The sequence below is a fragment of the Micromonospora sp. NPDC006431 genome (assembly GCF_042870725.1).
Taxonomy (GTDB): domain Bacteria; phylum Actinomycetota; class Actinomycetes; order Mycobacteriales; family Micromonosporaceae; genus Micromonospora.
Genome location: NZ_JBIAHQ010000001.1, coordinates 213067 through 267655, shown reverse-complemented (window position 1 = coordinate 267655; position 54589 = coordinate 213067). Strand labels below are relative to the sequence as shown.

56 protein-coding genes, 1 tRNA gene and 1 pseudogene (2 of these 58 running past the window's edge) are annotated in these 54589 nt (G+C 72.6%); 28 read left to right on the top strand and 30 right to left on the bottom strand.

What is annotated here, in order from left to right; translation table 11 throughout:
- The 4 genes in view from ACFYM6_RS01315 to ACFYM6_RS01300 are tightly spaced (at most 5 nt apart) and all read left to right on the top strand, a layout consistent with a single transcriptional unit that may run on beyond the window.
- On the top strand, positions 1–751 hold the 3' portion of the coding sequence (locus tag ACFYM6_RS01315; protein WP_387271129.1) for a DUF881 domain-containing protein. The gene continues 56 nt to the left of window position 1, outside the view; 751 of the gene's 807 nt are visible here — the last part of the coding sequence; its start codon lies beyond the left edge, outside the window; its stop codon occupies positions 749–751.
- Positions 748–2667, top strand: coding sequence for a class E sortase (locus ACFYM6_RS01310; protein WP_387271127.1), 1920 nt, complete (start codon positions 748–750; stop codon positions 2665–2667). Before ACFYM6_RS01315 ends, ACFYM6_RS01310 begins: the two co-directional genes overlap by 4 nt.
- A 2-nt stretch (positions 2668–2669) precedes the next feature.
- Positions 2670–2951, top strand: coding sequence for a hypothetical protein (locus tag ACFYM6_RS01305; protein ID WP_387271125.1), 282 nt, complete (start codon positions 2670–2672; stop codon positions 2949–2951).
- A 5-nt stretch (positions 2952–2956) separates the two neighbouring features.
- The gene (locus ACFYM6_RS01300) at positions 2957–3607 is read left to right on the top strand and encodes an aminodeoxychorismate/anthranilate synthase component II (protein ID WP_387271124.1); all 651 of its coding nucleotides are present in this window, start codon (positions 2957–2959) and stop codon (positions 3605–3607) included.
- Positions 3608–3786: 179 nt separating this feature from the next.
- Here ACFYM6_RS01300 and pknB read toward each other — a convergent pair whose 3' ends face one another.
- The 7 genes from pknB to ACFYM6_RS01265 all read right to left on the bottom strand — a co-directional run bounded on the left by pknB (position 3787) and on the right by ACFYM6_RS01265 (position 12686).
- A complete protein-coding gene (pknB, locus tag ACFYM6_RS01295) occupies positions 3787–5589 on the bottom strand; it encodes a Stk1 family PASTA domain-containing Ser/Thr kinase (protein ID WP_387271122.1) in 1803 nt (600 codons plus the stop codon).
- A complete protein-coding gene (locus tag ACFYM6_RS01290; protein ID WP_387271120.1) occupies positions 5586–6944 on the bottom strand; it encodes a serine/threonine-protein kinase in 1359 nt (452 codons plus the stop codon). The genes pknB and ACFYM6_RS01290 overlap by 4 nt, the downstream gene beginning before the upstream one ends.
- A 1-nt stretch (position 6945) precedes the next feature.
- A complete protein-coding gene (locus ACFYM6_RS01285) occupies positions 6946–8460 on the bottom strand; it encodes a peptidoglycan D,D-transpeptidase FtsI family protein (RefSeq protein WP_387271118.1) in 1515 nt (504 codons plus the stop codon).
- Entirely contained in the window at positions 8457–9887 is a 1431-nt protein-coding gene (locus tag ACFYM6_RS01280) for an FtsW/RodA/SpoVE family cell cycle protein (protein ID WP_387271829.1), read from the bottom strand. Before ACFYM6_RS01280 ends, ACFYM6_RS01285 begins: the two co-directional genes overlap by 4 nt.
- Before the next feature lie 85 nt (positions 9888–9972).
- The gene (locus ACFYM6_RS01275) at positions 9973–11409 is read right to left on the bottom strand and encodes a protein phosphatase 2C domain-containing protein (RefSeq protein WP_387271116.1); all 1437 of its coding nucleotides are present in this window, start codon (positions 11407–11409) and stop codon (positions 9973–9975) included.
- Positions 11406–11891, bottom strand: coding sequence for an FHA domain-containing protein (locus ACFYM6_RS01270; protein WP_357434490.1), 486 nt, complete (start codon positions 11889–11891; stop codon positions 11406–11408). The genes ACFYM6_RS01275 and ACFYM6_RS01270 overlap by 4 nt, the downstream gene beginning before the upstream one ends.
- Positions 11892–11897: 6 nt before the next feature.
- Positions 11898–12686 (bottom strand): DUF3662 and FHA domain-containing protein, encoded by a 789-nt coding sequence (locus ACFYM6_RS01265; protein ID WP_091126795.1) that lies wholly within the window; start codon positions 12684–12686, stop codon positions 11898–11900.
- Between the two features lie 209 nt (positions 12687–12895).
- Between ACFYM6_RS01265 and ACFYM6_RS01260 the strand changes: the two genes are divergently transcribed.
- The 3 genes from ACFYM6_RS01260 to ACFYM6_RS01250 all read left to right on the top strand — a co-directional run bounded on the left by ACFYM6_RS01260 (position 12896) and on the right by ACFYM6_RS01250 (position 14968).
- Positions 12896–12981 (top strand) — tRNA-Leu (locus ACFYM6_RS01260).
- Positions 12982–13088: 107 nt separating this feature from the next.
- On the top strand, positions 13089–14162 hold the full coding sequence (locus ACFYM6_RS01255; RefSeq protein WP_387271114.1) for an NAD-dependent epimerase/dehydratase family protein: 1074 nt from the start codon (positions 13089–13091) through the stop codon (positions 14160–14162).
- Positions 14159–14968, top strand: a complete 810-nt coding sequence (locus ACFYM6_RS01250; RefSeq protein ID WP_357434489.1) for a WecB/TagA/CpsF family glycosyltransferase — start codon at positions 14159–14161, stop codon at positions 14966–14968. The genes ACFYM6_RS01255 and ACFYM6_RS01250 overlap by 4 nt, the downstream gene beginning before the upstream one ends.
- Before the next feature lie 97 nt (positions 14969–15065).
- On the opposite strand, the gene ACFYM6_RS01245 is transcribed toward ACFYM6_RS01250, so the two are convergent.
- On the bottom strand, positions 15066–17051 hold the full coding sequence (locus tag ACFYM6_RS01245; RefSeq protein WP_387271112.1) for a S8 family serine peptidase: 1986 nt from the start codon (positions 17049–17051) through the stop codon (positions 15066–15068).
- A 214-nt stretch (positions 17052–17265) separates the two neighbouring features.
- On the opposite strand from ACFYM6_RS01245, the gene ACFYM6_RS01240 reads away from it, so the two are divergent.
- On the top strand, positions 17266–17907 hold the full coding sequence (locus tag ACFYM6_RS01240; RefSeq protein ID WP_387271110.1) for a hypothetical protein: 642 nt from the start codon (positions 17266–17268) through the stop codon (positions 17905–17907).
- On the opposite strand, the gene ACFYM6_RS01235 is transcribed toward ACFYM6_RS01240, so the two are convergent.
- The 3 genes from ACFYM6_RS01235 to ACFYM6_RS01225 form a co-directional block, all read right to left on the bottom strand.
- A complete protein-coding gene (locus tag ACFYM6_RS01235; RefSeq protein ID WP_387271108.1) occupies positions 17875–18276 on the bottom strand; it encodes a hypothetical protein in 402 nt (133 codons plus the stop codon). The two genes, ACFYM6_RS01240 and ACFYM6_RS01235, sit on opposite strands and share 33 nt — an antisense overlap.
- Before the next feature lie 157 nt (positions 18277–18433).
- On the bottom strand, positions 18434–18655 hold the full coding sequence (locus tag ACFYM6_RS01230) for a DUF397 domain-containing protein (RefSeq protein WP_357434485.1): 222 nt from the start codon (positions 18653–18655) through the stop codon (positions 18434–18436).
- Entirely contained in the window at positions 18625–19506 is an 882-nt protein-coding gene (locus ACFYM6_RS01225) for a helix-turn-helix domain-containing protein (RefSeq protein ID WP_387271106.1), read from the bottom strand. The genes ACFYM6_RS01230 and ACFYM6_RS01225 overlap by 31 nt, the downstream gene beginning before the upstream one ends.
- A gap of 711 nt (positions 19507–20217) precedes the next feature.
- Between ACFYM6_RS01225 and ACFYM6_RS01220 the strand changes: the two genes are divergently transcribed.
- Positions 20218–20502: a hypothetical protein gene (locus ACFYM6_RS01220; RefSeq protein ID WP_387271104.1), complete on the top strand. Its 285-nt coding sequence runs from the start codon at positions 20218–20220 to the stop codon at positions 20500–20502.
- Positions 20503–20602: 100 nt separating this feature from the next.
- Positions 20603–21049: a hypothetical protein gene (locus ACFYM6_RS01215; protein WP_387271102.1), complete on the top strand. Its 447-nt coding sequence runs from the start codon at positions 20603–20605 to the stop codon at positions 21047–21049.
- Positions 21050–21052: 3 nt separating this feature from the next.
- Here the strand turns inward: ACFYM6_RS01215 and ACFYM6_RS01210 are convergent, their stop codons facing one another.
- Together ACFYM6_RS01210 and ACFYM6_RS01205 are read right to left on the bottom strand one after the other, a co-directional pair.
- The gene (locus ACFYM6_RS01210; protein ID WP_387271100.1) at positions 21053–21739 is read right to left on the bottom strand and encodes a PASTA domain-containing protein; all 687 of its coding nucleotides are present in this window, start codon (positions 21737–21739) and stop codon (positions 21053–21055) included.
- A 101-nt stretch (positions 21740–21840) separates the two neighbouring features.
- Positions 21841–22530, bottom strand: coding sequence for a PASTA domain-containing protein (locus ACFYM6_RS01205; RefSeq protein WP_387271098.1), 690 nt, complete (start codon positions 22528–22530; stop codon positions 21841–21843).
- A gap of 115 nt (positions 22531–22645) precedes the next feature.
- Between ACFYM6_RS01205 and ACFYM6_RS01200 the strand changes: the two genes are divergently transcribed.
- The gene (locus ACFYM6_RS01200) at positions 22646–23917 is read left to right on the top strand and encodes a hypothetical protein (RefSeq protein WP_387271096.1); all 1272 of its coding nucleotides are present in this window, start codon (positions 22646–22648) and stop codon (positions 23915–23917) included.
- A 116-nt stretch (positions 23918–24033) separates the two neighbouring features.
- On the opposite strand, the gene ACFYM6_RS01195 is transcribed toward ACFYM6_RS01200, so the two are convergent.
- Positions 24034–25512, bottom strand: coding sequence for a glutamate--cysteine ligase (locus tag ACFYM6_RS01195; protein ID WP_387271094.1), 1479 nt, complete (start codon positions 25510–25512; stop codon positions 24034–24036).
- A 250-nt stretch (positions 25513–25762) separates the two neighbouring features.
- Positions 25763–26344: a YceI family protein gene (locus ACFYM6_RS01190; RefSeq protein WP_387271092.1), complete on the bottom strand. Its 582-nt coding sequence runs from the start codon at positions 26342–26344 to the stop codon at positions 25763–25765.
- Between the two features lie 100 nt (positions 26345–26444).
- Between ACFYM6_RS01190 and ACFYM6_RS01185 the strand changes: the two genes are divergently transcribed.
- Entirely contained in the window at positions 26445–26942 is a 498-nt protein-coding gene (locus tag ACFYM6_RS01185) for a MarR family winged helix-turn-helix transcriptional regulator (RefSeq protein WP_073836921.1), read from the top strand.
- 247 nt (positions 26943–27189) lie between these two features.
- Here ACFYM6_RS01185 and ACFYM6_RS01180 read toward each other — a convergent pair whose 3' ends face one another.
- From ACFYM6_RS01180 to ACFYM6_RS01155, 6 genes are all read right to left on the bottom strand, one after another.
- A complete protein-coding gene (locus ACFYM6_RS01180) occupies positions 27190–29781 on the bottom strand; it encodes an ATP-binding protein (RefSeq protein WP_387271090.1) in 2592 nt (863 codons plus the stop codon).
- A gap of 184 nt (positions 29782–29965) precedes the next feature.
- Complete coding sequence (locus tag ACFYM6_RS01175; protein ID WP_387271088.1) at positions 29966–31114, bottom strand: acyl-CoA dehydrogenase family protein; 1149 nt, start codon at positions 31112–31114, stop codon at positions 29966–29968.
- A 94-nt stretch (positions 31115–31208) separates the two neighbouring features.
- On the bottom strand, positions 31209–32741 hold the full coding sequence (locus ACFYM6_RS01170; RefSeq protein ID WP_387271087.1) for an acyl-CoA carboxylase subunit beta: 1533 nt from the start codon (positions 32739–32741) through the stop codon (positions 31209–31211).
- 216 nt (positions 32742–32957) lie between these two features.
- Complete coding sequence (locus ACFYM6_RS01165) at positions 32958–33878, bottom strand: hydroxymethylglutaryl-CoA lyase (RefSeq protein WP_387271085.1); 921 nt, start codon at positions 33876–33878, stop codon at positions 32958–32960.
- Between the two features lie 145 nt (positions 33879–34023).
- On the bottom strand, positions 34024–35385 hold the full coding sequence (locus tag ACFYM6_RS01160) for an acetyl/propionyl/methylcrotonyl-CoA carboxylase subunit alpha (RefSeq protein ID WP_387271083.1): 1362 nt from the start codon (positions 35383–35385) through the stop codon (positions 34024–34026).
- Between the two features lie 171 nt (positions 35386–35556).
- The gene (locus tag ACFYM6_RS01155; RefSeq protein WP_387271082.1) at positions 35557–36180 is read right to left on the bottom strand and encodes a TetR/AcrR family transcriptional regulator; all 624 of its coding nucleotides are present in this window, start codon (positions 36178–36180) and stop codon (positions 35557–35559) included.
- A gap of 108 nt (positions 36181–36288) precedes the next feature.
- Between ACFYM6_RS01155 and ACFYM6_RS01150 the strand changes: the two genes are divergently transcribed.
- A complete protein-coding gene (locus ACFYM6_RS01150; RefSeq protein WP_387271080.1) occupies positions 36289–37536 on the top strand; it encodes an MFS transporter in 1248 nt (415 codons plus the stop codon).
- A gap of 28 nt (positions 37537–37564) precedes the next feature.
- A complete protein-coding gene (locus tag ACFYM6_RS01145; RefSeq protein ID WP_387271078.1) occupies positions 37565–37993 on the top strand; it encodes a hypothetical protein in 429 nt (142 codons plus the stop codon).
- Here the strand turns inward: ACFYM6_RS01145 and ACFYM6_RS01140 are convergent.
- The 4 genes from ACFYM6_RS01140 to ACFYM6_RS01125 all read right to left on the bottom strand — a co-directional run bounded on the left by ACFYM6_RS01140 (position 37965) and on the right by ACFYM6_RS01125 (position 41933).
- Complete coding sequence (locus ACFYM6_RS01140; RefSeq protein ID WP_387271076.1) at positions 37965–39602, bottom strand: hypothetical protein; 1638 nt, start codon at positions 39600–39602, stop codon at positions 37965–37967. The two genes, ACFYM6_RS01145 and ACFYM6_RS01140, sit on opposite strands and share 29 nt — an antisense overlap.
- A 115-nt stretch (positions 39603–39717) precedes the next feature.
- Complete coding sequence (locus ACFYM6_RS01135) at positions 39718–40620, bottom strand: sulfurtransferase (protein WP_357434467.1); 903 nt, start codon at positions 40618–40620, stop codon at positions 39718–39720.
- 95 nt (positions 40621–40715) lie between these two features.
- Entirely contained in the window at positions 40716–41162 is a 447-nt protein-coding gene (locus ACFYM6_RS01130) for a hypothetical protein (protein ID WP_387271074.1), read from the bottom strand.
- Between the two features lie 3 nt (positions 41163–41165).
- Positions 41166–41933 carry an SGNH/GDSL hydrolase family protein gene (locus ACFYM6_RS01125; RefSeq protein ID WP_387271072.1) on the bottom strand — a complete coding sequence of 256 codons (768 nt, stop codon included), beginning with the start codon at positions 41931–41933 and terminating at the stop codon, positions 41166–41168.
- A gap of 230 nt (positions 41934–42163) precedes the next feature.
- Here ACFYM6_RS01125 and ACFYM6_RS01120 point away from each other — a divergent pair, with 230 nt between their 5' ends.
- Positions 42164–43693, top strand: coding sequence for a hypothetical protein (locus ACFYM6_RS01120; RefSeq protein ID WP_387271070.1), 1530 nt, complete (start codon positions 42164–42166; stop codon positions 43691–43693).
- Between the two features lie 91 nt (positions 43694–43784).
- On the opposite strand, the gene ACFYM6_RS01115 is transcribed toward ACFYM6_RS01120, so the two are convergent.
- Positions 43785–44543 carry a hypothetical protein gene (locus tag ACFYM6_RS01115; RefSeq protein WP_387271068.1) on the bottom strand — a complete coding sequence of 253 codons (759 nt, stop codon included), beginning with the start codon at positions 44541–44543 and terminating at the stop codon, positions 43785–43787.
- Positions 44540–45069 (bottom strand): annotated as a pseudogene (locus ACFYM6_RS01110) (SigE family RNA polymerase sigma factor). The gene ACFYM6_RS01115 and the pseudogene ACFYM6_RS01110 overlap by 4 nt, the downstream one beginning before the upstream one ends.
- A 256-nt stretch (positions 45070–45325) precedes the next feature.
- Here ACFYM6_RS01110 and ACFYM6_RS01105 point away from each other — a divergent pair.
- The 6 genes from ACFYM6_RS01105 (at position 45326) to amaP (ending at position 48006) form a co-directional block, all read left to right on the top strand.
- A complete protein-coding gene (locus ACFYM6_RS01105; protein WP_387271067.1) occupies positions 45326–45799 on the top strand; it encodes an Asp23/Gls24 family envelope stress response protein in 474 nt (157 codons plus the stop codon).
- Positions 45796–46158 (top strand): hypothetical protein, encoded by a 363-nt coding sequence (locus ACFYM6_RS01100; RefSeq protein ID WP_387271065.1) that lies wholly within the window; start codon positions 45796–45798, stop codon positions 46156–46158. Before ACFYM6_RS01105 ends, ACFYM6_RS01100 begins: the two co-directional genes overlap by 4 nt.
- Before the next feature lie 113 nt (positions 46159–46271).
- Positions 46272–46451 carry a hypothetical protein gene (locus tag ACFYM6_RS01095; RefSeq protein ID WP_357434458.1) on the top strand — a complete coding sequence of 60 codons (180 nt, stop codon included), beginning with the start codon at positions 46272–46274 and terminating at the stop codon, positions 46449–46451.
- On the top strand, positions 46448–46873 hold the full coding sequence (locus tag ACFYM6_RS01090) for an Asp23/Gls24 family envelope stress response protein (protein WP_387271063.1): 426 nt from the start codon (positions 46448–46450) through the stop codon (positions 46871–46873). The genes ACFYM6_RS01095 and ACFYM6_RS01090 overlap by 4 nt, the downstream gene beginning before the upstream one ends.
- A 12-nt stretch (positions 46874–46885) precedes the next feature.
- The gene (locus tag ACFYM6_RS01085; RefSeq protein WP_387271061.1) at positions 46886–47425 is read left to right on the top strand and encodes a DUF6286 domain-containing protein; all 540 of its coding nucleotides are present in this window, start codon (positions 46886–46888) and stop codon (positions 47423–47425) included.
- Positions 47422–48006 (top strand): alkaline shock response membrane anchor protein AmaP, encoded by a 585-nt coding sequence (gene amaP / locus ACFYM6_RS01080; RefSeq protein WP_387271059.1) that lies wholly within the window; start codon positions 47422–47424, stop codon positions 48004–48006. Before ACFYM6_RS01085 ends, amaP begins: the two co-directional genes overlap by 4 nt.
- Positions 48007–48041: 35 nt before the next feature.
- Here amaP and ACFYM6_RS01075 read toward each other — a convergent pair whose 3' ends face one another.
- Both ACFYM6_RS01075 and ACFYM6_RS01070 read right to left on the bottom strand, forming a co-directional pair.
- Positions 48042–48380, bottom strand: coding sequence for a hypothetical protein (locus tag ACFYM6_RS01075; RefSeq protein ID WP_387271057.1), 339 nt, complete (start codon positions 48378–48380; stop codon positions 48042–48044).
- 20 nt (positions 48381–48400) lie between these two features.
- A complete protein-coding gene (locus ACFYM6_RS01070; protein ID WP_387271055.1) occupies positions 48401–48592 on the bottom strand; it encodes a hypothetical protein in 192 nt (63 codons plus the stop codon).
- Between the two features lie 218 nt (positions 48593–48810).
- Between ACFYM6_RS01070 and ACFYM6_RS01065 the strand changes: the two genes are divergently transcribed.
- The 7 genes from ACFYM6_RS01065 to ACFYM6_RS01035 all read left to right on the top strand — a co-directional run bounded on the left by ACFYM6_RS01065 (position 48811) and on the right by ACFYM6_RS01035 (position 54398).
- The gene (locus ACFYM6_RS01065) at positions 48811–49614 is read left to right on the top strand and encodes a helix-turn-helix domain-containing protein (RefSeq protein ID WP_387271053.1); all 804 of its coding nucleotides are present in this window, start codon (positions 48811–48813) and stop codon (positions 49612–49614) included.
- On the top strand, positions 49605–49787 hold the full coding sequence (locus ACFYM6_RS01060) for a DUF397 domain-containing protein (RefSeq protein WP_387271051.1): 183 nt from the start codon (positions 49605–49607) through the stop codon (positions 49785–49787). Before ACFYM6_RS01065 ends, ACFYM6_RS01060 begins: the two co-directional genes overlap by 10 nt.
- Positions 49788–49915: 128 nt before the next feature.
- Positions 49916–50659 carry an MBL fold metallo-hydrolase gene (locus ACFYM6_RS01055; protein ID WP_387271050.1) on the top strand — a complete coding sequence of 248 codons (744 nt, stop codon included), beginning with the start codon at positions 49916–49918 and terminating at the stop codon, positions 50657–50659.
- 316 nt (positions 50660–50975) lie between these two features.
- Positions 50976–52745, top strand: coding sequence for a proline--tRNA ligase (locus ACFYM6_RS01050; protein WP_387271048.1), 1770 nt, complete (start codon positions 50976–50978; stop codon positions 52743–52745).
- 50 nt (positions 52746–52795) lie between these two features.
- On the top strand, positions 52796–53215 hold the full coding sequence (locus ACFYM6_RS01045) for a CBS domain-containing protein (RefSeq protein ID WP_387271046.1): 420 nt from the start codon (positions 52796–52798) through the stop codon (positions 53213–53215).
- Between the two features lie 104 nt (positions 53216–53319).
- On the top strand, positions 53320–53745 hold the full coding sequence (locus ACFYM6_RS01040) for a SufE family protein (protein WP_073836942.1): 426 nt from the start codon (positions 53320–53322) through the stop codon (positions 53743–53745).
- Positions 53746–53765: 20 nt separating this feature from the next.
- Complete coding sequence (locus ACFYM6_RS01035; RefSeq protein ID WP_387271044.1) at positions 53766–54398, top strand: DsbA family protein; 633 nt, start codon at positions 53766–53768, stop codon at positions 54396–54398.
- 50 nt (positions 54399–54448) lie between these two features.
- On the opposite strand, the gene ACFYM6_RS01030 is transcribed toward ACFYM6_RS01035, so the two are convergent.
- Positions 54449–54589: the 3' portion of a YbaK/EbsC family protein gene (locus ACFYM6_RS01030; protein ID WP_357434767.1), read on the bottom strand. Its footprint extends 408 nt past the window's final position; 141 of the gene's 549 nt are visible here — the last part of the coding sequence; the start codon falls outside the window, past its right edge; it ends in the stop codon at positions 54449–54451.

Below are 54589 nucleotides of genomic sequence, written 5' to 3'. Positions count from 1 at the left end.
CGGCCTGCTGCCCCGACGGCCGCGGCAGCGCCGCCCGGGCTGGTCGATCGGCGTACCCCTGATCGCCGCCGCGGCGGGGCTGCTGTTCACCACGACCGCTACCACCGCCGGCGGCACGCCGCTGCGGGAAGACCGCCGGCCCCAGCTCACCCAGTTGATCGAGGACCGGCGGGAAGAGGTTGCGGCGAGCGAGAAGCAGGCCGCCGAGCTGCGCGCCGAGGTCGAGGAGCAGACCGCCGCGCTCGCCGACACCGACGGCCCGATCAAGGCCCAGCGCGACCGGGCCGCCGCCAGCCGGCAGGCCGCCGGGTTCACCGCGCTCACCGGCACCGGGGTCACCATCGAGCTGGACGACGCGCCCCGGCGGGCCGACCAGGCCCTGCCCAAAGGTGCCAGCAATGACGACCTGGTCGTCCACCAGGGCGATGTCCAGGCGGTCGTGAACGCGCTCTGGGCGGGTGGAGCCGAGGCGATGTCAATCATGGACGTCCGCGTCCTCAGCACCAGCGCGGTACGCTGCGTCGGTAACACCCTGCTGCTGCACGGCCGGGTGTACTCCCCTCCGTTCAAGATCGTGGCAATCGGCGACCCCGCCGCTCTCCAGCGCGCGCTCGCCGCCTCCGAGGGAGTCCGGTTGTTCAGGGAAGCGGTCGACCACTACCAGCTCGGGTACAAGGAGACCACCTCCACGGTCACCGTGCCGGCGTTCGAGGACTCGACCGCGCTCCAGTCCGCGAAGGTGCTGCAGTGAGGCCGGAGGACGCGCGGGAGCGCCACGACGGCCGCGAGGGGCCGACCGCGTTCATCCCGAAGGTCGACCGGCCCGCACCGCCCCCGGCCCGGCCCGCGCTCGACCTGCCCTGGCCGGAGGCGGAGGCGCCCGATGCGCCGGGCGCCCGGCCGGCCGCCCGGTTCCCGTCCCCGCCCCCGCCCTGGACCGGTGACCCACAGGCCCGCCCGCCGGCGCCCGCCGCCGGCCCGGAGCGCCGCCACCACGACCCCCGCCAGCCGGCCGGCGGCCCCGCCGAGCAGGCCAGCCGCTGGCCGGCGGACCCGGCCACCGCGGGCCCACGCACCAACACAGCCGACGACCGGTTCGACCGCCGGCCGGGGCCGCCGGGCCCGGGGGGCATCGCGCCGGGCCGCTGGAGTGGCGACGACCCCACCGCCCGGCCAGGGCTCAGCACCCACACGCCGGGCCGCCGGGCCGCCGACGAGCCGCGCGCACGCCGGCCGGAGGGCCACACCGCCGCGCCCGGAGCCCCCGGGCCCGGCCGCCGCGCACCCGACGACCCCGGCGCCCGCCGGGCGGAGGGCCCCACCGGCGCGCCAGGCCACCGCTCCTTCGACGGCCCCGGCGCCCGCCGGGCAGAGGGCCCCACCGCTGGGCCCGGCCACCACCCCCCCGACGGCCCCGGCGCCCGCCGGGCAGAGGGCCCCACCGGCGCGTCCGGGCTCCCTACGCACGTACCGGGCCACCGCGCCCCCGACGAGCCAGTCGCCCGCGGGTTCGACACCTCAGCGGTACGACCAGCCGCGCCGGGCGACGGGCCGACCACGTTCATCCCCCCGGTCGGCGACCGACCCGCGCGCCGCTCCGCCGGGCACCCGTACGAGGGCCATGGTGTTCCGCCGGCCGGACGGCCCGGCCGAGACCCGGCCGGCGCCGCCCCTCGGGGCGGGTCACCGGCCGCCGGCGTACCCCGGGCGGCGGGTCCGACCGGGAGCGGCCCGGGTGGACCGGCCGGCGACCCGGCGGACCCGGCCGCGACCGCCCTGATCCCCACTGTCCCGAACCGGCCGGCCCGGAACCAGGCCCTGGACTCGACCGCGCTGATGGGTGCGGTGCCCCCCGTCCAGGACTCCGGCGACGAGCCCGACACCCCCGCCGCGCCGCCCACGCCCCGTCGGGGCGAGCGGGTGGTGCAGCTACGCCCCGAGCAGACCGGCGAGGGCTACAAGAGCGTCTACTCGGAGCTGACCCGGCCCACCGTCGGTTCCCGCCTGCGTACCGCCGTGCGCGGCACCGGCGAACTGCTGATCACCTTCGGCCTGGTGGTGCTGCTCTTCGCCGGGTACGAGATCTGGGGCAAGACGGTGATCGTCGACGCCCACCAGAACGACCTGAACAGCCAGCTCGCCCAGGAGTGGGGGCCGACCGGGGACCCGACGGTCAGCCCGAGCGCGCCCGCCGCGAAGCCCACGCCACCGGCGGAGGGCAAGCCGGTCGCCGGGCTCTACATCCCGAAGTTCGACAAGCACTGGGTGGTGGTCGAGGGGGTCAGCCCGGCCGACATCCGGTACGCCCCCGGCCACTATCCGAAGAGCGCCCTGCCGGGCCAGGTGGGCAACTTCTCCGTAGCCGGGCACCGCATCCGGGCCACCTTCTGGCGGCTGGACGAGCTCCGCACCGGTGACAACATCGTGGTGGAGTCCAAGACCGACTGGTTCGTCTACAAGGTCTACGAGCAGCGCATCGTCCGACCGAACCAGGTCGAGGTGGTGGCCCCGGTGCCCGGCAAACCGGGCGCGAAGCCGACCGAGAAGCTGCTCACCCTGACCACCTGCAACCCCAAGTTCGACAACTACCAGCGGCTGATCATCCACGCCCGGCTGGACCACGTGCAGGCGAAGTCGGCGGGCCGCCCGGCCGAGCTGGAAGGTTGACGATGTACGGGTGGATCTGGCGCAAACTCCCCTTCGGGCTGGCGGGCAAGCTGGCCGGCTCGGTGCTGCTCACCGCGGCGGCGGTCGCCCTGCTCTGGTTCGTGGTCTTCCCGTGGGCGGAGCCCCTGCTCCCCTTCGACGACGTGCAGGTCACCCAGGAGACCGGCGTACCGGGTGAGGATTCGGGCGGCGGCCTCAACGACCCGGAGGTGACCCCGAGCCACGAGGAGATCCCGTACAGCACGGAGACGAACAACGCCCCGCCCACCACCCCGAACAGGTGACCCCGATGCGCGTCCTGGTGATCGACAACTACGACTCGTTCGTCTTCAATCTGGTGCAGTACCTCGGCCAGCTCGGCGTGGACTGCGAGGTCCGGCGCAACGACGAGATCGACGTCGCCGAGGTGGGCCAGGTGGGCGCGGCCGGCGTACTGCTGTCGCCCGGCCCGGGGAGCCCGGACCGCGCCGGCATCTGCCTCGACGTCATCAAGGAGTACGCCGGCAAGTTGCCCCTCTTCGGGGTCTGCCTCGGCTACCAGGCCATCGGTGAGGCGTTCGGCGCGACCGTGACCCGGGCGCCGGAACTGCTGCACGGCAAGACCTCCGAGGTGAGCCACCTCGGGGTCGGGGTGCTCGCCGGCCTGCCCGACCCGTTCACCGCCACCCGGTACCACTCACTCGCCGTGCTGCCCGAGACCCTGCCGGAGGAGCTGGAGGTCACCGGCTGGACCGGCTCCGGCGTGGTCATGGCGATGCGGCACCGGACCCTGCCGATCGAGGGGGTCCAGTTCCACCCCGAGTCGGTGCTGACCGAGGGCGGGCACCTCATGCTGGCGAACTGGCTGGCCGCGTGCGGCTTCCCGGAGGCGCTGGAGCGGGCTCCGGAACTCGCCGCCGAGGTGGACGCCCGCCGCCGGGCCGCCTTCGCCGCCGCCTGACCGTCAGCTCCCCGACCCGGGCGCCGCCGCCCGGCTTGATCCACTCCGCTTACGCGACATCGCGGTGTCGCATGCACTCGGATGCCGCCATGTCGGCGACATTGAGTCGATCATGATGGGCCAGGACGGGCAAGGCCCGACCGAATCGAGGCTCCGACGCACGTCGGGGCCTCGATTCGTCACTGCCTGGTGTCGTGCGCCGTCGGCGGGGTCGGGAAGGGGAACCCACCGCCGCCCCCGGTCGGCGAACCGGTGGGTGTCGGCGTCGCGGTCGCGCTGTCGGACGGCTCGGGCGCCGCGAAGTCGACGTAGATGGTGACCCTCGTGTTCTTCTCAGCGGTGGCGTTGCCACCCGGTTTTTGGCTGCTGACCAGGCCAGCCTTGTCCGGGGACACCTCGTTGCCATCGAGCTTCCGCACCTTGTAGCCGGCGTCCTCCAGCATCTTGGTCGCCCGGTCCTCTGGCAGGCCGACCACGTCCGGCACCTTGGTGATGTTGCCCTTGGAGACCTCAACCACGACCTTCGAGCCCTCGTCGACCGTGGTGCCCTCACCCGGCGTCACCCTGGTGACCTGCCCCTCGGGCTGCCCGCTGTCGACATCCTTCCGGGTGACCTGCAGCTTCAGCTCGTCCAGGCGATTCTTGGCGCTCTCATAGGTGCTGCCCACCAGGCCGCGGGGGACCGTCGCCTGGGGCTTGCCGCCGCAGATCTGGAGCGTCACCACCGAGTTCTTGGCCGCCTCGGTGTTCGGATCTGGGCTCTGGCCGACGACGGTGTCCTTCTCACAGGTGGCGTTCTGCACCGGGTCGCCGAGCTCCGAGCGGAGCCCGGCCTGCTGGATCACCGCCTGCGCCTCCACCTGGCTCTTGCCCTGCACCCCCGGGACCTGGACCTTGTCGGCGCCGGCCTGGTTGAGCCAGAGGGCGGCGGCCAGGGCGATCACCGCGAGTACGCCGAGCGCGGCGAAGGTGGCGATCACCCAGGCGGAGCTCTTGCGCTTGCGCGGGTCGCCGACCCGGGCCGGAATCTGCTGCCGGGTCTGCGGCCCCATCACCTGCGTCTGGTAGCCCCCCGCCCCGGCCGGGCCCATCGGGGCGGTCTCGTCGGCGGGCATGACCGGGGTGGCCAGCACCGGCCGGCCGGCGGCGGCGCGGAGCAGGTCCGCCCGCATCTCGCCGGCGCTCTGGTAGCGGTTCAGCGGGTTCTTGGACAGCGCCTTGAGCACGATGGCGTCGACCGCGGGGTTGACGTCCGGGTTGATGCTGCTCGGCGTCGGCGGGGCCTCCCGCACGTGCTGGTACGCGACGCTGACCGGGCTGTCCCCGACGAACGGCGGGTGCCCGCAGAGCAGCTCGAACAGCACGCAGCCGGCCGCATAGACGTCGGAGCGCGCGTCGACCGCCTCACCGCGGGCCTGCTCGGGGGAGAGGTACTGCGCGGTGCCGATGACGGCGCTGGTCTGCGTCATCGTGGTGGCCCCGCTGGCCAGCGCCCGGGCGATGCCGAAGTCCATCACCTTGACCTGGCCGGTCTGGGTGAGCATGACGTTGCCGGGCTTGATGTCCCGGTGGATGATCCCGTGGCGGTGGCTGAACTCCAGCGCCGCGCACATGTCGGCGCAGATCTCCAGCGCCCGCCGCGGCTGCAGCCGACCCTCGGCGCCCAGCACCTCCTTGAGGGTCCGCCCGTTGACGAACTCCATCACGATGAAGGGCAGCGTCTCGCCGGTCGGCGCGGTCTCCTCGCCGGTGTCGTACACGGCGACGATGGCCGGGTGGTTGAGCGAGGCGGCGTTCTGCGCCTCACGCCGGAACCGCATCTGGAAAGTGGCGTCCCGGGCCAGGTCCGCCCGGAGCATCTTGATCGCGACATCCCGACCGAGCCGGAGATCGCGACCGCGGTGCACCTCCGCCATGCCGCCGTAGCCGAGCAGCTCGCCGACCTGGTACCTGCCACCGAGCAGGCGGGCCTGCGCTGTCATCGCGTCTCTCGTCCTTCGCTCGTCGTCGTGTCGCCGCCAGCCGGCTGGAGCCGTACCTCACGACGGTACGACGTCCGGACCAGATCGTCCCCTCCGTGGGCCCGCACCGCGCCGGAGGTCACGCTCACCGGGGCAAGCGCGCCGGGGTCTCCGGCCAACGTGCCCTTCTTGTACTTGTACGAAATCACGCCCGAGCAGAGCACGACCAGTATGGCCACCACGATCGCGATCACCCACCGCCCGGACCGGGACCTGCGGGGAGCCGGGGCGGCCGCCGGGCTGGCGTACCCGAGGGGGTTGGGCTGCCGGGGCGGCGGGACGGTCGCCGCGCCGCGCGGGGCCAGCGGCGGGCGGGGCTGCGGGGCGGGCGGCGCCACCGCGGCCGGCCGGGCGGCGACCGGCGGGCGGCTGGCCACCGTGGGCGGGTGGGGCTGCGGTCGCGGCGCGGCCGGGACCTGCGCCCGGGCCGCCGGCGCCGCCGACGAGGAGGGTACGGCGGAGACCGGCCCCGGACGTCCGCCGGCGCGCGCCTGCTGCGACAGGGCGAGCTTGGCCTGCCGGGCCACGCTGGCCAGGGCTGCGGCGCTGGGCCAGCGGGCCGCGGGGTCCTTCGCCAGGGCCCGCTCGACGATGGCGCGGACCTGGGGCGGGATGTCGGCGGGGAGCGGCCGGGGAGCCTCCCGGACGTGCTTCATGGCGATTTCGAGGGGGTTGTCCCCCTCGAACGGCCGCCGGCCGGCGAGGCACTGGTACGCGACCACGCCGAGCGCGTACACGTCGGAGGCGGGGGTGGCGACGGCGCCGGTGGCCTGCTCCGGGGAGATGTACGAGGCCGTGCCGAGCACCGAGCCGGCGGCGGTGAGCTGGCCGACCAGGTCGGAACGGGCGATCCCGAAGTCGGTGAGCACCAGCGTGCCGTTCGGCCGGACCAGCAGGTTGCCCGGCTTCACGTCGCGGTGCACGATTCCCTTCTCGTGCGCCGCATGGAGCGCGTCGGCGGCCTGCGCGAGCAGGGCCATCGTCCGGGCGGGGGTGAGCCGCCCGACCCGGCTGAGCGTGGAGGAGAGCGCGTCGCCCTCGACGTACTCCATGACCAGGAAGGCGATCTGCTGGTCGCTGCCGAAGTCGTAGACGTCCACCACGCCGGGGTGGTTGATGGTGGCCATAGTCCGCGCCTCGCCGCGGAACCGCTCGGCGAAGCCGGGCTCGTCGAGCAGGGCGGGGAGCAGGCTCTTCACGGCGACCGTACGACCCAGCACCTGGTCGGTGCCGCGCCAGACGTCGCCCATGCCACCGCTGGCGATCCGCTCGTCGAGGCGGTAGCGGTTGCCGAGCTGCACCCCTGGGCTGAGCATGTCAGCGGCCTCCGGAGCCGGCGATGGCCGCCTCCATGATCCGGCCGGCGATCCGGGCCGCCTCGGCGCTGCCGCCCTTGCCGGCCCGCTCCAGCTCCACGCAGACGGCGGAGATCGGGGTGCCGTTCTTGTCGAGCGCGAAGCCGATGAACCAGCCGTGGTCGGGCGTGTCCGGGCCGGACTGGGCGGTGCCGGTCTTGCCGCCGACCGTGTAGCCCTTGACGGCGGCGCTCTCGCCGGTGCCCTTCTTGACGACGCTGACCATCATGTCCTGCAGGTCGGCAGCCACCTGGCCGCTCACCGGCCGGCGCAGCTCACGCGGCTTGGCGGTGTAGTAGCTGGTGGTGCGGTCCGGGGCAAGCAGCTGCTTGACCAGGTACGGCCGCATCTGGCTGCCGCCGTTGGCGACCGAGGCGGCGATCAGCGCGCCCTGCAGCGGCGTCATCCGCACGTTGTTCTGCCCGATCGAGGACTGGGCCAGCGCGGCCGGGTCGGTGCCCCCGTCCGGGTTCTGCATGTCACCGGTCCGGCTGGCCGCCACCGGCAGGCCGCCCTCGTTGAGCTGCCCGACGGTGAGGTCGTCCTGCTCGAAGCCGAACTGGCGGGCCTTCTCCTTGACCTTGTCGGCCCCGAGCTTCACGCCGAGCTGGGCGAAGCCGGTGTTGCAGGAGAAGGTGACGGCGTCCTTGAGGGTCACCGGGGTGCCGGTCGGCCCGGGGCAGATGGTCGGGGCGGCGTTCTTGATCGGCGAGCCTGAGGTCGGCGGGGTGTAGCTCGACCCGGCCGGGATCTCGGTCTGCGGGCTGATGCCGCTCTCCAAGGCCGCCGCGGCCATCACGATCTTGAAGGTGGAGCCGGGAGGCAGGGTTTCGGACAGGGCCCGGTTGGCCAGCGGGCGGTCCGGATCCTTGTTGAGCTTGTTGTACGCCGTCTGGGCCGCCTCGGTGTCGTGGCTGACCAGCGGGTTCGGGTCGAAGCTCGGCATGGAGACCAGCGCCTGCACGGCCCCGGTACGCGGGTCGATCGCGATCGCCGCGCCCCGGGTGGCCCCGACCTGGTTGTTCTGCAGCTGCTTGAAGGCCGTCGCCTGCGCCCCCTTGGAGAGGGTCAGCAGCACGTTGCCACCACCGGTCTTGTTCCCGGTGAACATGTCCTTCACCCGGTCGCCGATGAGCTGGTCGCTGGTGCCGGCGAGGAAGTCGTTCTCGAGCTGCTCGATGCCGATGTCGCCGAGGTTGACCGGCTTGTAGCCGAGCACGTGCGCGTACATCTCGCCGTCCGGGTAGCTGCGCTGGAACTTCAGCTTGCCGCCGGTCTCCTTGCTGAGGGCGTACGCGGTGCCGCCGACCTCGATGTTGCCGCGCTTGCGCTCGTACTCGGCGACCTGGACCCGGCCGTTGTAGTCGCTGTTGCGGTATTCGTCGGCCTTGTAGGCCTGAATCCAGTTCAGGTTCGCGAAGAGCAGCCCGAAAAGGATCATCACGACCACGCCGACGCGGCGCAGGGGTGCGTTCACGGCCGGATCACCTCCGTGGGAGCACCGTGCAGCTGCTCGGGCGGGCCGCCGGACGGCCGGACCGCCGGGCCACCGGGCGCCACCGGCCGGCGAGCGCCGTCGGAGACCCGGAGCAGGACCGCGATGAGCAGCCAGTTCGCCATCAGCGACGAGCCACCGGCGGAGAGAAACGGGGTGGTCTGACCGGTCAGCGGGATGAGCTTGCTGATCCCGCCGACGATGACGAAGACCTGCAGGCCCAGGGTGAAGGCCAGGCCGCCGGCGAGCAGCTTGCCGAACGAGTCCCGCACCGCGAGGGCGGCCCGCAGCCCCCGCTCGACGATCAGCAGGTAGACCACGAGCAGCGCGGAGAGGCCGAAGAGCCCGATCTCCTCGCCGATGCCGGCGAAGATGAAGTCCGTCTGCACCTCGGGCAGCAGGGTCGGCTGGCCACCGCCCGGCCCGGCCCCGAAGAGGCCGCCGGTGCCGAGCGTGAGCAGACCCTGAACGAGCTGGTAACCCTTGTCGTACGGGTCACCGAACGGGTCCAGCCAGATCTCCGCCCGCAGGTAGAAGTTGGCGAATGGACCGCCCACCGTGCCGCCCAGCAGGTAGGCCACGTAGGCGCCGCCGAAGAACAGGATCAGACCGATGAGCAGCCAACTGACCCGTTCGGTGGCGATGTAGAGCGTCACCACGAACATGCCGAAGTAGAGCAGCGAGGTGCCCAGGTCCTTCTCGAACACCAGGACCAGGAGGCTGATGATCCAGACCACCAGGACCGGCCCGAGGTCCCGCCCGCGCGGGAAGTCGATGCCGAGCACCCGCCGGCTGGCCAGCGACAGCACCTCCCGCTTGCGGACCAGGTAGTAGGCGAAGAAGGCGAGCAGGGCGAGCTTGGCGAACTCACCCGGCTGGATCGAGAAGCCGCCGATCCGGATCCACAGCTTGGCGTTGTTGATCTCGGAGAACCGGGCCGGCAGCACCGCCGGGATCATCACCAGCACGATGCCGGCCAGCCCCAGGGTGTACGCGTACCGGGAGAGCGACCGGTGGTCCCGCATGATCGCCAGCAGGGCGGCGGCGAGGATCACCGCGGCGAGCGTCCAGGCGAGCTGCCGGCCGCCCGTACCGGCGAAGATGGCGAGGTGCTCCCGGTCGGCCGGGGCGGCCTGGGCCAGGTCGTAACGGCGCAGGAAGCCCACGCCGATGCCGTTGAGCAGGGCGACCGCCGGCAGCAACGCCGGGTCGGCGAAGGGCGCCAGCCAGCGGATGATCAGGTGCAGGCCGAGGAAGACCAGCCCCAGCGCGGCGGCCGGGATCCAGAAGTCCGGGGTGACCGTGTCCAGCACGGTCGCCTCGACCGTCGCCGAGTATGCCGCCACCAGCACCATGGCGAGCAGGAGCAGGGACAGCTCGGCGTTACGCCGGGACCGGGCCAGGCGCACGCCAGGCTGCTCGCCCGTCGAGACGGGCGAGGTTGCCGGTACGGCGGCTGCGGTCACGGATGAGTCCTCGGGCTCGAGCCGACGGTCACTCCGGCGACCGGCAGCCTGCCGGGTCGACCGGCGGGACCGTGTCGGAGGGGGCGACGTCGGGCGTGGTGGTGGGCGCGGTCGGGGCGGTGGCCGGCGCGCTGGCGGTGGCGCTGACGGCCGGGGCCAGCGGGCTGGCCGTCCCGGTCGGGACAGCGGTCGGGGACACGGTCGGCGTCGGGCTGACCGCGGCCGCCGTCGGGCTGGTCGGGCAGGTCGGCTTGAGGTTCGGGTTGGCCGGGTCGTCGCTGGTCAACTCGGCCAGCCGGCGCTCGGCGTCCGGCTCGCTCTTCGCCTGGATGCCCTGCTTCACCTGCTCCTGCGCGGCCAGGGTGAGGTCGTCCAGCTTGGCCGGGCTGGTGGCGTGCACGCTCGACAGGTCGAGCCCGGCGATCTGGCCCGGCACCCCGCGGAAGACCGCGAGCTTGCCGTCCTCGGTGGCGCCGACGTAGTACTGGCGCTGGGTGTAGCTCCACCCGCCGAAGAGGCCACCGCCGAGGATGACCAGCAGCGCCAGCAGCATCGCCGCGGTACGCACCGGGCGGTACCGACGGCGTTCCGGCTCGTCCTCGCGGTCCACCGGATCCTCCGGCGCGGCCGGCCGCGGCGCGGACAGGGCCGAGGCGCGGGCCGCCGGGGTGGACCCGTCCGCGGAGGTCGCCATGCCCCGGTCCCGGGCGGCGGCGCCGCCGACGATCGGGGATGCCTCGACGATGTCCTGGTCGGTGGCGTCGGCGATGATCACCGTGATGTTGTCCGGGCCGCCGCCGCGCAGGGCGAGCTGCACCAGGCGCTCGACGCACTGCTGCGGATCGGCGTACTCGCGCATCGTGTCGGCGATGGTGTCCGCGCTGACCACGCCGGACAGCCCGTCGGAGCAGATCAGGTAGCGGTCGCCGGGGAGCACCTGGCGGACGCTGTACTCCGGGTCGATGTCGCGGCCGTCCAGCGCCCGGGTGAGCAGCGACCGCTGGGGGTGGCTGCTCGCCTCCTCCGCGCTGATCCGGCCCTCGTCGACGAGCATCTGGACGTAGGTGTCGTCCTTGGTGATCTGCGCGAACTCGCCGTTCCGCAGCAGATAGGCGCGCGAGTCGCCGATGTGGACCATGCCGAGCTTGCTGCCCGAGAAGAGGGTGGCGGTGAGCGTGGTGCCCATCCCCTCCAGCTGCGGGTTGGCGTCCACGGTCTCGCGGAGTTGTTGGTTGGCGGTGCCCACGGCGGAACGCAGCGCGTCGACGAGGGCGTCCCCGGGGACGTCCTCGTCGAGGGGCGCCATGGCACCGATGACGATGTTGCTGGCGACGTCACCGGCGGCCATGCCGCCCATGCCGTCGGCGACGGCGAGTAGCCGCGGCCCGGCGTAGACGGAGTCCTGGTTACCGTCTCGGATCAGACCGCGGTCGCTGTGGGCCGCATAGCGCAGGGTCAAAGTCATGGCCGTAATTCGAGGGAGGTGCGGCCGATCCGGATCGGCACGCCGAGGGGGACGGGGGTCGGTCCGGTGACCTTAGCGCGATCCAGGTAGGTGCCGTTAGTCGATCCGAGGTCCTCGACGAACCACTGCCCGTCGCGCGGCACCAGCCGGGCGTGTCGCGCCGACGCGTAGTCGTCGGTGATGACCAGCGTCGAATCCTCGGCCCGGCCGATGGTGATCTGCGACTCGCCGAGGGTGATCCGGGTGCCGGCCAGCTGGCCGGCGGTGACCACCAGCTGGTGCGCGGCTCTGCCCCGCTTCACCTTCGCCGGCCTCGCCGCCTGCCCGGTCGAGGCCCCGACCGCGCGCGGCGCGGCCACCAGCCGACCCGACCGGGCCCCCGCGAAGAGATCTCGGCGGATCACCCCGACCACCGTGAAAACGAAGATCCACAGCAGGATGAGGAACCCGAACCGGGCGACGGTGATGACGAGTTCCGGCAAGGCGGATCAGCCGTCCACGCGGAAGGTCAGGGTGGTCGTGCCCAACTGGATCATGTCGCCCGGGTTGAGGGCGACCGCGGAGACGCGCTGGCCGTTGACCATCGTGCCGTTGGTGGAGCCGAGGTCGGTCAGCACGACCTGGCCGCCGTCGAAGTCGAGCCGGGCGTGCCGCCGCGAGATGCCGACGTCGGGCAGGCGCAGGTTGGCCTGGTCGCCGCGGCCGATCACGGTCGAGCCCATCTGGAGCGGGTACGTGCGGCCGTCACCGGAGACCAGCCGGACGTTGCGACCGCCGCCGTGCCCCGGCGGCGGGCCGTAGCCGCCACCCTGGTCGTACGACGGGTAGGCCGGGCCGGCGTCGTAGCCGCCGGGCGCGGAGACCGGGGCGACGTCGCCGCCGGTGTAGACCTCGGCGGTGACCCGGAACATCCCGGTGTCCAGCCCTTCGCCACGCTCGACCTCGACGATCACGTCGCCGTAGACCGTCCAGGCCTGCTCGCCGATGAACTCCGCCTGCGACTGGGCCAGCTCCTGGGCCAGCGCGGCGGCGTACGGCGCCAGCCGACTGTGGTCGTACGGCGAGAGATCGATCACGTAGCGGTTGGGCACCAACGTGCGCCCACCGGCCAGGATCGCCTTGTGCGCCTCGGCCTCCCGCTGCATGGCGTTGAGGATCTCCACGGGGTGGACGACCCCTTTGAAGACCTTGGCGAAGGCCCCCTCGACCAGGCCTTCCAGACGCTTCTCGAAGCGTTGCAGCACGCTCACCGGCTCCTCCTCGGGTCCCGAGGCAATGATGGTATCCGGACACCGCCTCCGCAGCTCACACGCCGCTCGGCCGGCCCCGGCGGCCCGTTCGTGGCTGGCCCTGCGGTCGTGCTAGAGTTTCGTCCGCCACGAACGGTGATCGCTCGTGGCGATGACCGGGAACAGCGTAATATGTCTCGGCACCTGCCGCAGTCGGTGGGACCGGGATGAGTTACGGTGTTCCAGGTCAAGGCCACGGGGAAGTGGCGGAATGGCAGACGCGCACGGTTCAGGTCCGTGTGCCCGAAAGGGCGTGGGGGTTCAACTCCCCCCTTCCCCACCATCACGAGGGCTCCGCACATAGCGGGGCCCTCGCGCCATATCGGGGCATGCCGGTCGTCACGCTATGCTCCGATGGTTTCCCTGCCCCCTATCGATCAGGAGTGGCGTGTGACTGTCGCGTTGGTGACCGGTTCCGGCGGTCTGATCGGCTCTGAGGCGGCCCGGCACTTCGCGGGCCTCGGTCTCGATGTGGTCGGTATCGACAACGACATGCGGCGGTACTTCTTCGGCGAGGACGGCTCGACATCCTGGAGCCTGGACCGGCTCGCCGCCGAACTGGGCAGCGCCTACACCCACTACGCGGTGGACATCCGGGACCGGGACGGCCTGGAGCAGGTCTTCAAGAAGTATGGCTCGGACATCGGCGTCGTGATCCACAGCGCCGCGCAGCCGAGCCACGACTGGGCCGCCAAGGAGCCGTACACCGACTTCGACGTGAACGCCGGCGGCACCCTCAACGTGCTGGAGAACACCCGCCGGCACGCCATCGAGGCGCCCTTCATCCACTGCTCGACCAACAAGGTCTACGGCGACCGCCCGAACAGCCTGCCCCTGGTCGAGCTGGAGACCCGGTACGAACTGCCCGAGGACCACCCCTACCACCAGGGCATCACCGAGGACATGTCGATCGACGAGTCGCTGCACTCGGTCTTCGGCGCCTCGAAGGTCGCCGCCGACGTGATGGTCCAGGAGTACGGCCGGTACTTCGACATGAGGACCGCCTGCTTCCGAGGCGGCACGCTGACCGGCCCGGCCCATTCGGCGGCCGAGCTGCACGGCTTCCTGGCCTACCTGATGCGCTGCGTCATGGAGGGCCGGACGTACAACCTCTTCGGCTACAAGGGCAAGATGGTCCGGGACGCGATCCACTCCCGGGACGTGCTGACCGCCTTCGAGGCGTTCTTCCGCGAGCCACGGTCGGCCCAGGTCTACAACCTGGGTGGCGGCCGGCATTCGAACACCTCGCACATCGAGGCGTTCCGGATCGCCGAGGAGATCACCGGCCAGGAGGCGAAGATCAACTATGTTGAACAGGCCCGCACCGGCGATCACCAGTGGTACGTCAGCAGCATGGCCCGGTTCGAGGAGCACTACCCGAACTGGAAGATCACCTACGACGTGCCGATGATCCTCCGCGAGATCTACGACGCGAACGTCGACAAGTGGGTGCCGAAGGCATGACCACCGGCAGCACCAAGCGGAACGTGCTCGGCGTACTCGTCGACGCGACCGACTACGCCCGGGCGACCGAGGCGGTGGTCGCGGCGGCGCAGGAGCGCCGTCCGCTGGCGCTGACCGCGCTGGCCGTGCACGGCGTGATGACCGGGGTGCTCGACCCGGCGCACAACGCCCGGCTCAACGCGTTCGACGTGGTCACCCCGGACGGGCAGCCGGTCCGCTGGGCGCTCAACCTGCTGCACGGCGCCGGGCTGACCGACCGGGTCTACGGCCCGGAGCTCACCCTCCGGGTGCTCGCCCGGTTCGCCGACGAGGGACTGCCGGTCTACCTGTACGGCTCCACCGAGGCGACCCTGTCCCGGCTGGTCCCGGCCCTCGAGCGGAAGTTTCCGGCGCTGAAGATCGCCGGAGTCGAGCCGTCCAAGTTCCGGTCGCTGCAGCCGGGCGAGGATGTCGAGATCGCCGACCGGATCAAGGCCAGCGGCGCCCGGCTGGTCCTGGTCGGGCTGGGCTGCCCGCGCCAGGAGGTCTTCACGTACGCCATGCGCCCGCTGCTGGACATGCCGCTGATGGCGGTCGGCGCGGCGTTCGACTACCACGCCGGCCTGCTGCGCAACCCGCCGCCGTGGATGCAGCGGGCCGGGCTGGAGTGGTTCTGGCGGCTCGGGCTGGAGCCGAAGCGGCTCTGGCGCCGGTACGTGATCCTCAACCCGGCCTACCTGGCCCGGCTGACCGCACAGAAGACCGGCCTGTGGAAGGCGGCCCCGCCGGCACCGGCCACCCAGCGCCCCGCCGGCTTCGACGTCTGACGCCGGAATCAGTCCGGCGGCACCTCGGAGCAGGAGCCGGCAACGACGTCCGGCGGCCACCGAGAGGTGACCGCCGGACGCCGGTGGGAAGGTTGGCTCAGGAGACGTTGACCGCGGTGTCGTCGATCACGAAGGACGTCTGCAGGGAGATGTCCTCGCTGCCGGTGAACTTCAGCGTGACGGTCTGCCCGGCGTACGCGGCCAGGGAGAACGACTTCTGGCTGTACCCGGCGGCCTTGTTCAGGTTCGAGTAGGTCGCCAGGGTCGCCAGCACCGTGCCGGAGGAGTTGAGCACCTGCACCCGCAGCGTGTCGTACGCCGTGGTGGTGGTCGACTCGGCGCTGTCGATGTGCAGCCAGAAGGAGAAGTTGTACGACGAGCAGCCGGCCGGCAGGCTCACCGGCTGCGACAGCGTGTCGGTGTGCGTGGTGCCGTAACCGTCCAGCCATGCGTTCCAGGTGCCGCCGTGGGTCGGCTGGCCGCTGGCGCCGTACTGGCCGATGACCCCGGACGAGGCCGCCCAGACCGTGTTACCCGACTCGAAACCGGGGTTACCCAGCTTTTGCCCGGCACCCGTGCAGCCACCACCGCTGCCCACGGTGAGCGTGTAGGTGGCCGTCTTCGTGCCCGACGCGGCCGTACCGCTGATCGTCACCGGGTAGCTGCCGGCCGGGGTGCTGGTCGACGTGGTGATGGTGAGGGTGGAGGAGCCGCCGGAGGTCACTGTGGCCGGGTTGAACGAGGCGCTGGCGCCGGTCGGCAGGCCGCTCGCGGAGAGGCTGACCGACTGGGCCGAGCCGCTGGTGGTGGCGGTGCTGACGGTGGCCGTCACCGAGCCGCCCGGTGCGGTGGAGCCGGACGTCGGCGACACCGAGACGGAGAAGTCGTTGGTCGGCGTGCCGTTGACCACGTAGAGCAGCTTGTTGGGTGAGCCGGTCCCCGGGTTGGTCACCACGCCACTGGTGGCGTTGTTCACCAGGTAGTCGCGGACCTGCTGGGGAGTCCAGGACGGGTTGGCGCTGGCGACCAGCGCCGCCGCGCCGACCACGTGCGGGGTCGCCATCGACGTACCGCTGATGGTGTTGCTGGCGGTGTCGCTGGTGTTCCAGGCGGAGGTGATCGACGAGCCCGGCGCGAAGATGTCCAGGCAGGTGCCGATGTTGGAGAACGACGACCGCGCGTCGGTGTTGGTCGTCGAGCCGACCGTGATCGCCTCGGTGACCCGCGCCGGTGAGGTGTTGCAGGCGTTCGCACCGCTGTCGTTGCCGGCCGCCAGGCCGTAGGTGATGCCGGCGTTGACGGAGTTGCGCACCGCCGTGTCGAGAGTGGTGTCCACGCCGCCACCGAGGCTCATGTTGGCCACCGCGGGCTTGACCGCGTTCTGAGTCACCCAGTTGACACCGGAGACGACCCCGGCGGTGGTGCCGCTGCCGGCGCAGTTGAGCACCTTGACCGCGATCAGCTGCACGCCCTTGGCGACCCCGTACGACGAACCGCCGACGGTGCCCGCGACGTGGGTGCCGTGGCCGTTGCAGTCGGTGTTGTTGCTGTCGACGGTGTTGGTGCCCCAGCTGGCCCGGCCGCCGAAGTCGCTGTGGGTGGTCCGGATGCCGGTGTCGATGATGTACGCCCGGACGTTGGTGGCCGTGTTCGGGTATGTGTAGGAGCTGTTCAGCGGCAGGTTGCGCTGGTCGATCCGGTCCAGGCCCCAGGACGGCGGGTTGGTCTGGGTGCCGGCGATCGAGATGACGTGGTTCTGTTCCACGTACGCCACTGCGGGATCGGCGGCGATCCGCGCGGCGGCCGGTGCACCGATCCGGATCTCGAAGCCGCGCAGCGCGGCCGTCCAGGTCCGCGCGACGGTGCCGCCGTGCCGGGCGGTCAGCCGCTGCGCGGTGTCGCCGACGCCCGTGGCGGCGACGACGCTGTCCTTGAAAACGACGAGGTAGCTGTCGGCCACCGCGGTGGCACCGCCAGCATTCCGGATCACTCCGCTGGGTTCGGCGGCCAGTGCGGGCGTGGCCGCCGTGATCATTGCCAAGGCGGTTACGCCGACGAGTACGGACCTGTGTGGGAGAACCATCTCCCTACCTCCCTCCGACCGGCGCAGGTCGGCCCGCCGGGGACAGGCAGATCGACGTCGACCGATCGAGAAGAGGCTAGATCGAGGAGTCGCCGATGTGAAGATGTCGAATTCTCAATAACGCTGATGGGATGGCCCCTACGGGACGAGGTACGGGGCCAACCGGGGTCGTGCCCCGATTCGATGCCGGCCGAACTGGGCAAGGCTGAGAGACATGGACGACCATCTCGCCGTGCTGCTCCCCGTCGCCGCCGTCTGGCTGGCCGCCGGGGTCGTCGCGGACGGACTGCCCCGGCTGGACCGCGCCCGCGCCCTGCGCCGACGTACCGGATGGTTGTCCGGGCTGACCCTGGCCGGCCTGGTGCTGACGACGGGGGTGCTGGTCCTGGGCCTGCAGAGCGCCGGGACGACGCCGATCGACCGGGCCGCCGGCGGCCTCACCCTCGCGGCGACCCCGGCGCTGGTCGTCGCGGTCTGCACGGTCCGGCGGGTACGGCGGCTACGGGCCGGCGCGGGTGCCTTCAGCGCCGCACCGGACACCCCGGCCCCCCACGGGCTGCGCGCCGCCGCGGCGCACCCGCTGATCGGGCTTCCGCTCCAGGTGACCGCGCTCGCCGTCGTCCCGGCCGTGGTCTCGGCTGCGGGCGTCGACCTGCCCGCGGCACCCGCCGTGGCCGGCCCGGCGATCACCGTCGGCGTGCTCGGCGTCCTCGCGATCGGGGTACGCCACGCGTTGCGGCACAACCGGCTCGCCGAGCGGGCGCAGCCGCTGGCCACGACGCCGGCGCAGCCGCCGGCGGCCCCGACGCCGGCGACCCCGGTGTCAGCGCGAGCGGCTGGCCCCCTGCACGTATAGCAGTTCGAGGATCGCTCGGGTCGCCTCGAACCAGCGGTCCAGCCAGCCGGGCGGCGGCACGCTGCCGCGCGGGGGCAGTTCCATCAGCAGGCCGCGCAGCAGCGGGTGGTCCGCCAGGGACTCGGCCGGCTCCAACGGCCAGCCGGTCGGTGGGAACGACGGTTCGGTGAGCGGGTTCGGATCCAGCGACGGCAGGGAGAGCGGCGGGGAGCTCTGCTCCGGGGCGTCTCCTTCCCGGCCCCCGATCTCGGCGTCGGTGGAGACCACCTCGGTGAGGACGGTGTCCCGACGCGCCCCGCGGTACTTGCCACCGAACCGCTCCGGCTTGCCCGGGCCGTTGGTGAGGTTCTCTGAACCGATCGTCGTCATCCGTCTCGCCTGCCTTGTTCGGTTGCCGATCCGTGCGGTTCAACGAGGCGGAACGGAACTGGCGACGGGTGGCCGGAGCGGGCCGGCTCGGAACACGGAATGGTCCCGCCCGGCGACGCTGCCGGGCGGGACCATGCACGCGGTCCGGGTCGCCGGATCAATCCCGGACGAACACACCGTCCCTGGCGCCGGCGACGAAGGCGTGCCAGTCGCCCGGGGCGAAGACCAGGGCGGGGCCCGTCTTGTCCTTCGAGTCCCGGACGCCGATCGCCCCGGTCACGTACGCGACCTCCACGCAGTTGTCACAGTTCGGCCCGCTCTTGGAGCTCTTGAACCAGGTCGCCTGCGTCAGGTCCACGGGGAACTCCTTGGTCGCCATTTCCACAGTGGCTCCTCTGCCAGTTTTGCGATGTGTGCGATGGATTCCTCCGGGCGAATGGCTGATGCTCGGATGTGATCGAAGATGAAGCTGTACTTCTGCAGTTCGTCGCTCTTCTCCAGGAAGAGCCCACCCGTGGCGTTCTCCGCGTACACGACATCGGGATCACTCGGTTCGGGGAAGCTGAGGATCGTGAAGGTCCCGTCCATACCGGCGTGTGCGCCCGCCTCGAAGGGCAGGACCTGCAACGTCACGTTCGGCAGTTCGGCCACCTCCACCAGCCGGGTCAGCTGGCCACGCATCACCGCGTCGCCGCCGACCGGCCGGCTCAGCACCGCCTCATCGAGCACCACCCACAGATCGACCGGATCGTCCTGAGTCAGCAACGACTGACGACCGAGGCGGACACGGACACGTTGTGCGACCTCCTCGGCGGTGAAGTCGGGCCGGGCGGCCCGGATCATCGCCGAGGCGTACTCCTCGGTCTCCAGCAGGCCCGGCACGACCTGCTGCTCATACGCCCGGATCGAGCTGGCCGCCGCCTCCAGCCCCACGTACGCCCCGACCAGCACCGTGCTGTAGGGGTGCCACCACCCCTTCTGCCGCGCCTCGCGAGCGATCTGCACCAGCTCGTCGCTCTCGGCGCCGACCACCCCGTAGATGCGGAGCATGTCCCGCACGTCGCGGGGCGTGGCCGTGGTGTGGCCGGTCTCGATCCGGGAGATCTTGGAGGCCGAGCACTCCAACTGCTCGGCGACCACCTCGATGGTGATGCCGGCGGCCTCCCGCTGGCGGCGGAGTTCCGCCCCCAGCCGTCGACGCCGGATGGTCGGGCTGCGCCGCTCGCTCACGACGCCGCTCCGCGGCCCGCTGGGCGGGGATGCTGACTGCTCGTGCTCACGCTGCCGCCTCGCTCCGCCCCGCGGCGTCGCGACGCACCGCGCCGCCGAGCGTCACGGTTCGCTCGATCCGCTCGCTCACCCGACCACCTCCGGTCGATCGCGCCCGGTGCGACACCCGCCTGGGGCGCGGCCGTCGTACGGCGGGCGGTCGTTCGCGGCAGGGGGTGATGCCGGTCGTCGACCGGCCGCGACGGGCGAAACCGCCGTCCAGTGTGCCGTTTGGATGGCATGCGCTTCAAGCGTCCCGTTCACGTGTCCTGCTCGCGTATCGGCAAATCTCGACGTGCAACTTGCATGAAGCACGCCGCTGGTGCACTCTGTCGATATGGCACGGGTTACTCACCGTCTTCGCATGATCTCCCGGCGTGGTGATCCCACGAGGGGTGGGACGGCGGGAGGGGAGCCGTCCCGCGCCTCGCGACCTGCCCCGGGATGAAGACCCCGCCGCTGCACGCCAGCTTGGCTGCGGCGGTGGGAGCGGTAACCGGGAGCAGCCGGGTGATGGTCGGGCGTCGGCCCGTGACCGCGGGTACGACCCGACCAACACCGACCACCTGATCAGCCGGCCCACGCGGCAGAACCCCGTCACCGGGCCGGACTTGTCCCCCAGATCAGCTTCCCCCGCCGGCTCCCCGCCGGCCGATCCTCCCAGGAGCCCATGTGCTTCCCCGCTCCGGTGACGTACTGCAGGTGACTCGCGCGGCGAGTGTCCAGTTCCTCCGACCGATCATGTTCCGGGTGATCCGGGTGCTCGACTGGCCGACCTACGACGGTTGGCTCTGGCTCGACGGCTACGAGTTGAACGCGGCGGGGGACGCGGTCAACCGGCGGTCGATCTTCGTACAGCAGGCGGGGCTGCAGCAGCTCCAGGCCGCGCCGGCGCCACGTCCCCACACCGTACGGACCCGACGGCCGGTCGTCCGGACTCCGGTCCGGGTCGGCTGACCTCCCGGTTGCCGGGTCGCGGCAGCTACCGCCGCCATAGAATCGGTACGCCCACCCCGGCGAAGTCTGCACCCCGCGCGTCCCGGACCCTGAACCTGGGATGGTCATGGTCAATCTGCCCGCCGCGCGGCGGCACCACCGGTCCCGTATCGGCTACACCTTCGGACTCCTGACGCTCCTCGGCGCCGCGACCGTACTCGCGCTCGTGGTCCGCCACCCCGCCTTCTCCTCCACCGACCAGTTGACCGAGCCGCAACCGGCTCCGGAGATCACGGTGGTCGGGGAAGGCAGCGCACCGCCCGCCGACCCGGAGGCGGAGTCGGGCTGGGCCGGTACGCCCCAGGCCGGCGCCTCGGGGGCCGGCGCCGGTGCACCGACCACCCCGGATCGGGCGGGGGGCGGCGCCGGCGAGGGCGTACTGGCCGGCGCGGACGGCATGCCGAACGCGAGGGACCTCGGCCGGTCGCTGTTCTACTCGGGGCTGCTGGGCCTCGGCATCTCACTGGCCGGCCTGGGCCTGATCTGCACCAGACGCCGGCAGTGGTGACGCTCAGGGGGTGGGGGTGGCCGTCGGGCCGGGTGTCGGGGTCGCGGTGGCCGTGGTCGGCGCGCCGGCCCTCGCCACCACGACCGTGACCTGATCGTCCGCGGAGACCAGCTCACCGGCGGCCGGGTCGGTCTCGATCACCGTGCCGGCGGGCCGGTCCGACGGCCGGCGCACCACGCGGTAGTCCACATTCAGCCGGTCGAGGACCGCCCGGGCGGCGTCCTCCGGCAGCCCGACCAGCGGCGGCACCGGCACCCGGGCGGGAGCGGTGGTGGGCGGAGTGGTCGGTGGCGACGTGCTCGGCGCGGTGGTGGTCGGTGCCGCGCTGGTCTCCGGCGCGCTGCTCGATGTGGCCGAGGGTACGGGAGGCGGGCCGGAGTTCCGCTCCGCCGCGGTGAGCGCCAGCCAGACACCCAACCCGATCAGCGCGATCAGCACCAGCGCCAGGATGCCGAGCAGGATCGGCATCCACCAGCGGCGGCCGGACTGCTCCTCGGCGTACCACTCGGTGCCGGGCTCGGGGTAGCCGGCGGGGCGCGGCGGGGGCACCCCGGCCCGGCCGGACCAGGCCGGCGCGGCGGCGACGGGCTCCTGCCGGGCGGTCGCGTCCGCGCCACCGCTCCGATCCGGCGGCAGGGGCCGGGTGGCGTCGTCGTTCCCGGCGGGTGGCTCCTGGCGGTCGTCGCTCATCGGCACGTCCTTTCCCCACCGGGACGGGCGCCCTGGCCCTCGATCGTCCACGGTAACGGTCGGCCGCACCATCGGCCGGGATCAGCGCGGCGAGCCGGCCGTCACGGTGCCGGGGGCGGGGTGACGGTCGGCCCCGCCGACGGGTCGTCGCCACAGGTGAGGGCGACCTGGTCGTTCCACCGGGCCGAACTGCCGGCGGCCGGGTCCTGGGCGGTGACCGGGCCCCGGCGACCGGTGCGGTACCGCGGATACAGTCCCGCCGCGACCAGGTCGTTCGCCGCGTCGCCGCAGTCCTGGGCGATCAGGTCGGGCACGGGCACCGCCGGCGGCGGACCGGCGACCCAGAGGGTGACGGTGACGCCGCGCCGGACCGGCGTACCGGGCGCGGGGCTGGTGCGCTCGACGTTGCGGCCGGACCCGGTGCCGAAGACCAGCCGCCAGCCGAGCTTCCGGTCGTGCAGTTCCCGCCGGGCCTGCACGAAGTCGGTGCCCACCAGATCGGGGACGGTCAGCCCGGCCGGGGTGGTGGTGCGGGTGCCGGTCGGGCTCCGCTCGGGCTTGCTGGGCGTGGCCTCGGTCGGCGTACGGTCGCTCGGCGCGGGTGCGCTGGTGCCGGCCGTGACCGGTGGCGTGGGCGGATCGGCGTCCCCGGCGAGGATCCATCCGCCGCTCGCCCCGATCACCGCCAGCAGGACCACCGCCAGGCCACCACCGAGGAACAACCTCGTCCGGTCAGGTCCGGGGTCGCCGACCAACCCGGGCTGCCGGCCCGGGTACCCGTCGTCCGTCATCGCCTCCACCGCCTCAATCACGGGCGACCGTATCCGGCGCCGCCAAGCCCGCCCACGGCAGATCGAGCTCCGTCAAGGCTCGCCGCGTCGACCTTGGGACGCTACGCTCCCCGACATGGCCAGACGGGGCTGGGGAGGATCGACCGCTACCGCGCTCGGCGTCGCCGCCGGTACGGGGGCGGCTCAGCTGGGCTTCGGCTACGGGCTCGGCATCATCAACTGGGCGCCGGCCGCGACCGGCCGGGTCGAGGCGGCCTGGGCGGCGAGCCTCGCCTGGGCCACCTGGATCTCCGCCACCTCGGTGATCGCCGGGGCGGTCTGCGCCCATCGGCTGCGCGGGACGGCCGACGAGGAACCGGACGGGACGCCGCGGAAGTTCGGCCTCGCCCTCGCCGCCGCGGTCGGCGCGCTGATCACCGTGCTGCTGGTCGCCGTACCGGCCCGGGCGGCCCGGGTGCCGGACACCTCGTCGCCGCAGGCCGTCGCCGCCGGGTACGCCCTCGCCGGGCTGCTGCTCGGCCTGCTGCTCGCGACCTGGGCGCTGCACACCCGGGCCGCTGCCGCCAACCTCGTCGCCACCACGAGCTGGCTCTGGCTGCTCGCCGTGGTGTCGGTGCTGGACGGGGTGCTGTCCGGCCGCGGCCTGGGCACCGCCCAGCTCGGCATCTGGCAGATCAGCGCGGACAGCGAACGCTTCTGGATCCGGGACTACTTCTACTGGCCCGGTGCCCTGCTCGCGCTGGGCTCCGCCCTGGTGATCGGCGCGCTGGCGGCCCGGCGTACCGCCCAAGTGGCGGAGCAGCGGGTCGGCGCGGCAGCCTCCGGGGCGGCCGGGCCGCTCCTGGTGGCGCTGGCGTACCTGCTGGCCGTGCCGAGGCTCGCGGCGATCGCCGCCGAGCAGATGTCCGCCCACCTGATCGCCCCGTACGCCGTGATCGCGGGAGTCGGGGGTTCGGCCCTGGTGGCCGCGCTGGCCCAGCGGGCCGACCGCCGGGCCGCCGCGCGCACCGCGACGATCGTGCCCCGGCAGCGCACCGGTGAGCCGGACGACCTCGCCCCGCCGGCCGTCGAGGCACGCCCGGCCGTCCAGGCACGCCCGGCCGTCCCGGTGGTCCCCGCCGACGTGACGGGATCCGCCGAGGCGACGCCCGGGGACGGGCAGCCGGCCGGACCACCGGAGCACGGCACCTCGGCGCCAGCTCCCGGCGCGACCCGCCGTGGCCGGGCGGTCCCGCCGCAGCGGACGCCGGCGCCGGCCGGAGCGAGCGAGCCGGGGGCCACCCGCACGGACGCCGGGGACGGCCCCGCAACAAGCGAGGTCACGAGCGGCAGCGCGGAGGGCGGCTCGCCGACCGCCGGGGCCAAGTCCCGCCGACGCAGCCGCTGATTCTGACCGCGACCTGCTGGTCGGCCCGGCGGACGTCGCCGCCGGCCGGGCCGTGCACCGGCCCGCGGTCGGCCCACCCGGGATGCCGGGCCTGCCGGGCCCGCGCCGGGGGGTGGTCAGTCGACCGGCCAGGTGTGCACGGGCTCGTTGCTGCGCTGGAGTTCGGCGTAGCGCTGGAGCATGTGGCGCAGCGCTGCCTCCCGGTCCATGCCCCGGTGCCGCTCGGCCGCCCACACCGTCTCCGTCTGCCAGGCGGCACCGTTGCGCCCGGTACGGCAGCGCTGCTCGATCACGCCGAGGAGGCGGTCGCGCTCGACCGGGGCGACGCCGAACCGGTCCAAGCCCTGCGCCGCCTTGGGCAGCAGGACATCGAGCACGAGCTTGGTCACCGGCACCTCGCCGAGCCGGGGCCAGTGCAGGACGGCGTCCATCCCCCGCCGCGCGGCGGCGTGGAAGTTCTCCTCGGCCGAGCTGAAGGTGAGCTGGCTCCAGATGGGACGATCGGCCTCGGCGAGGCTGCGGGCGAGTCCGAAGTAGAAGGCGGCGTTGGCGAGCATGTCCACCACGGTCGGCCCGGCCGGGAGTACGCGGTTCTCCACCCGGAGGTGGGGACGGCCGTCCATGATGTCGTAGACCGGCCGGTTCCACCGGTAGACCGTGCCGTTGTGCAGCCGCAGCTCGCCCAGTTTGGGCACCCCGCCGGCGTGCAGCACCTCGACCGGGTCCTCGTTCTCGCAGATGGGCAGCAGCGGCGGGAAGTAGCGGACGTTCTCCTCGAACAGGTCGAAGATCGACGTGATCCAGCGTTCCCCGAACCACACCCGGGGGCGTACGCCCTGGGCCTTGAGCTCGTCGGGCCGGGTGTCGGTGGCCTGCTGGAAGAGGGCGATCCGGGTCTCCGCCCAGAGCTGCCGGCCGTAGAGGAACGGCGAGTTCGCGCCGACCGCGGTCTGCGGGCCCGCGATGGCCTGGGACGCGTTCCAGTAGTCGGCGAAGCTGTCCGGCGCGACCTGGAGGTGGAACTGGAGGCTGGTGCAGGCCGCTTCGGGGGCGATCGAGTCGTTGTGCGTCCGCAGCCGCTCGACACCGCGGATGTCCAGCTCGAAGTCCTCGCCCCGCGCGCCCACGATCTGGTCGTTGAGCGCCCGGTAGCGCTCGTCGGTGGAGAGGTTGTCGGCGATCAGGTGCCGCTCGGTGAGCGTGGGCAGGATGCCGACCAGCACTATCTTGGCGTCCGACCGGCTGGCCCGCTCGTCGGCGCGGGCCAGGCTGTTGCGCAGGTCCCGCTCGTAGTCGCCGAAGCCGGTGCCCTCGATGAGCCGCGGCGGGGCGTTCAGCTCGAGGTTGAACTGGCCCAGCTCGGTCTGGAAGAGCGGGTCGGCGATGTCGGCGAGGATCTTCTCGTTGCGCATGGCCGGCTCGGCGGCGGAGTCGACCAGGTTGAGCTCGATCTCCAGCCCGGTCATCGGCCGGTCGGCGTCGAAGCCGAAGTCGTCCAGCATCAGCGCGAAGACGTCCAGGCACCGCCGGACCTTCTGCCGGTAGCGGACCCGGTCCTCCCGGGAGAAGGCGCCCTGCTCGACGTCTCTGCCCATTTGTCCTCCCGGCGCGAGGCGCAACGGAACCGTACCGTCCCGAAAACGCATTGTGAACCATTCACGTTAAGTGCGCCCCGGCTGGCGGAGCCAGGGGTGGGGCCCAGGTCGAGACTCCTACCCAGGTCACACCCCGCCGCATCGCCGGCAACCTGTGAACGGGACGTGACAAATCGCACCTCTTCGGCCGACGACGAACAGGCCCGTGTCGTCGGGTGACGACACGGGCCCGTGGGGTCGTGCGGGGAGATCAGGCCTGGCGGATGGCCTCGCCCTCGATCTCGATCTTGATCTTCTTGCCGACCAGCACGCCGCCGGTCTCCAGGGCGACGTTCCAGGTAAGACCGAAGTCCTCGCGGTCGATCTCCGTGCTGGCGGAGAAGCCGAAGATGTCCTGGCCGAACGGGCTGCGGCCGACGCCCTCGAACTCGACCTCCAGCTCCACCGGGCGGGTGACGTCGCGGATGGTCAGCTCGCCGGAGAGCACGAACTCGTTGCCGTTGCGCGACTTCACGCCGGTGCTGCGGAACTCCAGGGTCGGAAACTTCTCGACATCGAGGAAGTCGCCGCTGCGCAGGTGCCCGTCCCGGTCGGCCTGCGTGGTGTCGATGCTGGCCGCCTGGATGGTGGCGCTCACCGCGGACTGCATCGGGTCCTCGGCCACGGTGATCGTGGCGGTCGCGTCGCCGAACTCACCGCGTACCTTGCTCACCATCATGTGGCGGGCGACGAAGCCGACCCGCTTGTGAGCCGCGTCCAGCAGGTAGGTGCCGGCAGCCGGGATGGTGAGACCCTCCCAGTCGCGGGTAACCGCTTCGGTGCTGCTGGTCATGGTGCTGTCCTCCAGGGAGATTGTTGAGTAATCCAACGACTGACTAAGCAACTATAGGCACGACAACATTCCCTATGTCAAGTACTGCTAGGATGGTGGCGTGGACCAGAACGTGTTCGACGATCCCCGGATCACCGCCGTCGGCCTCCTCGTCGAGGCGCACGCCGGGCTGTCGGCCCGGTTCGCCGCCCAGTTCGAGGAGCACGGCCTCTCCCCGGTCGAGTTCGAGGTGCTCACCCGACTCGCCCGCTCACCCAGCAACCAGCTCCGGATGACCGACCTCGCGGCCCAGACCTCCCTGTCCACCAGCGGCGTGACCCGGGTGGTCGACCGGATGGAGCGCGACGGCCTGATCCGCCGCCGGGCCTGCCCCTCCGACCGGCGCAGCTCGTACGCGGTGGTCACCGCCGCCGGCCTGGCCCGGCTGGACGAGACCCTGCCCGGGCACCTGCAGATCATCGAGCAGTGGTTCACCGGCCAGCTCGAACCGGTAAAGCTGGAGGCCCTCCTGGACGGGCTGCGCCGGGTCCGCGACGCGGTCCACCCGGGGGCGACCGCTGGGAGCAGCGAGCCCGCACCCGCTCCGGCCGGCTGCTGAGCCGGCCCGGGCGATCACCGGCAGAAAGACCGGCAGAACCGACTAAGCGGCCGCACATACCCCTCAAGCGGCCACAAATCACCCACGCTTCGCGGATAGGGTTCCACTGCAGCGGGGGCGCGCACCGGGGGGTGCCGGCGCGAGCGGATGAGCGAGGGGCAACACCAGGGGGCTACTTCGCTCGCGCCACCCCCGCGCCCTCCCGTGCGAGCAACCCGGCGGCGCAACCCCAGCGGTCGACCGTCGGTCAGCGCCGGCGGGTGCCGAGGTCCCGGCCGGCAACCAACGCGTACAGCAGGTCCTCTTCCCGGGGCAGCAGGCTGATCCCGTTGGCTCGGCGAGCCTGGTCGAGCCGGTCCAGCACGGTCACGTCGGCCGTGCTCGCCGCCACCCCCACCAGTGCCTCGATCACGTCCCGCCGGTGCTGGCCAGGGGCGGCCGCCTCGGCCGCCGCGGCGAACCATTCCGCCGCCGGCTCACGGTCACCCCGGTGCAGCGCGAGCTGGCCCTCGATCAGCGCGCAGACCGCGTCCTCCGGCCGGGTGTGCTCCGCCGCGACACCGGCCCGGTCCGCGTGCCCGGCGCCGGACGGCCGCCGCTGCGCCGGCACCGGAACCGCGGGCCGCAGTTCGGCGAGCACCTCCAACGCCTCGTCTCCGCGTCCCGCCTGGGCGAGCGCCAACCCGACCGTGCCGAGCACCCGGCGGCGCCGCCCCGGGTCGCCCAGCTCGGTCAGCGCCGCCGCCACCCGCCGCCCCTGCTCCGCGGCGTCGGCGTACCGGCCCTCCAGGCGGGACACCTCGGCGAGGTTGGCCCGGGCCAGCAGCCGCAGCCGCTGCTCACCGGACTGCGCGGCCAGCCGGTCCACGGTAGCCAGCCGGCGGCGCGCCCCGGCCAGGTCGCCCACGCGTACGTCGTGCCAGGTCAGGCACGTCTGGGCGAACGCCGTCTCGCGTACCCGGCCGTGCCGGGTGGCCAGCTCCAGCACCGCCTCAGCCTGCTCCCGGGCCTCGTCGTGTGCGCCCACCGCGGGCAGCAGCATGCCGAGCACCAGCCGGCTCCGCAGCTCCCCGGTCACCTCCCCGGCCTCGCGAAAGGCGGCCAACGCGGTCCGTGCCGCCGGCACCTCCTCCGCGCCCGCGCCGTGCTCGGCGGCCAGCCGGGCCGAGCCGATCAGCGCCCAGGCCCGCAGCACCGGGTCGGCGTCGGCGGTACGCGGGTCGGTCAGCAACCGGCGCAGCCACCGCCGCCCGGAGACGTCCCGCCCGCGCAGCCGCCACCACCGGGGCAGGGCCGCTGCCAGTCGCAGCGCGGTCACCGGATCGTCGTCGGCGGCGTGCGCCAGGGCGACGTTGATGTCGCTGGTCGCCTCGTCCAGCAGGTGCACGGCGGCGGAGGGCTCCACGCCGAGCAGGTCCGGTGCGTTGCGGACCACCAGCCCGGTGACGACGAGCGCGTGCCGACGCCGGATCCGGGCCAGCTCGCCCTCGGCCGCGGCCTGCTCGGCGGCGAAGTCGCGTACCGCGTCCAGCAGGCGGAACCGGAACGGGCCGGTGCCCCGGACGCTGAGCAGGCCGAGTTCGAGCAGCCGGTTCAGCAGCGGGACGGCGTCCGTCCGCGGCCCGCCGTCGGCCAGCAGGTCCTCGGCCAGCTCCACCGACCACCGGTTGCAGAAGGCGGAGAGCCGGCGCAGCGCCGCCCGGTCGGCCGACGCGAGCAGGTGGTAGCTGGTCGCCACCGCCTCGCGCAGGGTCACCGTGCCGGTGGCGCGGTCGACCGGCGCCCAGCCCGCGGGGCCGCTGGTGGCTAGGTCGAGGACGCGGTCGCCGTACCGGTCGAGCAGCTCGGTGACGTCGAGGATCCGGCCGCGCGCGGCCATCAGCTCGATGGCGAGCGGGAGGCCGCCGAGCCGCCGGACCAGCGCGGCGAGCGCCGGCAGCTCGGCCGGAGTGGGCGGTTCGCGGCGCACCTGGGCGAGCCGGGCGCTGAACAGCGCCGCCGCCGGCCAGCGGGCCAGCGCCGCCGGGTCCGCCGGCAGCACCCCGGCCGGCGGGACGTCGAGCGGCGCGACCGGCCGGACCAACTCGCCCGGGAGGCCGACCGGACGCCGGCCGGTCACCAGCACCCGCAGCCCGGGTGCCGCGGCGACCATCGTCCGCAGCGCCTCGGCCACCGGCCCGGGTGCCCGTTCGACCGCGTCCACGAGCAGCAGCGCCGGCCGGCCGGCGAGCCGCCCGGGGAGGTCGGCCAGCCGGTTCACGCCGAGCACCGCGACCGAGGCGGCCAGCACATCGGTCGCGTCGGAGCCCTCGCCGACCAGCACACCGGCCACGCCGGCCGGGTGGTCGGCGGCCACGCCGTACGCGACGGTGAGGGCGAGCGCGGTCTTGCCGACGCCGGCCAGGCCGACCAGGCTCACCATCGGATGGTCGGCGGCGAGCAGGGCGGCCACCTCGGCGACGTCCCGGTCCCGGCCGATCAGCGGCACCGGCTGCGGCAGCGCGACCGGCGTACCGCCTCCGGTGATGCCGGAGCCGGTGAGCGGGAAGTGCCGTGCGGCCGGACGCGGCGCGGCGGGCGGGGCCGGCCGGGCCGCGGCGAGGAACGCCTGCCGGCGGGTGCCGGTCAGGCCGAGCGCACCGGCGAGCAGGTCGACGGTGGTGCGCTGGGGCCGCGCGGACCGACCCCGCTCCAGATCACGGACCGTCCGCACTCCGACGCCGGCCCGCGTGGCCAGCTCGGCCTGGGTGAGGCCGGCGGCGAGCCGGTGCCCGCGCAGCAGATCGGACAGGCCGGTACGACCACCCGTGCTCGGCGAGCGATCATGATCCGGAGTCATGGGGACGAAGACTACGGACGGGGTACGACCCGCCACACCAGATCGTCGCCCAACCGACCGTCGGGCGCCGATATCCGACAGCCGGCCGAGCGCGCAGCTTCACCCGCAAAGCGTGGTCATCCGAGGCGGAATGACCACGCTGTCGCGGAGCGTGCGAAGCCAGCGAGCCGGGGCCGGCCCGCCGTCAGATGCCCAGGTCGCGGGCGATGACCATGCGCTGCACCTCGCTGGTGCCCTCGCCGATCTCCAGGATCTTGGCGTCCCGCCAGAAGCGGGCCACCGGATACTCGTTCATGAAGCCGTAGCCGCCGTGGATCTGGGTGGCCTCGCGGGCGTTGTCCACCGCGATGGTGCTGGCGTGCAGCTTGGCGATCGCGGCCTGGCGCTTGAACGGCTCGCCGGCGAGCATCCGGGCGGCCGCGTCGTAGTACGCCAGCCGGGCGGTGTGCGCCCTCAGCTCCATGTCCGCGATCTTGAACTGGATCGCCTGGTAGTTGCCGATCGGCTGGCCGAAGGCGTGGCGCTCCTTCGCGTACTTGATCGACTCGTCGACGCAGCCCTGGGCGAGGCCGACGGCCAGCGCGGCGATGGCGATCCGGCCCTCGTCGAGGGTACGCAGGAACTGGGCGAAGCCCCGACCGCGCTGGCCGAGCAGGTTGGCTGCCGGGACCCGGCAGTCGTCGAAGGTCAGTTCATGGGTGTCCGAGGCGGTCCAGCCGACCTTGGAGTAGGCGGGGGCGACGGTGAAGCCGGGCGTACCCGACGGGACGATGATGCTGGACAGCTCCTTCGAGCCGTCCGGCCTCGTCCCGGTGACCGCGGTGACCGTGACCAGCGAGGTGATGTCGGTGCCCGAGTTGGTGATGAACGCCTTCGAGCCGTTGATCACCCACTCGTCGCCGTCCAGCACCGCCCGCGTCTGGGTGCCGCCGGCGTCCGATCCGGTGCCCGGCTCGGTCAGCCCGAAGGCGGCGAGCGCCTCGCCGCTGAGCAGCTTCGGCAGCCACTGCGCCTGCTGCTCGTCCGTACCGAACCGGTAGATCGGCATCGCGCCGAGGGAGACCGCCGCCTCCAGGGTGATCGCCACGCTGGAGTCGATCCGGGCCAACTCCTCAAGGGCCAGGCAGAGCGCGAAGTAGTCGCCGCCCATGCCGCCGTGTTCCTCCGGGAACGGCAGGCCGAACAGGCCCATCTTGCCCATCTGCCGGACGATCTCGTACGGGAAGGTGTGCTGCTCGTAGTGCTCCGCGATGGCCGGCGCCACCACCTCGCGGGCGAAGTCCCGCACGCTCTCCCGCAGCGCCTCTTGTTCCTCGCTGAGCCGGAAGTCCATCTGATCCTCCTGTGTGGATGGGCCGCCGGGCGCTCGTGACGCCGGGACGGTCGTGCGGGGCCACGTGCGGAGGTGACCGCACACGGCGCGGGGGTCAGACCGGGGTGACGCCGTGGCGGCGCTTCGAGAAGTGCCGGTCCTTGCCGCGCGCGGCGGCGAACCGGCGGACCAGCTCGGCGCGCAACTCGTGCGGCTCGACGATGGCGTCCACGACCAGCTCGCTGGCGAGCCGGACGATGTCGATGTCCCGCTCGTACTCCTCGCGCTTCGCGCTGACGAAGGCGGCCCGCTCGGCCTCGTCCTCGATCGCGGCGATCTTGTTGGCGTAGACCGCGTTGACCGCGGCCTCCGCGCCCATCACCGCGATCTTGGCGGTGGGCAGCGCGATCGTCGCGTCCGGCTCGAAGCCGGGGCCGGCCATCGCGTAGAGCCCGGCGCCGTACGCCTTCCGGACCACCACGCAGATCTTGGGTACGGTCGCCTCGCTGATCGCGGTGATCATCTTGGCGCCGTGCCGGATGATGCCCTGCTTCTCCACGGCGCTGCCGACCATGAACCCGGGCACGTCGGAGAGGAACAGCAGCGGCACGTTGAACGCGTCGCAGAGCTGCACGAACCGGGTCGCCTTGTCGGCCGAGTCGACGAAGAGCACGCCGCCCTTGAACATCGAGTTGTTGCCGACCACGCCGACGACCTCGCCGTTCAGCCGGCCGAAGCCGATGGTCAGTTCCTTGGCCCAGAGCGCCTGGATCTCGAAGAAGCTGCCCTCGTCGAGCAGGCCCTTGACGTACCGGCGCATGTCGAACGCCTGTCGCTCGCTGGCCGGGACCAGCGCGGCCAGGTCGGCCTTCTCGGACGCTTTGGCGGCGGGCGCTGTGGGCGGCTGCTGCGTCCAGTTGGCCGGCAGGTAGGACAGGTAGCGGCGGACCACGTCGAGCGCCTCGGCCTCGGTCTTGCAGAGGAAGTGCCCGACGCCGGACTCGGCGCAGTGCACCTTGGCCCCGCCCATCGCCTCCAGCGTGGTCTTCTCGCCGGTGACCATCTCGACCATCCGGTCGGAGCCGAGGTACATGCTGGCGTTGCCGTCCACCATGGCGACCACGTCACAGAACGCCGGGATGTACGCCCCGCCCGCCGCGCTCGGCCCGAAGAGGGCGCAGACCTGCGGGATCGAGCCGGAGGCGCGGACCTGGTTCCAGAAGATCTTCCCGGCGCCGCGCCGGCCGGGGAAGAGCTCGACCTGGTCGGTGATCCGGGCCCCGGCCGAGTCGACCAGATACACCATCGGCACGCCGGTGGTGTACGCCCGCTCGATGATCCGGATGATCTTCTCGACGGTACGCGCGCCCCAGCTGCCGGCCTTGACCGTGGAGTCGTTCGCCATCAGGCAGACCGGGCGGCCGTCGATGGTGGCGGTGCCGGTGACGACGCCGTCGGCGGGCAGCCCCTCGGCCAGCGCGTTGGCGTAGAGGCCGTCCTCGACGAAGGAGCCCTCGTCGACCAGGAGCGCGACCCGCTCCCGGGCGAAGAGCTTGCCCTTGGCGGCGTTCGCCGCGTGGTACTTGTCCGCACCGCCGGCCTTGGCGCGCTTGCGCAGCTGCTCCAGAGCCTCACCGTCGAGCGTCACGCCGACTCCCTCGCCCACCCGCGCCTCGTTGGGCGCGTCGACCGACCTGAACGATCGTTAGGGTAGCGCACGCTGACCAGCTCCGGCGACCCAGCCCACGGCAGCCGCCCAACCCGCCGGCAGCCGGCCGACCGCACCGCGCCGGCGTGGTTGATCAAGGAGTTTGCGTCTGGATCCGGGCCCGGACAGACGCAAACTCCTTGATCAACGCGTTGCTCAGGCGGGGAGGGGGGTCAGGCGGGTGCGGGGGCCGGCGCGGAGGACGCCGGAGGGGAGCTTCTTGCCGACCAGTTCCTCGGCCAGCTCGGCGGCCTCGATCAGGGCGTCCAGGTCGATCCCGGTGTCGATGCCCATGTCGTGCAGCATGTGCACGGCCTCCTCGGTGGCCAGGTTGCCGCTGGCCCCCGGGGCGTACGGGCAGCCGCCGAGGCCGCCCACGCTGGCGTCGAACTCGGTGACGCCCAACTCCATCGCGGTCAGCAGGTTCGCCAGCGCGGTGCCCCGGGTGTTGTGGAAGTGCAGCAGCACGGGGATGTGGGCGTTGCGGTCACGTACCGCGGTGATCAGCTCGCGGACCCGTCGGGGCGTACCCATGCCGGTGGTGTCGCCGAAGGCCACCCGGTCGGCGCCGTCGCGGACGACGCGGTCGACGATGCCGGCGACCCGCTGGGCGTCGACGTCCCCCTCGTACGGGCAGCCGAAGCTGGTCGCGATGATCACCTCGGCCCGGGCGCCCGCTCCGTGCAGCAGGTCGATCAGCTCGGCGATGTCGTCGAGGGACTCCTCCGTGGAGCGGTTGACGTTGCGCCGGTTGTGCGTGTCGCTGGCCGAGACCACCACCTCGATCTCGGTGAAGCCGGCGGCGAGGGCCCGCTGGGCGCCCCGCGTGTTCGGCACCAGAGCGGAGTAGCGCACCCCGTCGACCTTGGTGGCCCGCTGCCACACCTCGTCGGCGTCGGCCATCTGCGGGATCGCCTTGGGATGCACGAAGGAGACGGCCTCGATCCGTTGCACTCCGGTACGCGACAGCGCGTCGAGCAGCCGTACCTTGGCGTCGGTGGGGATGGGCTCCTCGTTCTGGAGTCCGTCCCGGGGCCCGACCTCCCGGATGGAGACGAAGTCCGGCAGTTCCGCCATAAGGGGTCACCTCACTGTGACGGTCTTACGTGATGGGTGCCTTCCAGCATGTCACCCCAGCCGCCAGCCGGGGTTGATCAAGGAGTTCGCGTCAAAATCCCAGCCCGGCTGACGCAAACTCCTTGGTCAACGAGAAGCGCCGAGCTCAGCGCATGCGGGAGACGATGCCGGTGTCGTAGTCGCCGGAGAGGAACTCCGGGTTCTCCAGCAGCTCGGCGAAGAAGGGCAGGTTGTTCTTCGGGCCGGCGATCTCGAACTGGGCCACCGCCGCCCTGGCCCGCTCGACGGCCTCCTCGCGCGTCGCCCCGCTGACGATCAGCTTGGCCATCAGGCTGTCGTAGAACGGGGTGACGGTGTTGCCGGCGACGTAGCCGGAGTCGACCCGGACACCCTCGCCGGCCGGCTCGTTCCAGGTGGTGATCGCACCCGGGCCGGGAAGGAAGCGCTTCGGGTCCTCCGCGTTGATCCGCAGCTCGATGGCGTGCCCGCGCGGCGCGAGCGCGTCCGGGTCGAAGGTCGGGGCCAGGCCGGCGGCCACCCGCAACTGCTCCTCGACCAGGTCGACGCCGTAGACGTACTCGGTCACCGGGTGCTCGACCTGCAGCCGCGTGTTCATCTCCAGGAAGAAAAATTCTTCGGAGCCGTCACCATCGAAGTCCCGCTGGCGCGGGACCAACAGACACTCGACCGTGCCGGCGTTGCGGTAGCCGACCGCCTCGCCGGCCCGCACGGCGGCGGCCAGGAACCGCTCGCGCAACTCGGCGGAGACCGCCGGGGACGGGGACTCCTCGACCAGCTTCTGGTTGCGCCGCTGCACCGAGCACTCGCGCTCGCCGAGGGCCACCACCCGGCCGTCGGCCAGGCCGAGGATCTGCACCTCGACGTGGCGTACCCGGGGGAAGTAGCGCTCGATCAGCACCGAGCCGTCACCGAACATCCGCTCGGCGAACGAGCGGACCTTGTCGTACTCCGTGCGCAGCGCGGCCTCGTCGGTGGCCACGCCCATGCCCATGCCGCCTCCGCCGGCTGCGGCCTTGACCATCACCGGGTAGCCGATCTCGGCGGCGGCGGCCACCGCCGCGGCCAGGTCGGCCGCCGGGTCGGTGGTGCCGGGCGCGACCGGCACCCCGGCCGCCGCCATCAGGTTCCGCGCATTGATCTTGTCGCCCATCGCGGTGATCGCGTCCGCGCCGGGTCCGACCCAGATCAGGCCGCTGGCCTCGACGGTACGGGCGAAGTCCGCGTTCTCGGACAGGAAGCCGTAGCCGGGGTGAATCGCCTGGGCGCCGGTCGACTTGGCGGCGGCGAGGATCGCCTCGACGTTCCGGTAGCTCTGCGCCGGGTTGGCCGGGCCGACGCAGACCGCCTCGTCCGCCTCGGTCACGAACGGCAGGCCGGCGTCCGCCTCCGAGTGCACCGCGATCGCGCGGATCCCGAGCCGCTTGGCGGTACGGATGATCCGGCGGGCGATCTCGCCCCGATTGGCGACCAGCAGCGACTCGATCATGCTCTCCTCCAGCGTCCAGGGGTGGGGACGCTGTCAGCCAACCACGCCCCCCGGGTTACCCACGAGTTACCCCGACCCACCCGGCCCCGGCGGCGTTGATCAAGAGGTTGGCGTCGGAAAAGCCCGCTGCGGCGACGCGAACTTCTTGATCAACCGCACGGTCAGCCGGGATCAGGCGGGGTCGGTGGGGGCCAGGAGGGCGGCGAGGGTGGCGCCGCGCAGCAGCTCGGCGCGGCGGCGGCGGTCCACCTCACCGGCGAGGAACGGGGTGGAGTTCATCAGCCCGAAGGCGGCGTGGGCGAGCACCCGGGCCTCACCGTCCGGCAGCCCCGGGTGCAGCGTGGTGAGCACGGTCACCCACTCCTCGACGTAGAGCCGCTGCAGCCGGCGGATCCGTCGGCGCGGCTCGTCCGGGAGGCGGTCCAGTTCGTGCAGGTGCAGGGCGATCACCGCCGGGTTGGCCAGCGCGAAGTCCACGTGGAAGTCGATCAACGATTCCAGGGTCCCGCGCGGGTCGTCCGGCTGGGCGGCCCGCTCCCGGCCACCGGCGAGCAGCCCCTCGCTGACCGGGATCAGCGCGGCGGCGAGCATCGCCTCCTTGCCGGCGAAGTGGTGGTAGAGGGCCGGACCGGTGACCCCCGCGGCGGCGCCGATGTCGTCCATCGACACACCGTGATAGCCGCGGGAGGCGAAGAGGCCTACCGCGATCTCCAGGATCTCGTCCCGCCGGGACCGGCGTCGGCCCGCACCCGTCGCGCCGTTCGCCGCGCCCCGCGCCTGCTGTTCCACCGCCACCGGGCCAGCCTAGACCTCGGGCGCGGCGAGGTGGAGGCTCGGTTACCCGTCGGTTGCCTCACGTTTTGCTTGACCCTCGACCCGCTTCAGGCCACAGGCTCCGGCGACATGACCGCTTCCGTCCTCGGCCGCGACTACCGGCTGCTCTGGTCCGCCGCCGTCTCCTCCCGGTTCGGCGATGCCCTGCGTACGCCGGCGCTGGCCCTGTTGGCCGCCACGCTCACCCGCGATCCCCGGCCCGTCGCCGCGGTGACCGTCGCCGCCCAACTCCCGCCGCTGCTCCTCGGCCTGCTCGGCGGCGCGTACGCGGACCGGTGGGACCGCCGCCGGACGATGGCGGTGGTGGACGGGCTGCGGGCCGCCTTGGTGGCCGCCCTGGCCGGACTGGTCGCCACCGGCCGGGCCGGGGTGGCCGCGCTGGTGGTCGCCGCCTTCCTGCTCGCCGCCCTGGGCACGGTCTTCGACGCGGCCTCCTTCGCGCTGCTCCCGTCGGTGGTCCCGCCGGCCGCGCTGCCCACCGCCAACGGCCGCCTCCAGGCCGGCGCCGCGGTCGCCGGTGGGTTCCTCGGCGCCCCGCTGGCCGGGGTCCTCTTCGCGAGCTCGGCGGCCCTCCCGTTCACCCTCGACGCCGTCACCTTCGCCGCGGCCGCCCTCCTCGTCCTCGCCCTGCGCCCCGTCCCGCCGTCCGGCGACCACCGGCACCGCCCGGCGCCGGGACGGGCGAGCGTGTGGCGGGAGGCCTGGGCGGGGATGCGCTGGCTGCGGCGGGACCCGGTGCTGTGGCGGGTGACCGTGGCGACGGCGGGGTCGAACCTCGCGATCAGCGGAGTCATGGCGGTACTGGTGCTGTACGCGCTGACCGTGCTGCGGGTGCCACCGGCGGCGTACGGGCTGTTCGCGGCGGGGGCGGTGGTCGGTGGCCTGGTCGGGGCGCTCGGCGCCGGCCGGCTGGCGGCCCGGTTCGGCACCCTGCCCGCGCTGCGTGGGGTGCTGCTGGCGCAGACCCTGGCCCTGGCCGGGTTCGCGGTCGCCCGGCACCCGGTGCCCGGCGGGCTGGCCCTGGCCTGCTTCGCCGCCGGCACCACCGTCTGGAACAGCCTATGGTCGGCGTACGGGCAGCGGCACGTGCCGGCCGGGCTGCTCGGCCGGGTCGGCGCGGCGCAGCGGACCGTCGGTCTGGTCAGCGCGCCGGTCGGCGCGGCCGTCGCCGGGTTCGCCGGTCAGGCCTACGGGATGGCTCCGGTCAGTTGGGCGGCGGCAGGAGTGTTCGCCCTGGTCACCGCCGGTGCGTGGCGGACGCTGCGGGAGGGGGTTTCGCGCGCCGAGCGCCGGACGGAGCCGGTGCCGCGTCCCTAGGCTGGACCGGACACGACAGGAGGACGGGGTGACGCAACCCGACGATGCCCGTACGCGGGACCGGCAGCGGATGCTGGCCGGCGTGCTGCTCGCCGGGGGCGGCCTCTCCGACGCCGTGTCCGGGGTCACCGACCTGGACGACGACCCGTACGTGGTGATCACCAAGGAAGGGCTCTACCACCTCGACCTGACCGGCTGGCTGTGGGCGCACCTGGTGACCGGGGTGCTCATGGTGCTGGGCGGGGTGCTGCTCTTCTCCGGCCGCCGCTGGTCGATCCGGTTCGCCGCGGTGGTGGCGGTGGTGGGCATCGCCCTGCACGTGCTCCTGCTGCCCTTCCGGCCGATCTGGGCGCTGATGGTGATCGGGCTGGCGGTGGCGGCCCTCGTGCTGCTCCGGCGGTGCCGGCGGCAGACGCCGAGCGAACCGGTCAACTCGGCTGGCAGATTTCCTCGCTGAAGGCCGGGTCGGGCACGTGCTTGGCCCGCCAGACCGGGTTGAGCGAGAGCGGCAGCGGCGGAGCGTGCCAGGCAGCGGCGGCGTTCTGGAGCTCGCTGTAGCCGCGCTGCGGCCGGCTGACCGGCTCGCCCTCGAGGAAGTGGACCAGGCGCGCCTGGACGACCGGCGTGGCCAGCAGGCCACCGTGCAGGGCCGGCATCTGGAAGACCGGAACGCGGCTGTACTGGCCGGGAGGCGCCTCGATCGCCGTGGTGGTCGGCAGGAACGCCACGATGCGCACGCCGGGCACCGGGCACATCAGGCCGTTGCGGTAGAAGGGGGCGTTGTCCAGCACCGACCGGATGAACGGCTCCTCCGGCCCGCTGCCCGTGTGGGCGAACGAGTCGAGAACGCCGAAGACGAACCGTAGCTCCCACCCGGCGGCGACGCCCCAGCCGCTGGACGCCCCGGCGGGCGGGTAGTAGGAGCGGCCGGCATTGATCAGCGGGCTGAACATGGCCAGCGTGTCCACGGCCGGGTGCGGCCGGACGGCCAGGTAGGTCCGGGCCACCAGAGCCCCCTCGCTCTGCCCCACCAGCGCCACCGGCCGTCCGGTCCGCCGGTGCAGCAGGTCCACCTGGGTGGCGAGCAGCCCCACGCTGGACTCGATCGACCGGTAGGTGTCCCGGGCGGAGTACGGCAGCGGCCGGCCCTGCGGGTCCAGGCCCCGGTAGGAGAACTGCTGCACGTTCGGGTCGGCGGCCGGCTGCCCGCCGGACGTGCTGCCGTGGCCGTCGAGGAAGATCACCGCGTGCCGGACGCCGGCCGGCAGGGACCGGTCGAGCACCATGGCGCGGCCTTTCGGCGACGTCCCGGGCACGAGCTGCAACACGGGCTGCACCACCGCCGGCACGGCGAAGACGAGCAGCACGGCCAGCGGCGCCACCGGCACCCGCGCCCACTTCACCGGGCGGCGCGGTAGCAGGGCGGCCCGCACCGTGCGCTGCCAGAGCAGCCCGTTGATCACCCCGGCGACCGCCGCCACCGGTGCCGACCACCCGGTCGGCGCCGCCCAGACCAGCGCCCCACTCATGGTGAGCACCACGAAGTTGAGCAGGGACCAGCCGACCAGCTCGATCGAGGGCAGCCCACGCCACCAGGCGCCACGCACGGCGGCGCGCTGCAGGAACGGCGCGAGCAGGAACAGCGGCAGCAGCGAGGCGAACAACAGCCAGGAGAGCGCGGCCACCGAGGCGGCGATCGACAGGGCCGCCCAGGGCGAGACCACCACGGTGATCAGCACGGTGAGCACGAGGTTCCGCCGGACCAGCCAACCCAGGCCTGGCCAGGGCACCTGCCGGGGCCAGGCCAGCGCGACCAGCCCGGTGGTGAGCGATGCCCGGAACACGATGAGCCCGGCGAGTCCGACGGCGAAGGTCAGCCACGAGTCGTGGTAGACGAACAGCCATCGCAGGTCGTGGTACGTGTCGTACGGCCAGACTGCGGTGACCTGCGGCGCCAGCCCGTCGGCGGCGCGGAACCCCGAGGCGTCGAGGATGACACCCTCGACGGCCGGCGGCACGGCGGCCAGCACGAGCAGCGCGACGAACCGCTTGTCCAGGCGCCCCACGCCCCCTCCTTGGCGATCCGACGGCTGCTTAGCAGCCTGCCCCGCCGCGCGTGGGCACGGCGGGGCAACGCCGGATTGCCGCCCGGAAGCGTCATCCCCCGGGCCGGACGGGCGGTCAGCCGGTGAGGCCGCCGGGCTGATCGCCCTTGACGACGGGGGCGCGGACCAGGTTGCCCCACTCGGTCCAGGACCCGTCGTAGTTGCGGACCTGCGGGTACCCGAGCAGGTGGTGCAGCACGAACCAGGTGTGGCTGGACCGCTCACCGATCCGGCAGTACGCGACCACGTCGTCGGCCGGGCTCAGCCCGAGCTGGTCGGCGTAGATGACGCGCAGTTCCTCGGCGGACTTGAAGGTGCCGTCGTCGTTCGCGGCGGACTTCCACGGCTTGTTCACCGCGCCGGGGATGTGCCCGCCGCGCAGCGCGCCCTCCTGCGGATAGTCCGGCATGTGCAGCATCTCGCCGGTGTACTCGCCCGGCGAGCGGACGTCGACCAGCGGCCGGCCGGCGGCGATGTGCGCCATCACCTGCTCCCGGTACGCCCGGATCGGTGCGTCGTTCCGCTCCGGCACCGGATAGTCGGCGCGCGGCCGGGTGACCTTCTCCCGGGTCAGCTCGCGCCCCTCGGCGATCCACTTCTGCCGGCCGCCGTCGAGCAGCCGGACGTCCGGGTGGCCGAAGAGGGAGAACACCCAGAGGGCGTACGCGGCCCACCAGTTGAAGTTGTCGCCGTAGAAGATCACCGTGTCGTTCCGACCGATGCCCTTGGCGGCGCACAGCTCGGCGAAGCTCTTCGCGTCCAGGTAGTCCCGGGTCACCTGGTCGTTCAGCTCGGTGTGCCAGTCGACCTTGACGGCGCCCGGGAGGTGTCCGGTGTCGTAGAGGAGCACGTCCTCGTCGGACTCGACCACCACGAGGCCCTCGTCGCCCAGGTGCTCGGCCAGCCATTCGGTGGTGACCAGGCGCTGCGGGTCGGCGTACGACTGGAAGCGGGGATTCGGATCGCTCGGCACAGGCATGAGCCCCAAGGTACGCCCGATCGTCCGGGCACGACCGGCCATCGCGCATCGGGTACGACGGATGTGGCGGGTCGCACGGCAGCGCGCACCGATGGTCAGGCGCGGCGATGCACGAGGCGCCCGGCAACCACTGTGGCCAGGCAGGAGCCGCCGTCGGCGAACACGGCGAGATCGGCCCGACCGCCGGGGGCCAGCGCCGGTGGCCGGACGGCGTCGAGCACCGCGAGGTCGTTCCGCGCGGCGGCGGCCCGTAGGCCCGGCTCGACCACGTGCGCGGCGAGCACCGCGGCGGCGCCGCGGCGGAACAGGGCGTGCACCCGCTCGCGCGGGGTGGGGGCGGGCGGCAGCGGCCCGTCGTGCACCAGCGCCGGCCCGAGGGTCCCGGCCCACCGCCGCACCCGCACCCCCGGGTACGCCTCCGTCAGCTCAGCCAGCGGCGCGACCGCCTCGACGCGGTCGCCGGACACCAGGACCGCGTGATCCGGCCGGGGCTCGTCGTCCAGGGTCAGCCGCAGCAGCGCCGCGGCGTGGATCGTCCGCACCGGTCAGTCGGTGATCGGCCCGAGCACGGGCCGCTTGGCGGTGACGAAGTCGCCGGAGGATCGGCCGGTCAACCGGCGCTTGATCCACGGCGCCAGGTGCTGGCCGGCCCAGCGCAGGTCGGCGGCGCGGGCGGCGAGCCACGGGGTCGGCGCGGGGTGCGGCGGCACCAGCAGCCACTCCTCGTCACAGCCCACCCCGAGGGCGGCGAGGACCTGCGCGGCGACCCGCCGGTGCCCGGCCGCCGACAGGTGCAGCCGGTCGGTGCTCCACAGCATCGGGCTCAGGTAGGTGTCGTCGGCGTACAGGTCAACCAGGATGGCGCCGTGCCGCTCGGCGACCTCGCCGACCACCCGGTTGAGCAGGTCCACCCGGGGCGCCACGAGCCGCTGCCCGGGGAGCCGGGCCATCACGTCGGCGAACCGGAACAGGACCACGTCGGCGCCGCTGCCCCGCAGCTGGCCGATCACGGCGTCGAAGCGGGGGACGAAGGACTCCGCGTCGAAGGACCGGCGCAGCACGTCGTTGCCGCCGGCCGCGAAGCTGATCAGGTCGGGCTGCATGGCCAGGGCGGCCGGCACCTGCTCGGCGACGATGTTCGGGAACAGGCGGCCCCGGATGGCCAGGTTGGCGTACCCGAAGTCCGGGCCGACCTCGGCGGCGAGCCGGGTGGCGACGAGGTCCGCCCAGCCCCGGTACGTCCCGTCCGGATACGCGTCATCCATGCCCTCGGTGAAGCTGTCACCCACCGCCACGAAGCTGCGCCAGCGCACCTGTTGTCCCCCCGGCTACCGGAACTCCCATCGGTGTCGGCCATTCTGGCACCGGAGATGGTCGACGGGTGCTCCTGCCACGTACGGACGTGGTGCTGCCCACGCCGCCGGTGGGTGGCACGGGGCAGAGAACCGGACGCTCGGGCGGAAATAATGGCGCGACCCCAGTCGGGGACGGCCCCTGAGTGGGCGGCGACCCGACGCGTCGGACACGAGCAAGGACGCACGCCATGACCGAGGGACCGCCTGCCGTTCCCCCGCCGGGACACCCCGGACCGTACGCCCCACCGCCCGCCGGGCCGCCCGCCCACCCGGCTCCGCCCGGCGCACCCGGGCCGTACGGGCAGCTGCCCTACCCACCACCGGGCGGGTACGCTCCGCCGCCGGCACCACCGGCCCGGCGGTCCCGGCGCGGCCTGTGGATCGGGCTCGGCACGGGGGTGCTGGTCCTGGCCCTGTGCGCCACGGTCGGGCTGGTCGGGCTGGTGTCGTATCTCGACGAGCGGACCGACAGCTCTGCCGCGCTCGACGACACGAACCCGATCCGGCAGGCGAAGATCGAGTCCTTGTTGGCTGAGCACACCAGGGCGCTCACCAACCGGGACGAGAACACGTTCGTCGCGCCGTTCGACCCGGCCGACAAGGACCTGGTCGCCGCGCAGACCAGCCTCTACCGCAACCTCAGCAAGCTGCCGCTGGCCGACGTCCGCTTCGCGTACCTCCACAAGGGCGAGTTCCGACCGGTGGGCGGCGGGCACGAGGTCGACGTGACGGTGGCGTTCGTGCACCGGTTCGACGGCTTCGACCTCGGCCCGGTCGAGGAGTGGTACCAGTGGACGATCGCCCAGGCCGGCCAGGACGCGCCGCTGAAGGTCATCCGGGCCGGGGGCGTTCCGGAGGAGCGCAGGCGGGACGCGGTCACCCACTACCCGGCCCCCTGGGACAAGTGGCGGGACATCCACGTCGAGCGGACGCCGCACACGCTGCTGATCGTCGACGCGTCGCTGCGGGCGGAGGCGCAACGGTACGCCCCGATCGCCGAGCAGGCCGCGGCGGACGACCTGGCCGCCTGGCGGGCCGGCGGGGTGGCCGGCGAGACGCCGCCGGGCTTCGTCATCTCCCTGGTCAAGGGGCGGTCTGAGTTGGGATCCCTCTACCGGACCACGAAGGAGACCCCAACCGAGTCCGGGGTCGCGATCCCGGTGCCGCCGGAGGGTGTGCTCGACGGCGACGAGAACGACCCCGTCGTCGGGGCGACCCGGGTGGTGATCGACGTCCGCGACGAATACCACTTCACGAGGGGAACCCACGAGCGGCAGCTGAACCTGTTCCGGCATGAGATCGGGCACGCCCTGGTCGGCCGGCTCACCGGCCGCGCCCCCGGATCCTCACTCGTGGGCGAGCGGGAGAGGTGGGTGGTCGAGGGGTTCGCGGAATACCTGGGCCACGGCCGGAAGCCCTGGCTGACCAGTGAGCGCACGGCCAGCTCGCGGGCGGTGATCCGCCAGACCGGCTACCCGTCCTCGCTGCCGGGAGGCCCGGCGTGGGACCTGAAGGGCCGGGTCGAGTACCACTACTGGTTGGGCCACTCGGCCATCGGCTACCTCGTCGAGCGGTACGGGGAGCGGAAGATGTTCCAGCTCGTGGCCGAGCACTACCGCGGCAGGCCGATCGACACGGTGACCCGGGACGTCCTCGGCGTGTCGTCCGAGGAGTTCGAGAAGGAGTGGGCCGCCTACCTCAAGGCCGAGGTGCGCTGAACGGCGAGCGGGCCGCCCTGGTGGGGGCGGCCCGCTGTCCGGTCGGAGGTGCTCACGATCTGGCCGTCAGTCTGGCCGCTTCCGGCTACCGCTACTCGTAGCAGTCCTGCCGGGCAAACTGCAGGGTGATGGACCGCACCTTGCCGTTCTGGACCACGATCCGATACCTCGCGTCCGGATTGCCGGGCACCGGGACGAGCCCGCGGCCCTCGTCGTCAGGAGGGGTCCCGTCAATCCCCCGCCAGCTCGGGTACGCCTGACGAACGCTCGCACGGGAGGAGCCAACGCCGATACCCTCGGCCGTCTTGACGCCCGTCGGCGCCTCGATCGCGGCGACACCCAGGCGCGTCGACCACCAGACCACGGCCCCGTCGCCCTTCACCTCGGCACGGGCAGGGCACGCCGCAAAGACCTGCTGGTCGAGATTCCCGAAATTGGTGATCATGCCCGTGGCCACCGCCTCCTTCTTCGGCATGCCCAGCTTGAGGGCACCGAGGCCGTCGGGTCCGAGCACCAAGGTCTGCGTGTCGGAGGGTGCCGCGGGATTGGACGGCGTCGCCGTTGGGGAGTTGCTGGCGCTCGGGCTCGGAGCAGGCTCGCTTGACGGCGATGCGGGCACCGTCACCGACGGGGTGTCGGCGGGCATCGGGGCCCGGCCATCGTTGCGCGGCACCAGCGCGAAGGCGGTGCCGGTGGCGGCGCCGAGCATCACCATGGCGGCCGCTGAGGTGGCGATGGCCCGCTGGATGCCGAGCCGGCGCGAGGTACGCAGCGCCCGGTCCCGCAGGTCGACCGGGGTGACCTCCTCGGCCAGGCCGGCCAGGTCGAGCCGGAGACGGTCGTGGTTCATCGGGCACTCCCTTCCAGGACGTACAACTCGGCGAGCTCGGGGGCGACGGTGCGCAACTTGGCCAGGGCCTTCGAGGTCTGGCTCTTGACGGTGCCGATGGTGACGCCGAGCAGGTCGGCGGCCTCGGCCTCGGTGCGGTCCTCGAAGAACCGCAGGACCAGCACGGCCCGCTGCTTGGCGGAGAGCTTCGCCAGCGCGGCCCGGAGGGTGAGCCGGAGGGTGGCCTGGTGGGCGTGGTCGGGGCCGAGTCGCCTCCGCGCGGCTCGGGCAGGTCGCCCGGCATCGACTCGGCCACCCGGCGCCGCCGCCACCAGGAAACCTGCAGGTGGTACATGGTCTTGCGGGTGTACGCCTCGGCGTTGCCGCTGTCATGCAGCCGGCCCCACGAGCGGTGGGTGCGGGCCAGGGCGGACTGGACGAGGTCTTCCGCCAGGTGCTGGTCCCCGGTCAGCAGGTACGCCGACCGCAGTAGTGCGGGGGTGCGAGTTCGCACGAACGAGTCGAACTCACTCAGGAGAGGGTCCACACGAGCCGATCCTTGGGGTGAGGTGTTGCACCATCGTGACGCCTCCCCAGACGCCACTTCGAACAAGCAGGGTTGCCGTCGCGGTTGAAGGAATCTTGGGCGTGGTGGCCGGAGCGCCTGGCGTGATCGGGAAGACGACGTTGCCCCGAAAGGTGGAGGTGCCGGGCGAAAGGCCAACAAATTTCCGCCGGGCTCCCACTCTTATAAAGCGCCTGAATGCGGCCGGACGACGAGCAGCCGAAGGAGTGCACGCCCCATGAGTCAGGAAACCAGGACCGAGCAGGCTGGACGCACGGGTGGCAACCAGTCAACCCGCCAGAACAAGCTCACCAACGAGGACGGCAAGATCATGATTGCCGAGAACGTAGTACAGAAGGTCGCCGGGATGGCGTGCCGGGAGGTGGCCGGCGTCCATGCCATGGGCAACGCCGGCACCCGCGCGTTCACGGCCATCCGGGAGCGCATTCCGGGCAGCAGCGGGCCGAACGTATCCCAGGGGGTCGGCGTCGAGGTCGGCGAGACCGAGGCAGCGGTCGACCTCGACGTCATCGTCGAGTACGGGGTCAGCATCGCCGATCTGGGCCGGAACATCCAACGCAACGTGAAGACGGCCGTCGAGCGGATGACCGGCCTGAACGTCGTCGAGGTCAACATCAGCGTCGACGACGTGCACCTGCCCGAGGCCGATGGCCAACGGCAGGGTCAACAGCAGCAGCCGCGGGTGTCATGACCGCCACGCCTGGCCGGCGCGACGCGGTGGTCGACGGCGTCGACGTGGATGCCGTGGCGGCCGCGGCCTGCGCCTGTCCGGATGTGGTTGGCCTTACCGCGGGTTGGCTGGGGGGCCGGGCCACCTACCTGCCCGGTCGTCGCGTCGAGGGGGTGGCCGTCGACGCCGACGCCGTGGTGGTCCAGGTCCGGAGCCGGTGGGGGGTCGCCGCCGGCGAGCTGGCCGGCCAGGTCCGGGCGGCGGTGGCACCGCTGGCGGCCGGTCGTCGGGTCGACGTGGTTGTCGCAGATCTGGAGGACCCGCCGCCGGCCGGGGCGGATGGGGGACGCGGTGGGGGTAAGAACCTCGTCGGTCCGTGACCTGTACACACCGGTGAGGATCCGCCTGCCCGCCTGTCGCGCCCGTGCGATCCGGCGCCGGACGGCGCTCATCGCTTCACAGTCGATACAGCATGATGGGAGGAGACGACCGCATGACCAAGTTGACAGGGTCCGTCGTCGGCCTGGCGTTGGGTTTCGCCCTGGCATTCGGCAGCTTCGGTCAGATGCTGATCGTCGCGCTGTTCGCGGCGATCGGCTACGGGGTGTCGAAGTTCTTCGCCGGCGAGGTTGACCTCGGCGCGTACGTCCAGGGCCGGCGGACCAGCCGGTGACCGCGGTGACCTACGCCCCGGCCGGCGGGTCGGCACCGGCACACGGTGATCTGGGCTGGCTGCACATCCACGACCGGGTGGTGGAGAAGATCGCCGCGCAGGCGGCGCGGGAGGTCGCCGAGGCCGGCAGCGCGCGGCCGCGCGTGCTCGGGCGGTCCCTGCCCGGCGTGGGTCGCTTCGGCATCCGCCGTGCCGACCAGGGCGCTGCCCCGACGGCGTCCGCGGCCATCGAGGGATCGGTGACCCGCATCGAGTTGTCCATCAGCGTCCGCTGGCCGGCATCCATCCCGGAGGTCACCGCCCGGGTCCGCGACCGCGTCCGGACCCGCGTGTCGGACCTGACCGGGCTGCGGGTCCAGGAGGTGGGGATCACCGTCACCGACCTGGTCGCCGACCCGGCAGCCGGCCGCCGGGTGCACTGAATCGGGGCCCCGGTGAGAATCACCAACCGTCTGCTCGCGTTCCTGTTGAGCCTGGCGCTGACCCTCGGCGCCGTACTCGTGTTGATCGAGATCGTCGCCTACGCGGTCGGGGCGAAGGCGATCGTGCTGAACTGGCCCGGCCTCTACCGCTGGGCGTCCGGCACCACCTGGGGCAGCGGGATCGTACGGCTGGTCGGTGTGGGCCTCGCCGTCATCGGGCTGCTGCTGCTCGCCGCGCAGCTCAAACCCCGCCGGCCCAACCGGCTGCGCCTGCAGCCCATCGATCCCGCCACCGACGCCGCCATCACCCGGCGCGGCCTGGCCCGGACGCTGCGGGACGCGGCCATCGAGGTGGAGGGCGTCCACGACGCCCACGTCACAGTCGGCCGGCACCTCGTGCGCGTTCGCGCCGAGGTGCTCGACGGGGCGGCACCCACCGGGGACTACCTGAACGGCGCGGTGGCCTCGGCCGCCCAGCACCGCCTCGACGCCCTGCGCCTGGACCCGGCACCGACCCTGTCCGTGCGGATCAGCAAGGAGGAGCTGCAGTGATTCGCGCCGATCGCCTCAACCGGATCGTGCTCACCCTGCTCGCGTTGGTGCTGCTCGCCGCCGGTGTCGCGATCCTCCTCGCCGGTGCCGACGTGTACGGCCGGGGCTTCAGCCGGCGGCACCTGCTCGACAACCCGGCCACGCGCTTCGTCGGTGTCCACGGCGGCTGGTTCTGGCCGGTGGCGGGCGTGGCAGCCGCGATTGTCACGTTGCTCGGCCTGCGCTGGCTGGCCGCCGTCGTCACCACCGAACCCGGCCAGCGGCGCATCAACATCAGCACCAACGGCGACAGCGGACGGACCGTCCTCGACTCCGGTGCGCTCGCCGATGCCGTCAGAGCGGAGGTCGAGGACTGCCCGGGCGTGGACGAGGTCGACACCAGGCTCTCGGGGAGCCCGTACACTCCCCGCCTCGCGCTGAGGGTCACGGCCGATCCCGACGCCGACATCGCCGCACTGCGCGAGCGGCTCGAAGCCCTCGTGCTGCCCCGCATCCGCTACGCCCTCGGCAGACCGGACCTGCCCGTCACCCTCGATCTCACCCAACGCACCCGCCGACGCACTCGAGTGGGCCTCGCGTGAGCCGAGAGCCGGTGGGTGCGGACGGCACCCCGCGCCTAAGAGTTTGGCGACCCCGGTGGCTCGACCAGCGGTCTCCGGTACGGGCCCCAAGCGACGAACCGCTCGAATAGTTCGCGTGGGGTCGGGCCGTCCTGCGGGTTGAGCCGGAACAGGTCGTGGGTGGCCTCGTGATAGAGCCCGGACAGGTAGATGGCCAGGTCGACGGGGTGGCTGTCGTACTCGGCGCGGAGCAGCAGGCGGGCCTGGGCGCAGGGCCACGGCTGCCCGCAGGCCCGGCACAGCCACAGTGGGCGGATCGGCAGGTGCGGCGGATGGCCGGGCGGGTAGGCGCGAGGCCGATCGGGATACGGCCCGAGGCGCGGCACCGGAAGCATGCGGGCCCGCCATTCGCCCGTCACCAGCGACCGCCGTTGGCCCGCCACTCCTGGGCCCGGGTCAGCCGGCCGGGGCTGCCCGGCCGCATGGTCGGGATGACTCGGGTCGGCTCGCGCATCCAGTCCGGCAGGTTGGCGCCTTTCGCCCGGCGGGGCAGCGCCGGCGGGGGCACGGTGTCTCGGCACCGGAACCAGCGGAGCGGGTTGGGCATTCCGACCTCCTCTTTCTGTACGGGGCGGGGCCGCCCGGCATCGGGGGATCCAAGGGCGGCCCCGCAGCGGGCCGGACGGGAGACGGCCCGCTGCGTGACAGTCTGCTGAGCGCGGCACTACGCTCGGAAGCCGTCGAGGCCGGTCCGGGCAGGGCCAGGTCGGCCGTCGCGAATGGACGGCAGCGCCGCTGGGGCCGCCGGGAAATCGTGGAGGACGCGTGGAGAGTGAACCGACCGCCGACCTGATCCGGGCACAACTCCGGCGGCTGCGGTTGAAGGCCGAGCTGAGCCAGGAGGAGTTCGGAAAACTCCTGCACTTCTCGGGCTCGCAGGTGTCCGCCGTCGAGCTGGGGCAACGGCCGCTCGACCGGTTCTTCCTCAAGCGCGCCGACGAGGTGCTGGACACCGGCGGCCTGTTGCTGGCGCTGCTCAAAATGGCCGAACGGGACGGACAACCGAGCTGGCTACGGCCCTGGCTCGATGCCGAGCGCGATGCCCAGCAGCTATGGTGTTACCACCCGACACTCATTCCCGGTCTGCTGCAAACGGAGAACTACGCACGCGTGGTGATCCGGGCCGACGACATGCTGAGCGACGACGAGGTGGAGCGGCGGGTGGCTGTCCGCCTCGATCGGCAGGCCGTGCTCAGCCGGCCACAGCCGCCCAAGCTCGTGGCGGTGATCGAGGAGGCCGTGCACCGTCGAGCCGACGAGAGCTTCCGGGGGCTGATGACGCAGCAGATCGCCCACTTGATCCAGTGCACCGAGCGGCCGCACATCAGTGTGCACCTCATCCCGGCGGACGTCAGCACGCACGTGGGACTCGCCGGCCCCTTCACCCTGGCACGTGGCGACGACGGCGGATGGATCGGCTACTTGGAGAGCCAGCTCGGCGGCACGACGGTCGACAAGGACGAGGACGTGGCTATCGTGGTCGGGAGGTGGGAGAGCGTCCACAGCGAGGCGCTGCCTCGCCGGCAGTCGATCGAGCTGATGAAGGAAGTGATGACGTCATGGAGCTGATCGGCGCTATCTGGCGCAAGGCCACCCGCAGCGGTAACAGCGAGTGCGTCGAGGTGGCCGACGCCGTGCCCGGCGTCGTCGGCGTGCGCGACAGCAAGGACCCGACCGGCCCGGTCCTCGCCTTCGACCCCCGGACCTGGCGCGCCTTCGTCGAACACGTCAAGCGCTCCTGATCCGACGACGACTCTCCAGTCCGCCTACGAACCTGACGACGGAGACGGCGCCGCGGCTCGGTACCCACCCGAGTGACGCCGTGAATTGCCTGGCCCCGTTGGCAAATCGGCCGGTAGCGTCCGTCAACATGCGGCTCACGGTGCTGGGCGGGTGTGGTGCGTGGCCGGAGGCGGGCCAGGCGTGCAGCGGCTACCTGGTGGAACATGACGGGTTCCGACTGCTTGTCGACGTCGGTTATGCGGCCTTCCCGCGCCTGCTGCAACACATCACCGTGGACCAGGTCGACGCCGTGTTCATCAGCCACGGGCATCCGGATCACTGCGCCGACCTGAACCCGCTGCTCCGGGCCCGTACGCTGCGCGACGATCCGCCGCCGCCACTACCGGTGTACGCGCTGCCGGGCGCGCTCGACGCGGTGCTGGCGCTCGACCGCCCCGGGATGCTGGACGCCGCCTACGTGCTGCACGAGTTCACCGCCGGCAGCGGCCTGGACATCGGCCCGTTCCGCGCCGAGACCCGCCTGCTGCCGCACTGGGTGCCCAACGCCGGCGTACGGCTGACCGCCGACGGCCGGACGCTCACGTACACCGGTGACACCGGCCCGAGCCCCGACGTGGTGGAGTTGGCGCGCGGCGCCGACCTGCTGCTGGCCGAGGCCACCCACGTGGATCAGGTGCCGGACGACTCGGTGGGCTGCCTGTCGAGCGCCCGCCAGGTGGGTCGGCAGGCGGCGGAGGCCGGCGTCGGGCAGCTGATCCTGACCCACCTGTGGCCCGGCACGGATCCGTCGGCCGCACGAGCCGCCGCCGCCGACGGTTACCCTGGCCAGATCGACGTCGCCACCGCCGACCTGAGCCTGGACTTCTCCTAGAACCTCGCCGATCCCGTGCGTCCGTCGGCGGTGCACCCACTCCGCGCGGCGGACGGCGTCATCCGTGCCGGCATGGGGTCATGTGCGTCCTGCCTACGCAAACTCGATCTCGTCCAGCCACTGCTCGCCGGCCAGGCCGCCGAGTACTACCGCCGGCTCCGTGATCTGGCCGAACTCATCGCTTGACCCACTCCAGATACGCGATGTCGCGGTATACGGGTCGGTCGGATACCGCGACATCGGCGACCCGGAGTCGATCAAGCAGCGCCTCCGGAATAGGATCGCCGGTCCGGCCGGCCCGCCGTACGCTGCGGCAATGCTGCTGCGCATGTCGACCTTGCTGCTCCGGACCCTGCGCGAGGACCCGGCCGACGCCGAGGTGCCGAGCCACCGCCTCCTGCTCCGCGCCGGCTACGTCCGCCGCGCCGCCCCAGGCGGGTACACCTGGCTGCCGCTGGGCAAGCTGGTGCTGGACCGGATCACCGAGATCGTCCGGGCGGAGATGGCGGCGATCGGCGACCAGGAGGTGCACTTCCCGGCGCTGCTGCCGGCCGAGCCCTACCGGACCAGCGGACGGTGGACGGAGTACGGCGACGACATCTTCACCCTCGCCGACCGAAAGGGCGCCGAGCACCTGCTCGCCCCGACCCACGAGGAGATGGCCGCGCTGCTGGTGAAGGGCCTCTTCACCTCGTATCGCGATTTCCCGGTGACGCTGTTCCAGATCCAGACGAAGTTCCGGGACGAGGCCCGGCCCCGGGCGGGGCTGCTGCGCGGGCGCGAGTTCCTGATGAAGGACGCGTACTCGTTCGACCTGGACGAAGCCGGGCTCCAGAAAGCCTACGAGCGGCATCGGGCGGCCTACGAGAAAATCTTCAACCGACTCGGGCTGGACTTCACGGTCGTGCACGCGATGTCCGGGGCGATGGGCGGCTCGGCGTCGGAGGAGTTCCTGGCCGCCACCCCGGTCGGGGAGGACGCCTTCGTCGGCTGCACCGCCTGCGACTACGCGGCCAACACTGAGGCGGTGGTGACCCGCGCGCCGGCCGCCGGTGATCCCGATGCGCACCCGGTGATGGAGGTGCACGACACCCCGGAGACGCCGACCATCGCCGCGCTGGTCGAGCTGGCCAACGCCCGGGCCCTCGGCGGCCGGACGGACTGGACCGCCGCCGGCACGTTGAAGAACGTGGTGCTGACCGTCCGTCGGCCGGGCGCCGAGCAGGCGGAGCTGCTGGTGATCGGGCTGCCCGGGGACCGCGAGGTGGACCTCAAACGGGTGGCGGCGGTGCTCGCCCCGGCCACGGTGGCGGTCTTCGAGGACTGGGCGGACCATCCCGAGCTGGTCCGCGGCTACCTCGGGCCGCAGATCCTCGCCAAGCACGGCGTCCGCTACCTGGTCGATCCCCGCGTGGTCGCCGGCACCGCCTGGCTGACCGGGGCGAACGAACCGGGCCGGCACGCGGTGGACGTGGTGTGCGGGCGGGACTTCGTCCCGGACGGCACGATCGAGGCCGCCGAGGTGCGGCCCGGTGACCCCTGCCCGGCCTGCGTGACCGGCGAGCTGACCATGCGGCGGGGCATCGAGGTGGGGCACATCTTCCAGCTCGGCCGCCGCTACACCGACGCCTTCGCCGTCGACGTGCTCGGCCCGGAGGGCAAGCCGGTCCGGCCCACCATGGGCTGCTACGGCATCGGTGTCTCGCGGGCGGTCGCGGCGGTCGCCGAGCAGCACCACGACGAGCGGGGGCTGGTCTGGCCGGCGGCGATCGCGCCGTGCGACGTACACCTGGTGGCGGCGGGGAAGGGGCCGCAGCTCGACGCGGCGCTGGACCTCGGCGGGCGGCTCTCCGCCGCCGGCCTGCGGGTGCTGGTCGACGACCGCACGCACGTCTCGGCCGGGGTCAAGTTCACCGACGCCGAGCTGGTCGGCATCCCGCGCGCCGTGGTGGTCGGCCGCCGGCTCGCCGACGGGTACGTCGAGCTGCGCGACCGGTCCTCCGGCGAGCGGATGGAGCTGCCGGTGGACGGTCTGGTCGAGCGCCTGCTCGACGAGGTGCCCGGGACGCGCCGCGACCGGGTGTAGCGGACGCGCCACCGGGTACGGCTCCCGGATCGAGTGTTTCGGAGGCTCTCATGTATCGGGTCAGCGACGTGATGACCAAGCAGGTGGTCTACCTGCCGGCCGAGACCATGCTGGACGAGGCGGCCAGGGTGATGAAGGAGTCGGACATCGGCGATGTGGTCGTCACCGACGGGGCGACCCTCGCCGGCATGCTGACCGACCGCGACATCGTGGTCCGGGCGGTCGCCGAGCGGGCCAACCCGGCGACCACCACCATCGGGTCGGTCATCACCCGCGAGGTGGTGATGATCGAGCAGCACGCCACGGCGAGCGAGGCGGCCGCCCTGATGCGGGAGCGCAACATCCGGCGGGTGCTGGTCTGCGACAGCGACCGGAAGCTCGTCGGCATCGTCAGCCTCGGCGACCTGGCCATGCAGCTCGACCCGAACTCCGCCCTCAGCGACATCAGCGAGGCCGCCCCGAACATGTGAGAGGAGGGGCCCCTTCTTGACGCCTCCGGTAGCGGAGGGGCCCCTCCCGACCCCTCCCGACGGCGGCGACCCGGCCGGCGTGCGGCCGGCGGTAGCCTGGCGGAATGCCCGAGATGCCGAGCAAGCTGGCCGAGATCGTCGACGAGTTCGCCGCCGCGCCCCGCGACGTGGTGCTGGAGATGCTCCTCGAGTACGCCGACGTCATCCCGCCCCTGCCGGAGGGCATGGACCGGGAGGGCATGGAGCAGGTGCCCGAGTGCCAGACGCCGTTCTTCCTGCGGGCCCAGGTCCAGCCGGACGACACCGTGATCACCTGGTTCGACTGCCCGCCCGAGGCACCGACCACCCGCGCGTTCGCCGGCATCCTGGCCGAGGGGCTGGCCGGGGCGACCGCCGACGAGGTGCTGGCCGTGCCGGACGACCTCTACCAGCGGATGGGGCTGGCCCAGGCGATCAGCCCACTGCGGGTACGCGGCGGCACGGCGATCCTGGCCCGGCTCAAGCGCCAGGTCCGGGAACAGAATTCCTGATCGACGGGTTGTTCCCGGGCATGGAGATCGAGATCTACGCCGACGTCGTGTGCCCGTGGTGCTGGATCGGCAAGCGCCGGCTGGAGCAGGCGCTGGCGTCGTACGACGGTGAGGTGAGCGTCCGATTCCGGCCGTTCCAGCTCGACCCGACGCCGGTGACCGAGCCGAAGCCGCTGGTCGAGGCACTGGCCGCGAAGTTCGGCGGCCGGGAGCGGGCCGAGGGGATGTTCACCCACGTAACCCAGGTCGCCGCCGGCGTGGGGCTCGACCTGCACTTCGACCGCGCGGTGCACGCCAACACCTTCGAGGCGCACCGGCTGATCCGGTTCGCCACCGAGCGGGGCCGCGCCGCCGAGCTGGTCGAGGCCCTCTACCAGGCGCACTTCACCGACGGGGTGGACGTGGGCTCGACCGATGCGCTGGTCAAGGTCGCCGCCGGGGTGGGCCTGGACGAGACCGAGACCCGGGAGTACCTGGAGTCAAACCTGGGCCGGCGCGAGGTGGCCACCGACCTGACCGAGGCGCGTCAGCTCGGGGTCTCCAGCGTGCCGACCTTCGTGCTGGCCGGGAAGTACGCCGTCACCGGCGCCCAAGAGCCGGAGACCCTGCTCGCCGCCCTGCGCGAGGTCGAGCAGCGCGAGTCGGGCGAGTGACCCCCATCGATCTTGGTTCCACGTGAAACAAGATCGATGATGTTGACTCCCTAGGCCGGTCTGGCCAGGTCCTCCACCACCGTCGCCCCGGGCAGTACGCCGAGTGCCGGCCCGGGCAGTGCGATCTTGCTGTGCCGTACGCCGGATCCGATGATCACGTGCGGCATCGCGACCACCCGCGAGTCGACCAG

What these genes read in the sequence shown, in the direction of transcription:
- ACFYM6_RS01305 (WP_387271125.1), top strand. Translation starts at nt 2,670, where the DNA reads ATGTACGGGTGGATCTGGCGCAAACTCCCCTTCGGGCTGGCGGGCAAG.
- ACFYM6_RS01300 (WP_387271124.1), top strand. Translation starts at nt 2,957, where the DNA reads ATGCGCGTCCTGGTGATCGACAACTACGACTCGTTCGTCTTCAATCTG.
- pknB (WP_387271122.1), bottom strand. Translation starts at nt 5,589, where the DNA reads ATGACAGCGCAGGCCCGCCTGCTCGGTGGCAGGTACCAGGTCGGCGAG.
- ACFYM6_RS01290 (WP_387271120.1), bottom strand. Translation starts at nt 6,944, where the DNA reads ATGCTCAGCCCAGGGGTGCAGCTCGGCAACCGCTACCGCCTCGACGAG.
- ACFYM6_RS01275 (WP_387271116.1), bottom strand. Translation starts at nt 11,409, where the DNA reads ATGACTTTGACCCTGCGCTATGCGGCCCACAGCGACCGCGGTCTGATC.
- ACFYM6_RS01250 (WP_357434489.1), top strand. Translation starts at nt 14,159, where the DNA reads ATGACCACCGGCAGCACCAAGCGGAACGTGCTCGGCGTACTCGTCGAC.
- ACFYM6_RS01245 (WP_387271112.1), bottom strand. Translation starts at nt 17,051, where the DNA reads ATGGTTCTCCCACACAGGTCCGTACTCGTCGGCGTAACCGCCTTGGCA.
- ACFYM6_RS01240 (WP_387271110.1), top strand. Translation starts at nt 17,266, where the DNA reads ATGGACGACCATCTCGCCGTGCTGCTCCCCGTCGCCGCCGTCTGGCTG.
- ACFYM6_RS01235 (WP_387271108.1), bottom strand. Translation starts at nt 18,276, where the DNA reads ATGACGACGATCGGTTCAGAGAACCTCACCAACGGCCCGGGCAAGCCG.
- ACFYM6_RS01230 (WP_357434485.1), bottom strand. Translation starts at nt 18,655, where the DNA reads ATGGCGACCAAGGAGTTCCCCGTGGACCTGACGCAGGCGACCTGGTTC.
- ACFYM6_RS01215 (WP_387271102.1), top strand. Translation starts at nt 20,603, where the DNA reads ATGGTCATGGTCAATCTGCCCGCCGCGCGGCGGCACCACCGGTCCCGT.
- ACFYM6_RS01210 (WP_387271100.1), bottom strand. Translation starts at nt 21,739, where the DNA reads ATGAGCGACGACCGCCAGGAGCCACCCGCCGGGAACGACGACGCCACC.
- ACFYM6_RS01205 (WP_387271098.1), bottom strand. Translation starts at nt 22,530, where the DNA reads ATGACGGACGACGGGTACCCGGGCCGGCAGCCCGGGTTGGTCGGCGAC.
- ACFYM6_RS01200 (WP_387271096.1), top strand. Translation starts at nt 22,646, where the DNA reads ATGGCCAGACGGGGCTGGGGAGGATCGACCGCTACCGCGCTCGGCGTC.
- ACFYM6_RS01195 (WP_387271094.1), bottom strand. Translation starts at nt 25,512, where the DNA reads ATGGGCAGAGACGTCGAGCAGGGCGCCTTCTCCCGGGAGGACCGGGTC.
- ACFYM6_RS01190 (WP_387271092.1), bottom strand. Translation starts at nt 26,344, where the DNA reads ATGACCAGCAGCACCGAAGCGGTTACCCGCGACTGGGAGGGTCTCACC.
- ACFYM6_RS01180 (WP_387271090.1), bottom strand. Translation starts at nt 29,781, where the DNA reads ATGACTCCGGATCATGATCGCTCGCCGAGCACGGGTGGTCGTACCGGC.
- ACFYM6_RS01175 (WP_387271088.1), bottom strand. Translation starts at nt 31,114, where the DNA reads ATGGACTTCCGGCTCAGCGAGGAACAAGAGGCGCTGCGGGAGAGCGTG.
- ACFYM6_RS01165 (WP_387271085.1), bottom strand. Translation starts at nt 33,878, where the DNA reads ATGGCGGAACTGCCGGACTTCGTCTCCATCCGGGAGGTCGGGCCCCGG.
- ACFYM6_RS01160 (WP_387271083.1), bottom strand. Translation starts at nt 35,385, where the DNA reads ATGATCGAGTCGCTGCTGGTCGCCAATCGGGGCGAGATCGCCCGCCGG.
- ACFYM6_RS01150 (WP_387271080.1), top strand. Translation starts at nt 36,289, where the DNA reads ATGACCGCTTCCGTCCTCGGCCGCGACTACCGGCTGCTCTGGTCCGCC.
- ACFYM6_RS01135 (WP_357434467.1), bottom strand. Translation starts at nt 40,620, where the DNA reads ATGCCTGTGCCGAGCGATCCGAATCCCCGCTTCCAGTCGTACGCCGAC.
- ACFYM6_RS01120 (WP_387271070.1), top strand. Translation starts at nt 42,164, where the DNA reads ATGACCGAGGGACCGCCTGCCGTTCCCCCGCCGGGACACCCCGGACCG.
- ACFYM6_RS01115 (WP_387271068.1), bottom strand. Translation starts at nt 44,543, where the DNA reads ATGAACCACGACCGTCTCCGGCTCGACCTGGCCGGCCTGGCCGAGGAG.
- ACFYM6_RS01105 (WP_387271067.1), top strand. Translation starts at nt 45,326, where the DNA reads ATGAGTCAGGAAACCAGGACCGAGCAGGCTGGACGCACGGGTGGCAAC.
- ACFYM6_RS01100 (WP_387271065.1), top strand. Translation starts at nt 45,796, where the DNA reads ATGACCGCCACGCCTGGCCGGCGCGACGCGGTGGTCGACGGCGTCGAC.
- ACFYM6_RS01095 (WP_357434458.1), top strand. Translation starts at nt 46,272, where the DNA reads ATGACCAAGTTGACAGGGTCCGTCGTCGGCCTGGCGTTGGGTTTCGCC.
- ACFYM6_RS01075 (WP_387271057.1), bottom strand. Translation starts at nt 48,380, where the DNA reads ATGCTTCCGGTGCCGCGCCTCGGGCCGTATCCCGATCGGCCTCGCGCC.
- ACFYM6_RS01070 (WP_387271055.1), bottom strand. Translation starts at nt 48,592, where the DNA reads ATGCCCAACCCGCTCCGCTGGTTCCGGTGCCGAGACACCGTGCCCCCG.
- ACFYM6_RS01060 (WP_387271051.1), top strand. Translation starts at nt 49,605, where the DNA reads ATGGAGCTGATCGGCGCTATCTGGCGCAAGGCCACCCGCAGCGGTAAC.
- ACFYM6_RS01055 (WP_387271050.1), top strand. Translation starts at nt 49,916, where the DNA reads ATGCGGCTCACGGTGCTGGGCGGGTGTGGTGCGTGGCCGGAGGCGGGC.
- ACFYM6_RS01050 (WP_387271048.1), top strand. Translation starts at nt 50,976, where the DNA reads ATGCTGCTGCGCATGTCGACCTTGCTGCTCCGGACCCTGCGCGAGGAC.
- ACFYM6_RS01045 (WP_387271046.1), top strand. Translation starts at nt 52,796, where the DNA reads ATGTATCGGGTCAGCGACGTGATGACCAAGCAGGTGGTCTACCTGCCG.
- ACFYM6_RS01040 (WP_073836942.1), top strand. Translation starts at nt 53,320, where the DNA reads ATGCCCGAGATGCCGAGCAAGCTGGCCGAGATCGTCGACGAGTTCGCC.
- ACFYM6_RS01035 (WP_387271044.1), top strand. Translation starts at nt 53,766, where the DNA reads ATGGAGATCGAGATCTACGCCGACGTCGTGTGCCCGTGGTGCTGGATC.